We start from the raw sequence: 46,391 nt of genomic DNA on the forward strand, positions 1-46,391 counted from the left end.
GCCGCGCCGGCGATCGTACCAGACGTCTGCCCCGCCGCTGTGCCGGCCGCCGTGCCCGACGCATCCCCGGCCGCGGCACCTGCCAGAGCACCCTTGGTCGCGCCCGCCGCTTCGCCGGCCGCCGCACCAGCAGCGCCACCCGCGGCCGCACCAGCTGCCGCACCGGCCGCCCCAGCCGCTTCGCGGGCCACCGCCTCAGCGATCTGGGCCGCAGAGCTGGCACCCGCTGCCGCTGCCCCCGAATAGTACACATCCCAACCTGGGAATGCCGGAATTTGCGTTTCGGACATCAGCAGCACCCCACAAAGAAAAACGGCGCCCATTTCTGAGCGCCGCTCTGCATGGATATTCAATTATAATTTTAGAAGCCGTCACCGACTTCGAACTGCACTCGGGACGTCATGGGGGCGTTCGGAGCGCCCCACCAGACAGTGAATTCGCCGGGCATTTCGGGCACGAAGTCAGCACGATGTATCCCGACCCCGATACGGGTCGGGAAGAGCGGCACGTCCTGCGTGAGGAAATCGGAGAGTTCGGGACGATGGTAGAAGCAAGCCATCGGTCCGATATCCACCGGCTCCCCCGTGGCCCGGTCGCGGACGTCGCACCACACCGTCACCTTTGAACCAAGGTTCACCCTCTCGACGATTGGCGGCAGCTCCGGCAGCCGCCGCGGCCCAATGCGCAGAAGCAAGTCGACCTCGGGGAGCAACGACTGCGCCATGGTTCCATCCCCTTCAATTCGGCACTGGCGGCCAGGAGATCGAGAGCGGAAAGCCCGCCTGGTCAGGCAGGTCCCGCAGCGCCTGCCGATAGCCCCGCCAGGCGTCCACGGTCTCGGTGGACAGCGGCGCATCGGCGACCTGCGTCCAGTCGCTGCGCAGCAGCAGCACATCGCGACGCGCGCGGGCGGCCTCGGCCTGGTACTCCGGAGCCGGCTCCGCGGGCGGCGTGGCGACAGGGCGGCCATCGGCGCCCGGGGCGATCTCCTGCCCGGCAGCCTGGGCCCGCAGCAAAGCCGCGTGCTCGTCCGAGGTGATTTCGACAGCATCCGGCGGCATGCCGTCGCCGTGGATCTCGCGCGCGTAGAAGCCGCGGGCGGAAGCCGCGTAGTAGATCTGCATGGTCAGTTCCCCACGGCAAACCAGTGGAAGGAGTCAGCGTAGTAGTCCGCCCCGGAGCCCGCGGTGTTCGCACAGGCCATGGAGGCCAGGAAGCCGCCGAGGGTGCGGGAATAGACGTTCGCGTGCGCGACCGAGGACACCGCGGTGATGTTCGTGGCTTGCACATCGAAGAGGTTGGTCGGGAAGGCCATCGGGAAGGTCACCGACACGCCGCCGGCCGCCGAGCCCGTGCCAGTGCCCCACTGGATCAGCAGGCCGCTCGGCAAGCGCTGCCAGCCGCTGCCGCCCTGGCTGCTGCCGAAGCCGTAGACGAACGGCAGATGCGCCGAGCCACCACAGGGCAGCCAGGCCGCCGAGCCGTCCGACAGCAGCTCCAGCGTGTCGCCCGGCCGCAGCAGCATGCTGTTCGCCGTGGCGCCGCCGGCAGCGCCGCCCACCCGGATGACGTCGCTGCCCGACCGCTGGACCGTCACCGAGAAGGTGCCCAGGTTGATGAAGGCGACGCGGCCGCCATCCGGATAGGCCGAGGCCGCCGGCAGGGTGAAGGTGCTGTTGGCCACGGTGCTCAGCTGCGCGACCAGGCGGCCCATATGGGCAATGGTCACCCCAAGATTGCCGGTCACGCCGAGGTAGCCGCCGCCGGCCATCAGCCGCCGCAGGGCCGTCAGGACCTGGGTGTTGTCCGAGGCGAGAGGGGTGAGGCCCGCGGCCTCGATAATGCCGGCGAGCTCTTCCTGGATGCCGTTGAGCCACCAGGCCGGGACCACCGTCGCAGGAATGCCGCCGACCGGGTCCCCCTCGGTGAAGAACCCAAGGGTTCCGCCGAGCGACGGGACCGCCGGCAACGCCGCCGCCGCGGTCGTGTGCTGGATGCGCTTCATGTCAGTTCCCGTAGGCAAAGATGAGGACGGTATGCGCTGGGCGGATGCGCCGCAGACTGCATTCGAGGGCGCCATAGCCCCAGGTCCGGAGAGGGTCGCCGGCCTGCGACTGGCCGGCGCGGAAGCTGGTTACGGTCGTCGCCGGCGCCCTGATGCGCCAGGCGCTGGCCCAGGCCTCGCCGTAGACGGCACCGCCAGCGACCAGGCGCCCGGCCGCTGCCGGCGAGAATTCCTCGACCTCGATCGCGAAGCCGAGCGCTGCCGCCACGTCGACGAAGTAGGGCACCGACTGGCCGCCCCGCGCGGTCAGGCGCGCTGCGACACGGGCGCGCCGCTGCTGTAGGTTCGGCGTGTCGCCGGTGCATTCATCCGGCAACCCGACCGTCTCTTCCCAGTCGGGCAGCAGCTGCAGCGCTGTCGGCGGGAACGCATCCACCAGCAGTGCCAGCGCCCTGGCGCGGAGCCGGGAGAAAGGCGCCGCGAGGCCGAGGCAGACCCGCGCCAAGACTGGGCCCTGCCAGACCGGGCCGCGCGGCAGCAGCGCCTGCAGCGCGGCGGCATGTTCCTCCTGCCCGATTTCGGTCGCCATGGATCAGCTCCAGGTAATGGTGCCGAGGGTGGGCAGGCTCCCGGCTGGCGCGGTCACACTGCCCAGGGGGGCCACCAGCGTGAATCGGGTCACGCCTGGGGCTGCCGAGATCGCCGCAGCGCTGTCCGACTGGTAGATCGTCCCACCCGGGCGCCCACGGCGCCGGAGCATGTCGCTGAGCTCGGCCTGAATGGCGGCGCGGGTCTCGACGCTGTCCTGCGCAAGGTCACCGATCTGGTAGTTGATCGGGAAGGGGGTGGGGGCGACGACATAGACGAGCGCGGTGACCGGCCGGAGCGGGAAGATATGGTCCGCCACAGCCAGCTGGTCGCCCGTCGCCGATGGCGCGCGGCTCTCTTCCGAGGCAACGCCGTTCGTCCCCTGCGGGAAGCCGCCATTCGCCGCCTGCGCGCTATCCAGCATGACATAAACGACCACCGTCCCGGCGCCCATGCCGAGGGGCGCGACCCATGCCCGCGTGATGCCCGGCACCTCGAGCGCCCAGGCGAGATAGTCGGCTTCCGACCCGCCCTGCGGCGCCTGCTGGAAGCGGTCCAGCATGCGCTGCCTGAATTCTTCCTCGGCCTCCTCTTCGGCGCCGCCGGTGATCGCGCCAGCCGCGGCGCCTTTCGCCAGCACACCGTTCACCGCCGTAGCGATCACCAGCTCGGCGCCGCCGGGACCGTTACTGGCGCTACCAGCCACCTCGGCCACGATCGGTACCGTCAGCGTGCCGGCGCTGCTGATCGTGGCCAGGGCCGTCGTGATGAAGGTCGCGCCGTCGGTGGAACGGACCAGCTTGGACCCATTGGGCAGCTCGGCGCCGACCGTCCCCGTGAAGGCCGCCATCCCGCCGGCAAAGCTGGCACCCTTGCGATAGATGCCCACCAGGCCGGCCCAGGCGGCGAGGTATTCACCATCGGCCGAAACAGGCACCGCCTGCTTGGCAATCCAGTCCAGGTAGCCGTAGAGCCCATGCACCAGGCCGGCGGCGGCCTTGGTCACTGCCGCCAGGGGTGAGGTCCGCAGGATGGCGAAGGCGTCCAGCGCCGCCGCCATATCGGCAAGCGCCTGCCGCCCCAGCTCGCGCAGGGTCGGTCGCTCGAAGGGCATTGTGTTTAGACCCCTTGCCAGGCCCAGGAGGCGGTGACGGTGGTGGAGGGCGCAGAGCCCTGGTGCAGCGTGATGACCGCCTGCATCTGCGTCGCGCTGCGCCAGGATGCAGCGACATCGATCCGCACGACGACGCCGTCATCGATCAGCCAGGCGAGGGCCTCGCGGATGTAGTCCTCTGCCAGGCGCAGCGTCTCAGGCAGCCGCTTGGCTCGGCGCAGCAGCCAGAGGCGCGAGCCGATTGGGCGGTCGTCCAGCAGCTCGCCCCACCAGCCGCGCGGGTCCGTCTCGCCCAGCGGAAGCTTGTCATCGGGCCCGGCCCGACGATCGGTGAACAGGCTGACCTTGACCGCAGTCTCGATCGCCGGCGCCGAGGTGACCTCCCCCGCACCGCCGACCTGCCAATCGGCGACCAGGCCCCCGCCATCCCAGATCAGCGCGACATCGCCGTTCACAGCGGCACCTGCGTGATGCTGCCGGTCTCCACATGCCGATGACCGAGGAAGCTTTTCCCGGCGACGACGATATCCCCACTGGTAACCACACGCGGCGCCAGCAGGCGGATTTCTTGCTCGGCCTCAACTTCGACAACGCCGCCGGCCATGAGGTGCACCCGGCTTCCCTTGTCGTCATGAAGGGCGACTTCGCCCGGAGCCAGATCGATCTGATATCGTGCGTCATTGGTCGCGATCACCAGCGTCCGGCTGCGATCCCCGCCGAGGTGCAGCATGATGGCGTCAGCGCCGGCGAGCGGCCTTGCCGAGACGCCATAGCTCCCGAGCATCGGGGCATTGTCGCGCGTCTCGCCGGAATCGATCTGCACCTGCGCAGCCCGCAGGCCCCGGCCGCCAAGATCCGCAACGGCCTCGATCCGCCCAAAGCTGACCAGGGACATGACGCGGCCGAAAAGACGCTCCAGCGCGCTGCTCATGGCGCCTCCCCCAGGCCCGATGGAATGGATGACCGCTGCATATCGTTCATGACCTGGCGGTCGAACGGCTGCAGGACGATCGGCTCCGGATCGAAGGCTTCCTTCGGCATGATGCTCAGCTGCGCCCGGGTACCATCGGCGCCGCGGGAATAGGTGACATCTGCAATCAGCCACTCCGCATCCTCGACCCGCAGAGCCGGGACGTCGACAGGCACCAGCGCATTGGGCTGCCAGAGGCGACCGGCCGCGTCCCGCCAGCTGTCGGTGGTCAAATTGATGCTGCGGGCCCGGCCGTTGCGGCGGTTCCGTTCCCAGTTCGCGCGCCGCTCGGCCAGATCAAGCCCGAACTGTTCCTGATCACTGATGATGATCTTCGGCCGGAAGCGCCGGCCCGTTCCCGGCCTATCGGCGCCGACCGTGACATCGGCCACCGCGGCACGCTGATTGTAGCCGGCGCCGCCGCCCGCAGCCCGCGCAATGTCGCCCAGGATCTCGACGGACTGCCACACCACTTCGTAGAGCGAAAAGCGCTGATCTAGGCTGAACTGCGCGTTCCCACCCTCCACATTGACCCCCTGCCGGAAGCCGCTGGCCATGCGGTCGGTACCGACACCCGACAGGATCAGGTTTCCGTCCACCCCTTCATACGCAAGCTGGGCCGAGTACTTCGTGACCCGGTCGATGATGTCCCAGGGGGATTCGCTCAGGATGACGTTGAACTGCGGAATGACGACGCCATCACCATCCGGGGCGGTAACGTTGATGCCGAAGGGGGCGCAGAGCATTTCGAGCAGCCCGCGCGTAGTCGCCTGCAGCACCTGGTTGCGCTCGCCGCGCATCCAGGCGGAGCAGTCGACCAGATCCTGACACCGGCCGCGACCCAGCACCGTCACGCTATGCGTGGTCGGCGAGAATTCAGGGCAGTAACGGTCAACGAACCCCGTCAGCACGACATCGTCGCCGATCAGAACTTGGCAGGGGCTGCCGGCCCGGGCCACCACGCCGTCAAGTTTGGCCGGATCGCGCTCGGTCATGGAGATCGAGAAATCGCTGGGCATCCGCTCGATACCACGGCTGACCCGGATCTCCTGCCAGCCCGAGAGGCGCCGCCCATCGACCAGCAGCGTCAGCTCGCCGTCATCGGGCATGGCTGCCTCCTATCGCTCCAGCGCCTGAAAGCGCGGCGGCATGAAGTTGAGGTCGGTCGCCGCTGCCGCGGCGGCCAGCTGGTCGCTGCGGCCGAGGTCGGCGTAAAGACGATACGCCAGGACAAGAGCCGGCAGCGGAGCGCCGACGGCCACGGTGCGCATCCGCGAAAGGTTCGCGGCGCGGCGCGTCAGATCCTCGGCGACCGCGGCACGCAGCGTGCGCATCGCGTCGCAGCTGGCATCGTCCCCCGTGTCACCAGCCACCAGGATCTCCGCGTCCAACAGGCCGCAGAGCTGGTCGCGGATGGCGACAGCGTCCTCATAGGAGGCCGGGGTAGCCTGAGCCGCCGCCCGCGCCATGGCGGTCAGGGCTGCGCGCCGGCAATGGGCGGCAACCGCCGCCCCCATGCTTGCCGCGGCCGCCCCGGTGCTGCCCTCGCCCCCATCATCCGTCGGTTGCAAGGCCACCAGGCCGGCCAGCAGCTGCAATTGCTGGCCAGGATCGTCGGCCACGGCACGAACGGCCGCGGCCAGACGCTGGATACCAGCACCGAGGTCATCAATCGCGCTCATAGCCGCCTCGCGAGGTCTTCGACATCATCAGCGGCCTGCGCCGCAGCCCGACGGCTGCGAGCGACGCGCGAAAGCTGCAGGTTGACCGTGCTCAGCGCTCGATCAGCCGCCGCAAGAGGCGACCGACGGCCGCCAATGAAGCGGCTGAAGGTCTTCCCGGCGCCTGGCACCAGGCTGCCGACTGAATTCAGCAAGTTTCCAGCGCTGCCGATCAGCCGGCGCGCAGTACCTGTCCATTTCTGGACAGTTTTCTGGGCGGCCTCGGCTACTGCGGCGCCGCGACGCACCGCATTTTGCGCCCGCGTCGCGAAATCGGTCAGGGAAGCACTGTCAGCCAGGTCCGCCGCCTCGAGCACGCCCCAGGCCGTGGCAAACTCGGCCGTTGGAAAGGCACGCTCACCCGTCTCGATACAGGTCAGGGTGATTTCGATCACCCGGCCGAGGTCGTGCCGCGCTGCCGTGCCCAGATCCAGCACCGTGACCCGCCGCAAGCCGAGAGACGGATGGACAAGCTCGGCCTCGCCAGGCGCTTCCGCCGCCTCGATCAGGGCATCCTGCTGCTGCGCCACGTCATCGCCGACGATGAAGCCGACGATGGTGTGCCGCGGGATTGCGCGCCCTAGATCCTCGGCCCATGGCTGGTCACGGAAGGGGTATTCGTGGATCGCAGCGCGCCGCCCGAAGTGGTTGTCGTTGCCCCAGACCCCGAAGGGCACACCCCTCAGGGAGGCGGGGCGAAGGTCATCGATCCAGCTCACGGCCCCGTCCCCACGCTGCTGCGCTCGACGCGCACCCCCTCGGCCGTGCGGGTGGTTGTGGTGGCCGAGACGCCGGAAGGCAGCCCCTCCAGCCTTACACGAACGTCGACTTGCTGCCCCCTGCCGCTGCCGGCAGGGGCTGCGGTGCCGGGGGTCGACAGCCGCGGCAGCAGGCCTTCGGCGGTGCTGGCCCGTGCTGCCGCCTCAGCGTCCCGCCGCGCCGGTCGCTCATACAGTCGGGAGACGATCGACGCCGCATCGCCCGCCGTCGTCGCCCCGCGGAGGGCATCGCCGGCACGGCGCTCGGTGTTGCGCAACTCCCACTCCACGAAGCCAAGCTGGTCCTGCAGGCTGCTTTCACGGATGTCCTTTCCGGACCAGAGGCGGAAGTTCCTCTGCCGGTCAGGATGCCACTGCGCGATGCCGTAGGCATTGCCGCCGTCACCGCGCGCCTGGTGGTTCAGGCCCGCGCCGCTTTCGTGCCGCAGGTTGGCGACGATTCCCGCCGCCTGCGCAGCGGTCCAGCCCTGCTGCCGGAAGAAAGCAAAGGCTTCCCGCTGGCGCTCGGTAGCCTGCTCATTGGTGTAGGACGGCGCGGCGCCGGGGGCTGCGGCACCGCGCGCACCGAAGCGCTGCTGGCCAGCACTGGCCCGATAGCCCGGCGTCATCTGGGCCCGCAGCAGGTTGCGCAGGCGGTCCAGGATGCTTTCGGCATCATCGCCGCCCGGGTCGACCGGCGGAGCGCCATAGAAGCCCTGCGCCCGGCCACGCTCCGCCATGTTCCGGCGCTGTTCGGCCTGCTTCTCGGGACTGTTGTCCCGCTGATCTCCAAGGCGGCTCAGCGCGAGCGCGCCCGCCGCGCCAAGACCGACCGCAGCCGCCCCGCCAAGGCCCAACAGCCGGATCATCCAGGCAGGCACCCGGAAGGCGGCGATCGAGACCAGCGAAGCCGTGATGGAGGCCAGAGGAGCAACCACGTTGGCCGCCAGCACGACGCCAAGGGCAATCGCTGCGTTCTCCCAGCCGCCCATCCAATCGACAACCCGGCTGATGCCCTTGCCGAAGTTCTCCATCCCTTCGGCAAGGCGTTGCAGCCCACCGTCGGCAAGAAACCGCTCGACCGCGCCGGCGATGCGGGTGACCACGCCCTCGACCCTCTGGCCGATCAGCTCCCGGTTGGCGCCGATCCAGTCGGCCAGGCGTGTTGCCAGCGGGATCAGCACCGGCGCCAGGCGCTCGGAGATGGTGTTGACCAGCCCCTCGCCCGCCAGCTTGAGGGTGACCTGCGCCTTTGCCCAGCGCTGCGCCACATCGGCCGCCTGCGCGGTGACCACGCCGAAGCGCCGCGCCTCGGCCTCGTATTCGCGCAGGCCGGCGGAGCCGCGCCGGAGGAAAGGCAGGAGATCGGCCGGCAGGCGCAGCGCGCCCATCACCCGCGCCTGCAGGCGTGGATCGCTGATGCGGGCGATGGCGTCGGCGACCTCCGGCAGAGCGGACGCCGCCGTCCGGGCGTTCCCGGCGCTGTCGCGCAGCTGCACGCCGAGCATGGTCAGATACTGCAGGGCCGTGCTGTCACGGCCGCCGACGGCGTCCACCAGCGCGTCGCCCAGCCCTTCCAGGCCGGCCGTCAGGCTTTCGGCCGAAACGCCGGCCAATCGGGCGGCACCCTGCAGCGCGTGCAGCTGGCCGACGGTCGTCTGGACCCGATATGCCGAGGTGGCCAGGCGCGTGGCGAAATTGCCCCAGCGATCGGCCAGCGCCACCACGCCCGCGATGCTGCCTGCGGCGGTAAGCGCAGCGAGCGGCGGCACGATGGTGGAGATGCCGCGGGTGGCCGCCGACAGGCTGGACGTCAGGCGGCCGATGCCCTGCTGCAGGCCAACCGCCGACTTCTTCATCCGGTCGATGGGCCCGGTGAAGCGGTCCAGCGCCGTGATGCGGAAGGACAGCGGACCGCCGGCCGTGGTGGTGCCCGACATCAAAGCCTCCCTCGGCCTGTGGCCCGGATTCGCTCTGCCTCACGCGCCCACCACAGCAGCTCCATGATGGGCAGGCGCTTGGCATCGTGCGGACCCCAGCCATAGGCCGCGGTCACATTGGCGATCAGCCCTCGCCAGTCTCGCCCGAATCCTTGGTCGGGGCCGGGGAGGGCGGCGAAAAAGCCGCGAAATAGTCGCCGCAGCGGGTCAGGGCGCGCTGCGGCAGCTGGTGCAGCACCTGCAGCGGCACGCCGGAGTTCAGCTTGATCAGCGCCAGCGTCTGCGCGATGGCGCCGTCCACCTTGCTTGCATCGAGCAGCTGCTGGACCGTCGGCTCCGTCAGGCGCAGATCGGTGTATTCACGATCGTTGAAGGAGACCGCGGGGAAGGTGAGGCGCAGCGCCTTCGCCGGGACGAGGTCGAAGACCTCTTCGTCCGCATCGAGCTCGGGATCGCTCATCAGTTGTCCCTCACGTCTTCGCCCTCGAAGCGCACCGAGAAGGTGCCCTCGGTGCTGTTCACTTCCTGGGTCTCGACCGTCCACATCCCCGTGCCGCTGACGCGCTTGCCGTTGGCCAGCTGCAGGGTCACCGACACGTTCGTCATGTCCTGGAAGTCGGACATGGAGACCAGCGGCCCGTCCCGCAGCGTCGCCGCGATGAAGCCGGGCTGCGGCGTCTCGGAATAGCCGTCGACGCCGCTCATGCCGGTCAGTGTGGTGCGGGTGACGGTCGAGACCCGATAGCTGGGCTCGGAAGCGATCGGATACTGCACCCCGTCGACGAACAGGTAGGCCGTGCCGGCCAGCCGCCGCGAATTGTCGGCCATGGCTTAGACCTCCTGCGCGTTGCGGAACTGCACCAGCCCCGCGAAGACCCGGAACTGGTCGATTGGCACGACCGGCAGCAGCCCGTTGACGCGGCACCGGTTGGTGCCGTCCCGCTCGACCACCAGGGCCGCCCGGAAGGTTTCGTATTCCTGCACCAGGCCCTGCCGCTCGAGCTCGCGATAGCGGCCGAGGAGGGCATCCTCGATCACCGCGGGCGTGATGATCCGCGCCCCGGGCCGGTAGGCCGTGGTGTCGCTGGCCAGCTTGAAGCGCCCGTAGGTGCTGGTGACGAAGGCCCGGAGGTCGCGAATCACCGCGGCGAGCACATAGCCGCGCTCGACGTAGAGATAGCTGTCGTCCGGGACGCCGGCCGCGTTGCGCTGGTAGGTCGTGACGATGGTCTCGGTCGTGACCGTCCCGTCCCCCGCGACGCTGAAGCTGGACAGGCCGTCCCAGAGCAGCACGTTGCGTTCCGCGATGCTCCAGCGGCTGGCGAGCGGCGGCGCCAGGACGTCCAGCGGCAGGCCATGCAGCGGCAGGCCGACGTCGGCCCGCAGGCTGGCCGCGAAGGCGCCGGCGGCATTCGCCGCCCAAAGCCAGGGCGGGGTCGGGCTGCCATTGGCCGGCATGACCGTGAGGTGGGGATCGTTCAGGGCCAGGCCGAAGGTCGTCGACTCCCCGAGCGTGCCACGGAAGCCAGCGAAGGCGTGCCCGTAAAGCATCTTGTCCCAGGCCCAACGCGCCGCCATGAAGGTGCGGATCGAGGTGAGGCTGCCGGTGTCGGTGTAGGGAAAGACGATGACGTCGAATTCCTGATCCGACAGGTTCGCCAGCGCCGCGTCGACCGAGGGGTTGGTGGTGCCACCGCTGATCGGCGCCAGGGTGACGCTCAGGCCCGCAGGCGTCGTCTCCCCGCCGGCTGCGCCCAGATAGTTCAGCCGGAGATCGATCGCACCGGCCGCCAGACCCTTATGCTTCGCGGTCATCGTCACCGTGCCGGTCGACGCAGCCGCGGTGACCGGAAGATCCGCGAGGGCGTTGATCGCCGCGGCCAGGGCGGTTGCAATCTGCGCCACGGTCTGGCTCGGGCTGACCAGCAGCTGCACCCGCTGTCCCGCGATGTACAGGTTCAGGGTCCCGGGCGAGGTCGGCACGGAATTGATGATCGCCGAACCAGCCGCGGCCGCACCGGCGCCAGGATCGGCCAGGGGCAGCAAATAGACCTCGCCGAAGGAATCGCGCTTGCGATACCACTCCGCCATCAGGGCGAGCATCGAGCCCGCACCTGCCGCGGCCTTCACCGCATCCACGCCTTCCATCAGCACCGGGGTACCGGCAGCGTAGGTGCCGGCCGCCAGCTGCTGGCCGATGATGAGGGCGCGCATCGTCGTGGCGCCGCTGTTCGCCCGGGACGGGTCGAGTTCGGCGTAGAAGAGCGGCACCCGCAGGTTCTGCGGGATATCCCGGAAGCTGACCATCAGGGGGTCTCCCTCTTGTCGGAGGCGGTCGCCTTGCGGGCTTCCTCGACCACGTCCCCGTCGCGCAGGCGGCGGAGCCAGTAGTCGTCACAGGGCACGTCGCGACCCTCAGCGGGCAGCAGATCGCGCAGCGCCGGGTCGCGCACCGCGCGCCCCTCGGCCGGCTTGACCTTCATCGGTTCGGTATCCTTCAGAGAAGGGGCGTTGCGGGGGCGAAGGCCAGCTGGACATCTTCGCAGGGGCTGTCAGCGTTCGGGGCCGGCAGGTCATAGGCCTCCGACCAGTGCATGCCGAAGGCGAGCAAAGCTCGGCCGATGGCCTTCTCGCTGGTCCGGGTATCGATGCCGAGCGTCGTCTTCACGGAGCCGATACGCTCCAGCGAGCCGTCGGCTCCAAGCAGCAGATGCGACTTCATGACGAGGTCGCACACTTCTCCGGCGAGGAACTCCATCTCATCCTCGACGGTTACGCCCTGCCTCGATGGCTCAAGGCAGACGATCTCCACCGCCATGACGCAGTGGACCGCATAGGCGGCGTCGAGCGTGCTGGCGCCGGCCCGGGCTTCCTTCGTCTCTTCCCAACCATAGACCAGGATGCCGAAGGTCTCGCGTTCCTGCAGCGGCCAGGTGCGGCCGGCCCAGACGCGCCCCTTCAGCGAGGGGATGCCGAGCTTCAGCAAATCCACCACTTGGTCGCGGACCAGCTGGCGATGGGTGCTGACGATCGTCATTCGAAGAGCCTCTCGAAGCCCAGATCAAGGATGATCCAGCCCAAACCGTCCGGCTGAGCGTCCTTCACGACGAAGGTCATCGCCGGCATGCCATGCCGCGCGGGGACATCAACGGCGTCCCCCGCCGCCGGCTCGAAGCCGACCGGGAAGGCCGCGTCGCCCTGGCGGACCTGCAGGAAGGCGCGGTCGGTGGAGACAGGAATGCCGCCATCGACCTCGACCTGCACTTGGAAGCGGTCATAGACCGCCGGCACTGTGACCGGCAGGGTGTACTTCCGCCTGATGGTCACCGGCTTGCTGTCGGCGAAGCCTCCCAGCACCGATGCGTTCAGCGCATCGATGTCCATGGTTCAGTGGTTCTTCACCGACGGCCCGAGCGGCGAGGTCTCTTCGCTGCCGTCCCGCACCTCCTTCAGCCGGCAGCGGCCGGTCATGCGTGCGACGTCGACCTCGTTGACCTCGAGCTCCTGCCCGTCCTCGATCAGGATCTCCTCCTCCCCGTCGTGGAGGTAGAAGCTGGTGACCGCGACCATGGTGACGGTGCCGGACCGCGCCCGCTTGGCATCCTCGCGGTCCAGGAGCGTCTTTGCCTGGCTCTGCAGGCGCTGCCGCGCGATGTCGGCCTCGGTGACCGCCAGGATGGGCTGGGCGGCCACGGCCGGCGCCGGGGCGGTCTGGGGCGCGGCCTTGGCCTCGGCTTCGGCCTTGGCCGCGGCGGCCTTGTCGGTGCTGTTGTCGGCCATGATCAGATCACCTGCGCGCCGAGGGAGGCGTTGACGTTGGTGGGGATGACGAGCGGCGCCGCCTGCATCAGCAGCCAGCGGACGCCGGGATCCTTCTCCACCCAGGACTTCGCGGCGAAGCCCTGGACGGGGAAACCGATGTCTTCGTCGAGGATGACGCCGAAGGCGCGGGTGCCCTCGATGTCGGGGCTGCCCAGGATCACCGTGCCGTCGGCCAGCATTGGCTTCTCCACCCCGTCGACCGGATCGATGTACCAGTCGTTGTAGAGGTAGAGGTCCCACTCGCCCCAGGTGCCGAGATAGACGGCGCCGACGTCGCGGTTGACGCCCGCCGCGGCGAAATTGGGGTTGCCGTTGGCGAAGGAGGCGATCACCTGCGCGACCATCGGGTCGGCGCGGAACGCCTTCCAGGCCGCGTTGGTGAAGGTGATCTCGCGGACCTTGCGGCCGGACTCGCGCACCACCCGGGCTGCCCAGTCCTCGATGTCGGCCGCCGGCGACACGCCGGCCTGGCCCCAGCGCGAAGCGCCGGTCAGCACGACGTTCAGATTGGCGGAGCGCCCGAAGGAGATGGTCGCGGTGGGGAAGCCGTCGCCCTGCAGGGTCACGGTGCCGGAGGCCAGCGCCGAGGCCGCCATCTGCTCCATGCGGCGCGTCAGCATGCCCATCTGGTCCTCCATCTCGAGGCCCAGGTTGACCTGCGTCCGCTCCTGCGGGGTCAGGTCGCCGCCGATGCGCTCGCCAATCGCGCGGCGGATGGCGCGGCGGGGGTCGAGCTTCCGCTTGTCCTTCACATACGGCGGCCGGTAGAGCGCCGTCTGGAACTTCAGCGATTCGACGAAGCGGCCCTCGCGCAGAGGATGCACGAAGGGCGCCAGGCGCCGCTTGCCGACGAAGATGTCGATGGCGACTTCCTCGGTGTCGAAGCGGATCTCGTTGGTGAAGTAGCGGTCCAGCAGGAAGCTGGACGGCAGCAGCATGTTCTGGACGACCCGCGCCAGGACCGCCGTCGAGTAGATGTCAGCCATCAGGGGATGCTCCGCGCCAGGCCGGTTACGCCGGGGTCGCCGGCTTGAGGAAGAGGCCGGCGTCGCGGCAGACGTCGTAAACGCTGCTGGCGGTGTGGCCGGTGCCGAAGGTGACGGCGTTCTGGTTGAACTCGCCCTTCACGTAGATGCCGCACTTCGTGTCGGCGGCCGTCGCGTCGACGTCGTCGATCAGGATGCCGTAGGGCACCTGGGAGCCGTCGCCGGACGCCGAGGCACTGAGCGTCAGCTTGCCCGAGGCGGTGATGCGACCGACCAGCGCCCCGCGCTTGAGGTTCTGACCCAGGATCAGGATGCCGTCGGCGCTGACGAGCTGCGTGGTGCCGGCGATCAGGTTGTCGGGCTGGTAGGTCTCGGTTCGGGAACCGGGCTGATAGAACGGCATCGCGGTCAGGCCTTCTTCTGGGTGCCACGCACCTTCCCGAGGGAGGCGAGCACGCCGCTCGCCAGGGCATCGACTTCGTCGCCGCGGGCGCCGCCGGGCTGGCCCGGGCCGATGGCGGCCTGGGGCTGCCCGCGCATGCGGTCGGCGAGGCTGGCGCGCGGCGGCTGGGCCGGGGCCTGCTGGCGGGCGCGCGGCGGCTGCGCCAGGCTGGCGGAATTGACCAGCGTGCCGATGGCCTCGCGCGCCGTCTGCCGGGTCTCGAAGGCCAGATGGGCGGCCAGCGCCGGATTGGTCCGGGCGGCCTTGGAGGCGAAGATGGCGGCGCAGCGGCGGCGCTCCAGCATCGCGCCGGCCTTGCGACCGTCCCGGAAGGCCTTCGCCTCGGCCGGCTTGTCGGCGGGCGGCTCCGCCGGCGGCGCTTCCTCGGCCGGGGCCGCCTCCAGATCGTCCAGGTCGTCCTCGACGTCGTCCAGCTGATCTTGGACCTTGTCCAGGTCTTCCTGGACGTCCTGCAGGTCGTCCGCGACCTCCTGGACGTCCTCGGTCGTGGCCGGCGCTTCCTCGGCGCGCGGCTTGGCGGCCAGCAGGCCGTTCAGGTGGCCGAAGCGGGAGGCGAAGCGCGCGGAGACCCGCCCCGCGGCCTGTCGCAAGGTGCTCATGTGCAGTCCCTTTTGTGGGGGGTGGGCCTGGTCAGCCAGTGCTGCCGGCGCCGGATGCAAGAAGAGAGGGCCGCCACGCGGCGGACCCTCAGCCGGTCAGGCGCCGCCGCCGGCGGGCGCCCCGAAGGCCTGGGCCTGCAGGGCAGTCATCAGGAAGCAGAGCGCTTCGTCGGGTGCCATGACGGCATCGGCCAGGCCGGCAGCGATGCCGTCCTCGCCCATATAGTACTCGGCCTGCTGGGCCTCGACCTGCTCGATGGGGATGCCCCGGTTGGCGGAGACAACCTCCCGGAAGCGAAGCCCCATCCGCCGGGCATCCTGCGCCATGCGCTCGAGCACCTCCGGCGTGACGCCGTCGGTCTCGGCCCGGGTCACGACGGCTTTCTTGTCACCATCGTGGATCCAGTGGTGCCGGATGCCCAGCTTGTCCATCTGCCGGCTGCAGTCGACGACCGACCAGAGGATGCCGACGCTGCCGACGCCGCCGGTGTCGGGCACCGTGATGACGTCGCAGGCCGAGATGACGCAGTAGGCGGCCGAATACGCCTGGTCGGCGCAGATGCCCCAGATCGGCTTGATGCCGCGCATGGAGGCGATCATGCGGGAGAGATCGAGCATCCCCGAGACCTCGCCGCCGGGGCTGTTGACGTAGAGGACGATGGCGGCGACCCGCCGGTCCTCCAGCGCCTTCAGCACCGCGAGGCGGATGTCATCGTAGCCGGTGACCCCGCCGAATTCCTCCCACGCCGCCGCGTCATGCACCAGCAGCCCGGAGACGCTGACCACGGCCACGCCGTCGACCACCTCATAGGCGCCCGGCTGCCGCTGCCTGGCCTGCCCCTGCTGCGCGGTGACGCGGCTGAGGGCTGCGTCGCCGTGGGCACGGCAGAGTGCCAGCGGGCTGCCGGACAGGCGGCGTAGCGCGAGCTCGGAGGCATCGACCGTCATGTGGTCTCTTCCTCCCGCTCGGCTTTGTCCCGCGCTGGGTCGGTGGGATCGGCCGGCTTCTCACCGCCGTCCCCGCCCTGCCCGGCCGCCTGGTCACCGCCGACGGGGGTCATGACCACCGTCAGGCCACGCGCCACAAGCGCCGCCTGTTCCAGCTGCCGCTGGTCCAGCGTCTCTTCCCAGTCGAGCCCGTCATTCTGTTCGGCCTCACGCTCCAGGGTCGAAAGCCCGCCCGCGATCTTCTTCAGGCTGCCTTCCGGCTCGGCAACCGGGTCCACCCAGCCGCGGCCAGGCCCGATCCAGCGGCAGCGGGAGTATTCCGCCCGGGCCTCCACCCAGTCGGGAGCGCCGGCCGGCAGCGGGAGCTCGCCGCGGTCCATCATCTCCTCCCCGAGCGCGGCGGCCACCGGTGAGCAGTAGGCGTCGCCGAAGTGCAGCCGGCGGCGGTCCATGGTCTTCCAGGTCGTGACCATGGCCTGGCGGGCGCCGCTGTAGTTCTGGCCCCGGTAGTTGCTCGACACGGTCTCGTACGTCTCGCCCGCGGCGGAGGCCAGGTTGCGCAGCATGGCGGACTCGAACGCCTCGAAAGCCGCCGGCGGCCGGTTGCTGCTGACCGAGTTGATCTTTTCGCCGGGGAACATGTTGGCCACGCGGACGTTGCCCGCCATCAGCTGCCGCTGATCGTGGAATTCGCGCCGCATGGTCTGGTAGTTCGACAGCGTTTCGTCATCGCCGAGGCTGTTCGCGACCATGTCGGAGTCGAACGGGCTTTCGACATAGACGCCGAAGATCGCGGCCACCATCGCCGCCTGCAGCTCCACCCGATCGTACTGGGCCAGCATGCGCATGCGAGCCAAGACCGGCGTGAAGATGCCGCCGATCGGCCGATGGTCTCCGGCCCGGTCGTCATCCATAAAATGAATGACGATTGGCCGCCCCCAGTCGGTTTCGCGGTCGACGCGGTCCCAGACCACCGAGGCCGCGCCGTTGAAGTAGTCGTTCTGGTGCCCACGGCGGAAGTGGTAGGCGATCGGCACGCCGTCCATATCGATCTCGATGCCGCCGCGGATCAGCTGGCTGTCCAGGATGGTTCCGGGATTGCTAAGCCGGTCGGGGTCCACGACCTGTAGCGTCGTGGCGTAGCGCGCGCGGCCATAGCCGACGCGCTCCGGCCGATAGCCAATGATGCCGAGGCATTCGCCCTCGACCAGGTAGTTTCCGAAGGCCAGCCGGGCCTGCTGATTCCAGGACAGCCGCCGCGAGGTGTCGTTGAACCGGGCCGGGTCGGTCGCCCAGGTGCGGAAGCCCGCCTCATAGGCGTCGGCGAACTCCTTTGCCCAGACGGCGTCGAAGCTGGCGCCGTAGCGGCGCCGCAGCGCGCGATAGTCGGGCCGCGACGAAAAGCGGAAATCGCCTCCAATCGTTGCATCAGTGATTTTCATCACCGCGCCGGCCGCCCAGCCGTCATTCCGCACCAGGTCGCGGATGCGGGCGACTGACAGGTCGCGGAAGGGGTTCTTCTCCGCGTCGGGAGACCCCAGCCAGGGGTTCCAGCCCGCCATCTCTGGCGAGGACCAGTCAGCGGCGTCATAGGGCGTCGCGCCCTGACCAATCAGCGCCCGCGCCCGGCTACGGGCGATGTCCGCGCTCGGGATCGCCTGGCCATTCGGCCCGAGGATCTTCGCGACGCCGCTCACGGCCAGCGCCTCCGCCCCGGGCCGAAGGACCCGATGCCGATGGCGCGGCGGCCGGCGAAGCGCGCGCCGGTCTTGGCGGCGATGGCGCGATCGATGTCGGCGATCCAGCTGCGCAGCCAGTTGATGTCGGCGGTATTGTAGCCCACCGCGCGCGAAGCGCCGTTGGCCCCGATCGACATGCTGACCTCGCGGCGGCCGGTCACGACAGCCTCATAGGCCGTCATGGCGCGTGCCTTCATCCCCTGCAGCGTCGGGAGGTCCATCACGCTGAGATCCATGCTGCCCTCCTCTATGCCAGTCGAGACACCCGGCTCGCGCCGACCTTTGGCCGCACCGAGGTGACGGCGATGACGCTTGGCGGCAGCTGCACCGGCCCCGGCGCCTTTGCCGGGACCGCCTCCGGCGCACCGGCCGAGGCGTCCGGCACCGCCGAGACGACCGGCGCGGCGGCCGCTTCGTCTTGCGCCGGATCCCGCACCATCGGGTTGCGGTCCCATTCGTCAGCCCAGGCCGGCGGACGGTCCCAGTTGATCCGCCGTAGCCCGTGCAGTCGGGCGGCTGCATGGGCTCCCGTCATGAGATCGATCATCTCATTCCGGAGGCCCTCCACCCGCTTGGCCCAGGCGCCGCTCTTCGAGCGGACCTCGGAGGTCAGCTGCTCGAAGACGTCGTCGGAGCGGGTCTTCAGATCCGCAGGCAGGTGGACATAGCCGGCGCCCGGCATGCCCTTCTTCAGCTGGCCGGCCAGGTCATCCTTGGCGAGGTTGGTGCTGAAGCCCATCACCGGCACCTGCCCCCGCGCCGCGGCGCGGCGGTCGGCACGGGCATCCGGATAGGTCACCTGCAGGCGCCCGGTGAAGCCGGGCTCGCCCTTGCTGACCAGCAGGTTCCAGGCATCGCGACCGTCGATCACCCCCAGGCGGCGCGCCTTGCCGTCCCGTTTGGCACGGGTCCAGGCCTCATAGGCCCGTTCGGTCACGCCCGCCTGGCCGTAGCCGTCGACCGTGCAGCAGCGCGGCCGCATGACCCGGCCGGTGCCATCCGCGAGGGGAAGAGGCTCGGCCAGGGTGTCGAACAGGCCCAGCCAATCCTCGAGGCTGGTGTCGGGCTCGACATCGGTGATCTTCCGATAGTCGATGATCCAGCTTTCGCCGTTCACGCCCCACCCGCGCCAGAGCGCTTCCCAGCGCCCCTTCTGCGTGTCGGCTGACACCGTGATGAAGCGCACGCCCTCCGGCACCTCGCCCAGCTTCAGCGCCGGCTCGGCGCGATCCTCCAACGCCTGGGCATCGATCGCGCCCACCTCGCGGCCGGGCGCGTAGGGCATGCCCCACTGCTTGACCACGACCTGGCGCAGCGTGTCGTCCTCGCCGCTGGCGTCGAACTCGCGCCGGGCCTTCTCCCGGGCCCGGGCCAGACCACCGATGCCGCCCAGAATGAAGGGCGACATCACCCCCATGATCCAGAAGCCGGCCGTGTCGTGCCGCAGGCCGCGGCCCTGGATGATGCCCTCTTCGGACATCGTCTCGCCGCGCTTCAGCCACCGGCCCGTGGCCAGCATCTCGCGCCGCCAGCGCTCTTCAATGCCTTTCCCGCAGCAGGGGCAGAGGAGCCGTGCCGCGTCGGCGACCTCATCCAGCGGCGCCCCCTCGGGGTAGTCCAGCACCATGCGCCGCGGGGAATTCGGGTTCGGGCTGCTGAAGCCGTTGCAGTGAGGGCAGCCCCACCACCAGGTGCGGCGGTCGCTGTCCTTGTAGACGGCCATGATGCCGTGGTTCCAATCGCGATCCGGATCGAGGCCCGTGGCCATGTCCGGATGCGACATCATCAGCAGCTTAGACATGCGGCCATAGGTCTGGCGCCGCACGTCGAAGAGCGCTTTCACGTCGCCGAGGCTGCGCAGGTAGGCGTCGACCTCATCGACCACCAGCCGCGGGGCGGATTTGTTGATCAGGTTCGAGTAGGTCGCGGCGAGCAGCTGCACCGACATCGACCGGAAGCGCTTGAAGTGCAGCGTGTCGTCGGTCGGCCGAGTGCCCAGCTGATCCCGGGCCAGGTCATGAGCCAGGATCATCGGATCGATCTTGGCCTTGACGTGCGCCTCGAGACTGTCGTCGGTCTGCATGTACCACAGCATGTCGGCCGGATCGTTGGCGATGCTGTAGAGCAGATAATTATGCCCGATCTCGGTCTTGCCGGACTGGCCTGGGCCGGCGACTGCGACCGTCAGGTGGTCGTCGCCGGATAGGCATTCCATCGGCTCCTGCAGATAGGGCGCCTCTTCGTGCCGCCAGCGGCCGACATAGCCGCCGCCAGTGTTGGAGAGGTTGCGATTCGCAGCCGTCCAATCGGCCAGCGAGGCGCGCCGCGGCGGCAGCAGGCCTTCAAGCTCCTCCCAGATCAGCCTCCGCGCTGAGGCGAACTGCAGATCCGCGATCGCCATTCTCGGGCTCCGGCTCATCCATCAGCTCGCGCAGCCCACGGACTAGGTTTCGCTGATAGTCCTCGAGGTGGTCGCGCATGGCGCGCACCGTGGCCTCGGGGAGGTTGAATTGCCTGCCGACCTGAGATGGAAGGCCCTGGAACGACCGGTTCAGCTGGTTGATGGCCGTCCGCAGCACCATGCGGACCTTGGTGCTTTCGACCAGGAAACCGGCCTCTTTGGCCATGTCCATTTCGAGCTGGCGCTTGCGCACCAGCGCAAGCTCCTGCTGCGGCGTGAATTTCCCGTCCGAGCCGCTGTCGACCGGTCCCGCCAGCGGCAGGCGGTATTGCTCGATGACTGCCTGGCGCTGGCGCGCCGCCTCGATCTCGGCCTGCTGCACCTGCTGGCGATGCTCCAGCACCGCCGACGGATCGAACTGCCACTCGACGCCGTTGCTGCCGCGGACTTCCACGGGGAAGGACGGGTCCTTCTTGATCCAATCGTTCAGCGTCGGCAGCGAGATGCCCAGGATCTCGGCCAGCTCGGACTTGTTGACCAGGACAGACATGGTCACCTCCGGCGGCGGCAGACGAAAGCACGAATCAAAACAACAGCCTGATCAGAATTTCTCAGACAGGCCCCCGAACCGGGGCGCGAATTACCCCCGGTTCTCAGCCAGGCCAGGAAGGACCCAAATGGGGGGGTACCCCCCCCTCCCCCGGTCACCGCCGGGCGGTCGCGATGGCTCGGGCCAGCTCCTCCGCGAAGGCCGGGCCCATCGACGCCTTGACGACCTTCGCGACCCGCGCCCTGAACTGGAAGCGCGGCTTGTAGCGCGCCTGCGAGATGAAGGTCACCAGCGGCCGCAGCTTGTCGTCCGGCAGCTTCAGGTAGAAGCCGCCCTGGCCACTCGGCGCCTTGCCGACGAAGATGTCCTTCCGCTTCGACGCCTTCAGCTGCTGCAGAGCGCGCGCGGCCATGTTGCCGTACTGATTCCGGCGAATGGCGCGCGGCATGACGATGGCCGTCTTCTTCGGCTGCCTGGTACCGCCGGTCTCCTGCAGCGTCAGGTATTCGGCCTGAGTCGCACGGATGAAGACCCGCGCCGTCAGACTCGACTTGGTCGCGGGCTGGAAGGCGGGGCCGCGCATGGTGAATGGCGTCGGCCGATCGAAGATGCTGGGCAGGTCGCGGCGGATTGCATTGGCGCCAAGCTGGGCGACGCTGGTGAGCGCCTTGGCTGTGGCGAAGGGTACTTGGTTGCGCTGAACATCCGTCAGCATGGGCGTCAGGCGATTGATGGTGGATGCGGCGCTGAACATCACATGGCGCCCTCCGTCACCTTGAACGAGAAACGCCCGGAACCTCTCGGCCCGGGCGCACCTACTGCAGATTTTGACGTTCTAGATCACTTTCGTAGAAAGTCAAAGGCTTCTGTGCGGCCTATCGGCAGAAATCGTCGGCGACCTTCCAGTGGTCGGCGAGCCGCCGCAGCCCGTCCTGCAGGTGCTTCAGCCGGCCGGCACAGGTCTCATCCTGGCCGGCCACTCCGATGACAGCATCCGCCTGGGCATAGCCCTCGGCCGTGCCTGCACCCTGCAGCACGGCGAGCGCCCGCTTCACCTCCTGCCGGGCGTATTCCCTGGCCTCGGCCGCCTCCAGCACCGGCGCGCGCCCGCCACTGGCCCCGAATGATGCGGTGACCCGCTGCTGGGCCACCTGGGCGTGCCAGAGCGCCCTGAAACGGATGCCAGCGCTCCAGAGCCGGTCGACCAGCTGGCCCTTGCAGTTCAGCGCGTCCAGGCGGCACTCGATCCGCTTGCGTCTGACAGGCAGCGCCTGCATCCGCTCCACGCCCTCGACCTCGCCAGGGAACACCATCACCCTGTCGTCCAGCGGATTACCTGCGAGGGAGGCCAGGCCATCGGCGCCTTCATCGATGGCGACCTGTGGCTCCTTCAGCCGCCGCTTCCCTTGGTGACGGCGAGCCGGCAGCGCGGCGGAGGGGACGGATGATGCGACAGCCATGGCATGTCCTCCGGTCGGGTTGCGATCAGGCCGCGGCGCGGGTCGGGCGCGGGCCCTTGGGGTTCTGGGCCCAGGCCGTCAGCAGCGCCTGATAGTTGTCCTCAGCCATCCGGGCGCACGTCTCTTCGGCCTGATCCACGACAGCCGGACGCGGCGCCTTGATGGCGCGGTCAATGGCGCCGTCGAAGTAGGTCAGGGTGCGGATCTTCTTCGTGGCGAAATCCGGGCGCCGGGCCACCTGCTGGACCGTCCGGACGATCAGCTCGGGCGAAGCGCCCTTGGTCAGCCAGCCTCGCACCGGGGAGAAGTCGTATCCGCCGCGCGCCGGATCGAGGCCGGCGATGTCAGCCACCTGCTGGCCCAAGGCAACCCAGGCGGCAAGCTCTCGCGCGGTACTACCTTCCTCTCTACGAGAGGTAGTAAGTACTACCGCGCGTGAGCTTTCCCGGCCGGGTTTCGCTTCGGTTTCTTGGGTTTCCACGGCGCCGCCCTGGATGGGCAGCATCAGAGCCGTCTGGCCCGGCACCGGCAGAGGGTTCTTGCGTGGCCGCCCGCCCTTTGAACCATTGATTCTGGCCGCTTCTGCCCTGGCGCAGCCGGCGCGGGCGCCCCGCAGCCAGAGGGTGTTGGCGGCGGTCTCGTGCTCGATCAGCCCGAGCGCGGCGAGGGTTTCCAGTCCGGTTTCGACTTCGGTTTCGTTGAGGGAAACCAAATGGGAAACCGAAGCGGGAACCGAACCCAGAAACCGAAGGCGGCCCGGCTCCGGGGCGGCGGCGAAGAAGGCGACCAGCTCGTGCATCAGCAGCCGCACCATTGGCGGCAGGACGCGGAAGGAAGCGTCGGCGGCGAGGCTGACGAGGAGGCGCTGGTAGGGGGAAGGACGGGACATGGGCGCCTCACTCGGCCGGGTTCTGTGCGGTGTCGAAAAACCAGGTCGCTTCCGCATTCCAGTTCATGCGGATGATCCCAGTCTCGCCCTGGCGCTGCTTGTGCAGGATGAGTTCCGCCTTGCCAGCCGACCGGTCGACCTCTTCGGCCCAGTTGTCTTGGCGAGCCTCGAACTCGGCCTGCGTCTCGTTGTCCTTCCGTGAGGGAGGATTCTTCGCCAAGTAGTAATGCGGGCGATGAACGAAGCCGACCACATCGGCGTCCTGCTCAATCGAGCCGGAATCGCGCAGGTCGGACAGCTGCGGCCGCTTGCCTTCGCGCTTCTCGCTTTCGCGGTTCAGCTGGGCGAGGGCCAGGACCGGCACGCGCAGCTCGCGCGCCATCGCCTTCAGCCCCCGGCTGATCTCGCTCACCGCCTCATTCCGGTTCTGCCGCGCGGCCACGTCGCTGGCGCGCAGGAGGCCGAGGTAATCGACGACGATCAGGCCCAGGCCCCGCTGCCGCAGCATGCGCCTGGCCCGGCCACGGATGAATGGCACGGAGGGCGAGCTGGCTTCCTCGAACTCGATCGGCAGCCGGCTCAGCACCTGCTGCGCGCCGACCACCGCATCGACGGCGGCCTGCGACATCACCATCGGCTCCCCGTCGCCCTCGGCCTTGCGGTGGCCGGTGAGGACTTCGTTCAGGCTCACCCCGGCTTCGGCGGCAATCATCCGCGCCATGATGTCGGAGGCATCCATCTCGGCGGTCACGAACAGCACCGGGACATCCGACTTGGCGGCGCCGATGGTGACCGATCCCGCGAACGCCGTCTTGCCCATGGAGGGGCGACCGCCCACGACAATGAACTGCCCCGGCCGGAAGCCCTTGGTCATGCGGTTGACGCCGCGCAGGCCGGTATCGATGCCGATCAACCCGCCCTTGCTCGCCATGCCGCGCTGCATGGCCTCCACGGCCGAGGCCGCCGCCTTCTCGGCGCCGATCAGCGGCGCGGACAGGTTGCCCTCGGCTAGCGCCATCAGCGCCGCCTCGGCGCCCTCGATCTGGGCTTCCGGCCCCCGTTCCGGATCGGCGCCATGGGCGGCATTGACCATCCCCTCGCCGATCTCGATCAGCTGCCGGCGCTGCCAGCAGTCCAGGATGACGCGGCCGTACTCGCCCGCATTGATGACGCCCACCATGGCGCCCAGCAGCTCAGCTAGGTAGGCGCGGCCGCCGACGGGCTCCAGCACGTCGCCATCCGCAAAGTCACTCCAGAGGGTGATGGCGTCGGCCACCTGGCCCGCATCCACGCGGCGCTGAATGGCGGCATAGATGGCCCCGTGCAGCGCGTCGGCGAAATGATGGGGCTGGAGGAATTCGGACACCCGGCCATAGGCCGCATTGTTGGCCAGCAGGGCGCCCAGCAGCGCCTGCTCGGCCCTGGCATTCATCGGCGGCAGGCGCGGCGCGGCGCCGAAGCCCTCGGGCTGCGTGAAGGCATTCATGCGTAGGGCGACCTCATCTGGGCGATCTCGGCCGCGCAGCGCTGGCGCAGGCGGAGCTCGCATTCGGTGCGGCGCTTCAGGAGGTCGAGAACCTCATCCTGCTGCGCGGGGAAGCAGTGGGCGATCATCTGCGCCGTGACATTGGCCAGGATGGCCAGCGCCACTGCCGCGTCGCGCCCGAGCAGCACCGCCTCGACGGCCGCGCACAGGCGCTGATCCGGAGACGGCAGCGGCGGCATCAGCGAATGGCCTTGGCCGTGCGCGTGGCGAAGTAGTCGTGGCCGTCCGCGTTGCGGCGGCTGGTCAGCACTACCAGACCGACCTCGGCAGCCTGGCTAGCCGATGCCGCATCCGACAGGGCGACCCTAAGCGCCGGCGTCCGATTGCCCGGCAGGACGCCGCGCGCCTCCGCCAGGTGGCCGGAGAAATACCGGATCCGCTCGCCCTTGGTGGCGCGGCAGATCCAGGCCTCGAAGCCGTCGTGCCGCTGGCTGCGCTCGCCATTCACGAGGTCCAGCCCGGCCTGCAGCACCCGGACCCGCCGGCCGCTGCCGCCATGCCCGTTGACGATCTCGAGCAGTTCATCCTCGACCGCGGCTGCGAGCAGGGCCGTGGCCTGGTTGTGGGTCGCAAGGCCGAGGCGCGCGATGATCGCGGCGTTCGGCGGGCACAGCGCGAGCGCCGTGCCGTGATCGCGCACCAGCCAGACCAGCAGGCGGGTCAGGCGGTCACGCTGAAGCGGGGGGCGATGTGTCACATCTTCTCCTTCAGCGCGTCACGCGCGCGGCGGAGCATGAGTCGGGCTTCGGCCAGCTCGGCTTCGGCCGCCTCCACCATGGCGCGCAGGCGCTTGACCTCTTCGGCGAGGTTGCCCTGCTCGGTCCAAAGGCGCAGCCGCCCAAAGAAGCACTCGGGCCGCCAGCGCGACCACCAGATGGCAAGCACCAGGTGCTGCCGACCCTGGGGCGCCGTCATGCTGCACCTGCATCAAGCAGACGGTTGATCTCTTCGCGCAGTTCGCTGCATTCGCGCATCAGCGTCAGCAACGTCGCGCTGTTGGGCGGACACTCGCCGCTCATCCAGTTGCGGGCGGCCCGCGGCGTGGCATTGGCCACGGTCGCGAGCCGCTTGTCGGCGCAGCGGGTCTCGCCGAACTTGCGCCGGAGCACACGGGCGACGGTCTCGCCCAGCACCTCGGTGGTGATGACGGCCCCGCTCACGGAAAAACTTTTCCGGGCAGGATTTGACCTGAACATGCACGCGTCTCCATGGCTTGATCCTGGCCATGGAGAGACACGGACTTCTCGAACAACCGGACATTGCTGAGGGCATCGGGCTGGCACCCGATGCCCTTCCAGGTTTCAGGGCAAGCGCTGGGGCACCGGCCTGGCCGGTGGGTTTCGTCCCCGTTGTCGAAACGACACAAAATCTCCACGATGCCGAGAAAATTGCGGCTCGAGATACCGCCGCAGAACGAGCTCGAGGATGGCAGCACATGACGCTCGGACAGATGGGCCTCGGCATCGGCCTCATCATTCTGGTGATCGCGGTGGTCCGCGCCGTGATTCAGGGCACCATCAACGCCGACGGTGAGACCCAGCCGAAGCCCGAAGCCGAGATCGAAAGCCGGCGCCCCGGCGCGTTGCGTCCGGCCCCTCAGGGCGACCGCATCGCATTCCGCTATGTGGATCGGGCTGGGAACCTCACGAACCGGACCGTCACCCCGACCCAGTTGGATTTTCACTTCGCATCCGACGGCACCCGCGTCGTGGACGGCTTTGACGGCCACTGCCATGACCGAGGCGCCATCAGGACCTTCCGCCTGGAGGACATGAGCGAGGCCCATAACGCCGAAACAGGCGAAGTCTTCGCCGACCATGGCGAGATCGCCGCCTGGCTTAGCGCAGAGCTTCCCACTCCAAGTGGCCGCCGGCGGCGCAAGCCCAAGCACACTGCTGCAAGTCAACCCTGATCTCCACCAAGGAAGCTGTTGCATGCTGATCATGCTGCCGCCTCGGGACGGGGCACAAAATCTGACGCGGTCACCGCGCCACAAGTGGCGGTCTCGATGGCGTGCAGGTGCTGCGGGCGCGGGAATTTCCGCCTCGCTTTCCAATGATAGACGGTGACCAAATGCACGCCGATCTGGGCAGCAAGCGCCTCGGCCGACGTTCCGGTCTGATGCATCCAGGCTGCGAGTTCCATTCCGCAATTTTGCCTGTTGGGCACATTGCCTGTCAAGCAAACTTTGCCCATCAGTCGATGGATGCCTGCCAGCAGGGGGTTGAGAATGTGCCCATGGATGCGCATCCCACGACCCCTTATCCGCCGCAGCCGACCATTAAGCGATGGAGGGAATTTAGGGGTTTGACTCTAGAACAAGTAGGGAACAAACTTGGCATCGGAGGACAGGCCGTCCATAAATGGGAGGCCGGGAAGACGCCCTTGACTGTGGAGAAACTTCGCCTGCTGGCAGCGATCTACGAAACCACGCCCGACGCCTTGCTCTATGATCCGAGCCAGGCCGACATGGTTGAGCGGATGCGGCGGGCATACGAGTTACTCAGGCGCATGCCGGCTGGCAGCGCCGATAAGTGGCTTGGCCTCGGCGAGGACCTCTCTACACAGCAAAGCGGTAAATAGCCCATTGGGCAAAATCTACTTGACTGAGAAATAGCCCATTGGGCAAAGTCTCTGCGCGCCATCCCGGCGCCGGAGGCACCCTTGTCTTCCTTCATCACCACGGCCGACGGCCCCCAGGGGCCCGCCGCTCTTGCCCAGCCCGGCCTGGTCATCATTGATGACCGCGGCAAGCTGCTGGTCGCGGTTACGAAGACCGGCGAGGTGCGCGGCGACCAGCGCGCCGCCCTCTCCTATCTGCTGAACCTGGCCGAGCCGCAGCGTAGTCATCGCGACAACCTGCTGTGCATCGCCTTGCTGCGAGCCGCGATCCTCGCCGAGGAACTCGGCGGCGCACGCCACGGCAATGCCGTGCCGGCCTTCGGACGCTTCAGCGGCGGTGAGCCGGGCGCGCCGTCCGGCCCCGCCTTTGGCGTCTACCGCAACATCGTCCCGCCCCAGCACTACGCCCTCGATCGCGCCGCTGCGCATCGCTGGGCGCGCGGCGCTGCGGCGGCCGACCCCTTCTCCAACTTCACCGTCGTGCAAGCCCATAGCGTGCTGCGCGGCCCGCCGGCCCAGCCGGAAATCGAGGAATGACGACCATGATCGCCGCCCGCCTTGTGCGGCTGGCCAGCATCGCGCTGTCCACCGTCGATAAGCCCCGCCCCTACGTCGCGCCCGATGTGCTGGCCGAGATGACGCACCTCGCCCGCCTGGCGCGGTCGGTGCCGGGCCGCCAGCACGAAGCGCTGCGCGCCGCCGGCGCCCGCATCGCCACGGCGCTGCTCAGTATCCAGGAAGTCGATCCGAGCTGCGGCGCGCTGCTGCGCTGCCGGGCGCGCCAGCTGCACCGCTACGCCCTCTCGGCCTATGGGGCCGAGACGATGCCGAGCATCGAGATCCCGCCCGCGCCCTGCCGGGGCACGCGCGACCTGATCCTTGCCAGCTTCGGCGGGCGCCCGGCGGCGGGGGTGATGGCATGACCATGAACCGCAAGCCGGTCCTCCCGATCGGCGCCCCGTCCAACGCGACGGCCGCCCCGGCGATTCCGCTCAGCAGCGGTATGGGCGCGATGTATCGGGCCGTGTGCGAGACCGTGCGCGCCGGCGACGACCTGACGCAGCGGCAGCTGGCCGTGCTGATGTGTCTGTCGCTGGAGCCGGGCCCGCACACCGTGCGCGGCCTCGCCGCCCACCTGCAGGTCGCCAAGCCGGTCATCACCCGCGCCATCGACAAGCTCGAAGATCTGCAGATGGCGTCGCGCAAGCAGGATCCCTGCGACCGCCGCAGCGTGCTGCTGTCCATTCTTCCGCGCGGCGTGGCGCTGATGGACAAGCTGCGCCGCGACCTGGCGGCGGTGTCTGCGCCATGACCCCCGCGCAGATCATCGGCCTGCACCAGGCCATAGAAGCGATGCGGCGGGAATTTCCGCACCACTGGCTGCATCGCTATGCGCCGACACTCGACTGCCAGGGCGCCATCTGCGCGCTCTACCGCGCCGCGGAGAACGCCGGCCTGGTGGCTGACCCGACCACGCCTCCTCCGGCCTGCGTCGCGCCGGAACGCGCGGTGCCGGAGCCGCCGCCGCCTGCCGCCGAGCCGCGCAAGCGCCGCCCGATGAACATTTCGCAGGAAGAGCGGGATGCCCGGGCCGAGCGGATGCGCAAGGTCCGCCGCGACCAGCTCGCGAAGGCGAAGGACCGGGGCACCATCACGACCGGCGACCCGGCGCCGCTCGCCGGAGTGGTGGCCGAGGCCGCTCCCGTGGCGCCGACGGCGGCCGAATCCCTGCCCCCGCCGAAGCCCGTGCCGGCCCCGAGCCCGCAGCCGATCAGAGCGACGGCGCTGCCCGTCACGCCCCGCGACATCTGGGACGAGGCTGACGACCTGCTGGCGGCCGGCATGTCGGCCCGTCAGGTCGCGCAGGAGCTCGATCTCCCCCTCAGCAAGGTCAGCGACCGCGCGCTCCGCCTGCGGGCGGCCCGCGCCAGCAATGCCCAGGAGGCCCAGCATGGGTGACACCATCGAAGACGCGCGCCAGACCGACGTCGAGGACGACGCGCCGGGCAGCATCAGCGCGCGGAAGATGCGCGAGGCCATCACCGAGCCGGGCGGCATCGCCGCCGATCGGCTGCGCTCCATCATCGAGCGCATCGAGCGGCTGGAGGAGGAGCGCAAGGGCCTCAGCGAAGACATCAGCGACATCCTGGCCGAGGCCAAGGGGGCGGGCTTCGAGGTCAAGGTGGTGCGCCAGATCCTCCGGCTTCGGAAGCAGGAGCCGGCCGAGGTGGAGGAGCAGGAGACGCTGCTGGACCTCTACCGGCGCGCGCTGGGGATGTGACCATGCAGCGCCCGGACCTTCCTGCCCGTGTCGCCCATGCGCTGCGTCCGGAGATCCGGGCGCAGCAGGTCGCCCAGCTCGCGCAGCTGCGCACCTGGCTGATCGATCACCAGGCCGGCCACCTCCTGACCCGCGTGAACGAGCTCGCTCATGCCGAGGGAATGCTTAGGGAGTTGGCCGCGGAGAGCGGCTTGATCGCCGCCCCGCCGCCCACGCCCTCCCCCACCAGCGACGATGCCCTGGCCGAGCGCGTCGCCCGCGGCATCCACATCCGCAAGGGAACGCCGAACACCGTGGCCGGCGGCGAGGCTGACCGCGAGGCGGCCGAAGACATGCTCGAAACGCTGGCCGCCGTCGGCCTCTCTGTCGTGGAGCGCCCCGCCCATGGATGAGCGCATCGCCTGGGGGCTGTTGGCCTGGCTGCTGCTCAACGCGCTGGTGGTCGTGCTGCGGTTGCCGGTCCGGCGGCGCTCGGCCGCCATGGAGCGAGCCCGTCATGGCTGACCGCGTGGAGAGGATCGGGCTGGCGACGCTCTACCTGGGGGACTGCCGGGAGATCATGCCGGCGCTAGAAGCCGACGTCATCGTCACAGATCCTGTCTGGCCCAACTGCCCCGCGGATAGCATCCCGGGTTGGCAGGACCCCTGGGGCCTCTGGCGGGAAGCGTGCGCGTTGATGCCTGCCACGAAGCGAATTGTTGCAGTGGTGCGTGCCGACAGCGACCCTCGGTTTTTCGTGCACCTGCCTCCGCTGCCCTTCTTCCGCTCCATCCTGCTGCCTTACGTCATCCCGGGCTACATTGGCCGCAAGCTGGGCGGCGACGAAATGGCTTACTGGTTCGGCTCACCAATCGCCCCGGCGCCAGGCAGGATGTTGATCCCCGGACGCGGGCCATCAGCTCAGCCGGGAGGACGGAAGGCGAATGGCCATCCGATGTCCCGCGCGCAACGCCACTTCGATTGGCTGGTCGGCTGGTGCGCCGATGCCGGCGAGACGGTTCTCGATCCTTTCATGGGCAGCGGCACGACCGGCGTCGCCGCGGTGAAGAACGGCCTGCCCTTTGTCGGGTGTGAGGTTCACCCGCCGTTCTTCGACCTGGCCTGCCGGCGCCTCGAGGATGCCCAGCGCCAAGCCGATCTTTTCCTCGCTCGCCAGGAGCCCAGCCATGCCTGACGGCAGCACATTCATGCGCGCGCCTCGGCGCCGCGCCGTCCCCGCCGGCCAGTGGCCGCTCGACGCCGGAATCACCGTCGTGCTCTTCGCCGGCATGGGCGGTGCCTGCGCCGGGCTGGAGGCCGCCGGCTGCCCGGTCCAGGTGGCCAACAACCACGACGACGTCGCCCTGGCGGCGCATGCGGCCCTGCATCCCCACACCCGGCATGTCCGCGGCGACATCTTCGACGTTGACCCGCTGCAGGCCACGGGCGGCCGGCGCGTGCGCGTGCTCTGGGCCTCCCCCGATTGCCGCGACCACTCGGTGGCCAAGGGCGGCGCGCCACGCTCCGCCCGGGTGCGCAGCCTGCCCTGGCAGGTCTGCCGCTGGGTCGGGAAGACCAGGCCCGAGGTGGTCATGATGGAGAACGTCCGCGAGATCCGGGGCTGGGGTCCGCTGATCGCCAAGCGTGATGCGGCGACCGGCCGGGTGGTCAAGCTGGACGGCACCGTCGCCGCCCGCGGCGAGCACGTCCCGCTGCGGCAGCAGCAGCTGGTGCGCGACCCCAGCCGCGAGGGCCGCAGCTTCCGGGCCTTCGTCCGTCACCTCCGCCAGCTGGGCGGCGACTACCAGGACCGCGACCTTTGCTGCGCCGACTATGGCGTGCCCACCACCCGCCGCCGGTGGTTCGGGGTGGTGCGCTTCGACGGCCGCCCGATTGCCTGGCCGGCGCCGACGCACGCCCCGCGCGCCAAGGCCGCTGGCCTCGGCCGGAAGGCCTGGGTGCCGGCGGCCGACATCATCGACTGGTCCATCCCCTGCCCCAGCATCTTCGAGCGGACCCGCCCGCTGGCCCCGGCGACCATGCGCCGGATCGCCGCCGGCTTCCGGCGCTATGTGGCCGAGAACCCACGCCCCTTCATCATCCCGGTCTGCCATTCCTCCGGTGCGCCGCGGGCACACGACGGGCTGGAGCCCCTGCCCACGCTGACCACCGCGCGCGGCGGCGAGCTCGCCATTGTGGCGCCGCTGCTGGTGCAGACAGGCTATGGCGAGCGGCCAGGCCAGGCGCCGCGCTCGCTCGACATCCTGGATCCGCTGGGCACCCAGGTTGCCGGCGGCGCGAAGCATGCGCTGGTGGCCGCGTGGATGGTGCAGCACAACCTGGGCGTCGTGGGGCATGACGCCCGCGAGCCCGTCTCGACGCTGACGACGGCCGGCACGCAGCAGCAGGTCGGCGTCGCCTACCTGGCGCACCTGCGCCGCAACTGCGCAGCCATCGGCGCCAAGGGCAGCATTCCGACGCTGACCTGCGGCGGCGGCCATGTCGCCGTCGTGGCTGCCTTCCTGCAGCAGTACTACAGCCAGGGCAGCGTCTCGCAGGCTGCTGACGAGCCGATGGCGACCATCACCACCGTCGCCCGGCACGCCGTCGTCACTGTCACCATCGACGGGCAGACCTATGCGGTGGTCGACATCGGGATGCGGATGCTGACGCCGGAGGAGGCCGCCCGCGCCCACGAGCTGCAGCTGCCGAAGACCATCCGCCTGGAAGGCAAGGAGCGCGCCCTGACCAAGCGCGAGGCAATGCGGCTGATCGGCAACAGCGTGCCGGCGCGCATGGCCCAGCTGCTGGCCGAGGCCAACATCGTTCACGCCCTCAGCGCCGCGCCCGCCCGGGCGAGGGAGGCCGCATGACCCCACCCCGCCCGCAGGAGGCGCCGACGATGCCGGGTGATCTGCGGCTGAAATCGCTGGCCGGCATGATGGCCATCCCGCCCGCATCCGACCTTGCCCTTGCCGCGAGGATGATGCGGGCCGTCACGAAGGAGGTGCGGAGCAAGCCGGGCATCGAGCCGGAGCTGCGGCCCGCATACGACAATATTGATGCCGTGCTGGACTGGATGGAGGATCTGGCCCGCCTGGTGCAGACCGCCGCCGCTGCCCAGCAGCAGGGAGGCGGAACCGATGGGTGATCGACCCCAGCGCGTCCAGCTCCGCCGGCTGAAGGGCTGGCGGATGCCGGCGAACACCGTGAAGGTCTGTCGGCCAGGCCCATGGGGAAATCCGTTCAAGATCGGCGTGGACGCCGTTCACTCTGCCGCGTTCGCGAAAGAGCTCTACGCTGATTGGATCATGCGCCCCACGCAGGACACCTTGCGGCAACGCCTGCCCACCCTGCGCGGTAAGAACTTGGCTTGCTGGTGCCGGCTGGACCAGCCCTGCCATGCCGACGTGCTGCTGCTGATGGCAAACTCCTCCCCTCCCTGACGGTGTTTGCCTACGTGTATAAACGTATGGTTGCGTGGTAGCATACGCGTCTAGCTGTTTGCGCCTATACAAAACAAGGCCGCTGCGTGCATACACGTTGTAGTGCATGGGGACATACGCGCATGAAGGTATTGGCCGTGATCTGTCAGAAGGGAGGCGTCGGGAAAACCACCCTGGCGACCGCCCTGGCCGTCGCAGCGCAGGAGGATGGCAAGACCGCCGCAGTGTTCGATCTGGACGCCCAAGGCTCGGCGGCTTTCTGGAAAGACATGCGGTCGGCCGAGGGGCCTGCGGTGGTTTCGGTCCAGCCGGTCCGCCTGCCCCACATGCTGAAGGCAGCCCGTGAGGCCGGCACCGACCTGGTGGTCCTGGACACCCCGCCGATCGCCAAGGATGTCGCGTTCCTGGCGGCCGAGCATGCCGACTTCATCCTGATCCCCACCCGCCCGGCTGTGCTGGACGTCATGGCGGCCACCGAGACGCTGAAGCTGGTCAAGCGCGCCAGCGAACCGCCGCGGCCGGCCGCCGTGGTCGTCAACTTCGCGACGGCCCAGGGCCGTGAGGTCGCCGACACCGAAGAGACAATCCGGCAGCTCGGCGCCAACCTGGCGCCCGTCAGGCTGCATTTGCGGGTCGCCTATTCCCGCGCGCAGCAGACGGGGAGCGCCGCCATGGAGATCGAGCGGAGCGGCAAGGCGGCGGATGAACTCAAACGCCTATACGACTATGTGTGTATGAACCTATACAGCCATACGCGGAGCGAGAAGAAGTGAGCCGTCCCAACGCCCTGCAAGCAATCCTGGACCGCGAGGCCGCAGCCGCCGCCGAGCCGACGCCTAGCCCCAAGCCCGTTGCCGCGAAGACAGTTGCCAAGGCGCCGCGCCCGCAGCCGGCAGCTGCAGAGCCGTCCCGGCCGACGCCGGCCGCCAACGGGAAGGCGTTCCACCGCCCTTCGAGGGAGGGGCGCCGATTCCTTGGGGGCCACTTCACCCCGGACGTGCTGCGGCAGATGAAGATGCTGGCCGTGGAGGAAGACACGACCACGCAGGCCCTGCTGGAAGAGGCCCTGAATCTGCTCTTCGTGAAGAAGGGAAAGGGCAAGATTGTCGGTGTATGAACCCATGCACGTATGCGCGTGTGAAACCACACGCGCATAATACAGGGAAATCAAGGTGGTCCAGAACAATCCTGGACTGGCGCAATAGGGCAGCCGCAGGCTAGGCTGCCCGCTTCGTGAATCGCCAAGGGAATCCGCGAGCCACCTAGACCCCGAAAACGAAAAAAGCCCCCACGGCGCCAACCGGGGAGCTTTTCCGACAGACCTAGTAAGGCAGGCCCGAGAACTGTGCGGTCCTCATCCTGCCTTAGCTGAGCCTTCCAACGCAAGCCCATTTTGCGAACAGGAGAGCTTTGCCTGCGGTCTGTCGGGCCAACCGACAGGATGAAGGATGAATACCCACCAAGCCCCCATGCAGGGCCGGCGAGCGATGGCGCCTGCGCGCCGCGGTTCGATGCATGTCGCCGCTTGGCAGCGCCAGCGGCTCGGCCACACCGATAGGGTGCGGCTGATGGACGCGGCCCGCCGGCGGGAGCGCGAGACGCGCCTTCCCGGCAGCGGCCGCCACGGCGGCGAGCTGCTGCAGACGGGCCTGCGCGTGCTGCATGCCCTGCTCTATCGAGGATGGGGCAGGGCAGGGGCCTGCGACCCCGGCCTGGCGCAGCTCGCCCAGGCGACGGCGCTGGCCCGCTCGACGGTGCAGGCGGCAATCGACCGGCTGGAGGCGGCGGGCATCCTGCTGCGCGTGCGACGCGGGCTGGTGATCGGCGGCCGTTGGGCGCAGGTGACCAACGCCTACCTGTTCCGGGCGCCGAAGCTCTGGCTGCCAAGCGATACCGGCTGCCGGTCAGCCTCAGATTCTAGAGATAAAAACCAAGGGGAGATCGTCTTCTGGGAAGGTGATACTTCAGGCCAGCCACCCGCCTGGATCGCAGAGACGCTGCACCGCTGGGGCTGGGAGGCCCCGCCGGCGGAACCGCCTGGCGGGGCAGGGGAGGCTTACGCCTCCGCTTCCGTGTGATTGGGCAGCACCTGAGACCGGAACCAGCTGACAGCGGCGTGGAGCGGCTTGAAGGTCGAACCATCTGGGGTGACCCAGCACCAGTTGTTGTGGTCGTAATGGATCATCAGGCCGCTCACGGCGTGCATGTAGCGCTTGCGGCCGACCTTCACGAACTCGCCAAGGGAGACGATGTCGCGGGCAGTGTTGGAACGACGAACCATCTGGGCTTATCCTCATCACCGGGCATCAGCGCCTCGGCAAGACTTTTATACGCATATTGCGTATATCCGGCAAGGGAAAAGATGCTGGAAATCCGCGCTTTATGCTGTTGCGCGACGTCCGCATTATGCGTATAAATGCCGCATAGCCGAGGCAATGAAGCCCGGCCGGATCGAGGATTGACCCGATGAGCGCCACCACCCCGAACGCCGCTGCCGTCACCGCCGAATATGGCGCCCGCCTTGAGATCGCCGCGCAGGTGGCTCAGATCGAGCGCGCCCAGGCGGAAACCCGGAAGTTCGCCGCGGAGCAGAACAAGCTGGCTGAAGAGGCGAGCAAGCTGGGCGCTGAGGCGCTGAAGCTGGCCGCCGAGCAGATGAAGCTGCAGCGGGATCGCAGCCTTTCGCCCTGGCTGGCCATGGGCGCTGCCGCTGGCGGCGTGGTCACCGTGGCGACGCTGCTGCTGCGGGCACTGGGGGTCCTCCAGTGACCCCCGACCGGCTGCGGGAATGCCTGGAAGCGCTGAGTTGGACTCAGCGCGGCCTGGCCCGCCTGCTGGATCGCCAGGAAGGCACCGTGAGGCAGTGGGCGCGCGGCGCGGTTCGGGTGCCCGACGATGTCGCAGAGTGGCTTGAGGTGCGCGCCCGTCACGCCGAGCGCCACCCACCTCCGCAGCCAGCCTATGCCCGGCGACAAGCAGTCGCCGAGGCGGAATAGCCAAGCCCCAGCCTGTGGCTTTCGGCAGTAGCCGCCCCGCATTTCTTTGTCTTGTTCTTGCTTCGTTCACTCCATAGGCTTAGCGCTGAGACACGCGCGTTGCCTATGGAGACCCACGCATGGCCCGCAAGCCCGCTCGCCCCGCCGCCGAGCCGAAACCGCAGAAGATCCTGACCAAACCCGCCATGGAGCGGATCGCCGCGTTGGCTGCCCGGCCGGCGGCGCCCGACCGCATGCGTCGCGAGGTGCAGGGCATGGTGCAGGCCTGGCTGGAGGGCGCCGGCGAGGAACAGCGCATCGAGCTGCGCGAGCGGCTGGGCGAGATGCAGGAGCAGCTGCTGGAAGGCATCGAGGCTGCCGGCGACATGATGGACGAGATCGACGCTGAGGATGTGGCGGCCAAGCGGCACAGCAGCAACGCCCTGGCCGCTCTCAGAGCGGCGCGCGACGCCCTGGCTGCCGCTGGCAGGGGCCTCTGATCATGGCATTGCGCCTGGTGCCGCACCTAGGCACGGTGAACGGGAATTATCGTGCAGAGCTGCCCGGCCAGATCGCCGCCACGGCGCCCGCCAAGCCGATGGTCTGGCACGAGTTCAACGCAGCGCTGCGCGTGATCCGATGGACCCCGACCGAAGTGGCCGAGCGCCTGAACCTAGCCCCTAGCACAGTCCGCCGGCTGGCCAGTGGGCACGGGAAGATCCCGGAGGACATCAGCGCTTGGCTGCGCGCCTATGCAGCGGATGTGGCTGCCGCGCAGGAGCGGCACCCGCCGCCGCGGCGCACCGGCCGGCCTGGGCCGTGATCGAGCCGCCGGTGGTCGTGATGCCGCCCGCCGGCGGCTGCGTCGGCGACTGGCGCGGCTGGTGGCTCGACACGCGCTGCCGATGCTGCAGCACCCATTGGTCAATCGACGGCATGATCGCGCGCCAGAAACTGCCCGCCTGGCAGCTGATCAGCGTTGCCGTCGCGCGACTACGCTGCCGACGGTGCGGCGAGCGGGTGCACAGCGCCACCCTGCGCGACCGGGAGGGAACGGGGACGCCTGGCATCCCGCATCACCGCACCGGCATCCTGGTGCCGGTGCTCGAGGATCTGCTGCAGGGCTGACCGATGGCGCATAACTGGAGCCACTAGAAGGTCATGCGTTACCGGCTTGCCGAGCCGGTGGATGACTTCGCCAGGCGGCATGGAGCGGGTGGAGTGGCGGGCGAGGTCCAGAGGCCCCTCATAGGCGATCGCCCGCGACGGCTCGGTCTCGGCGGCGGCGCGCAGCCTGGGCTTGTCCTACCGCCGGGCCCGGAAGCTGGTGGAGGATCTTAACACCACCTTCGGCACCTTCTTCGCAGCCACGACGACCGGCAACAGCAAGGGCGGCAGGGCCTGCCTTGCGCCGCTGGGCGAGGCGGTGGTGGCCGGGTTCCGGGCGCTGGAAGCCGCTGCCGCCAAAGCGGCCGCGCTGCATCTCGCGGCCTCGCTGGCGCGGCCGCCCCGCGGGGTTGAACGTCGCCCGAAGTTGCGATCAATTCGCACAATAGGTGCGTTGCGCTAGCTCTACCGGCCCTGGACCCGGTAGCCGGGTGGCAGGGCCTGATGGTCCAGCCAGTAATCGACGAACCGCTGATAGAGCTCGAGATTCCCTAGCCGCGTCCCGTCATAAGGATGACCGGACATTTGAAACATGGCGTGCACACCCTTGGACCTGATGACCGCCCCTCGATACTCGAAGAACGTCCAACCGCCATCTTCTGTGCGGATCGTCTTCAGAGCGTGATGCGGGATCAGTTCGATCATGTGGCCACATAGCATCAGTGCCAAGAAGCGAGAACCGCCTCTTCGCCAAAACCGAGCTAATACCTCTAGATCAGCAGCCAGGAACGCGGCCGTCCTCGCGCAAATGGCATCGCGAGAGGGCGCGGGAAATTCCAATTCTTCCCCCGTGCTTTGCTGCGCTTGTCCCCAAATAATCCACAACATCTAGCGGTAACGGGGCGGTGAGAGCCTAGATATTGGGTACCTAGGCCGTTACGATCTCTGCAACTCCCTTATGGAGCTGCGCGATGGGGTTCCAATGCGCCTGACCGACAGCAACGATGCAATCGATCGTCGTCGCAATAGCGTGCCTACCGTTTCTGCTTGTAGACGATCCCTGCGGACTTCGGTTCGCAAGTCTCTCACTAAGGGGGCCTAGCCTCTGAAAGCAAAACGCCGCCCAATCCTTCCCGCGAAGAAGGAGCAAGCGGCGAATTACTGAAGCTTAAATCTGCCTCAAAGCGGGCAGAGATCTGGCAGTCACGACCCGGTTAGTTTGAACCAGGCTGCAGGTCGACGCAAGCGCATGAGGCCTCAACGATAGAGGCTGAAAGCCATGCTTAAGACTGAGATTCCGCCCTCGGCGGGAAATGGTGAAGTGTGTCCGCCCTGCCGATGCGGCCACCGCTCTGCTCTTGCGGAGCGGCTGACTTCCTTGGCTACAATCACCATCTACTGTGTCACCCAGATTGTCCTTCAGTGGATGAAGAACAACCCGGGGTAATCCTGACAGAGGCCTCGCCAGGAGACTGGCGAGGCCCGCCGGCTTTGCGGCGGGCCCCGGGGTGCAAGCCTACTGTGGCGCCGACGCCTGGATCTGCTGCACCACTTGCTCGATCGTCCCTCGCGCCGCGGCGAGGCCATCGATGGCCCCAGGCGTCCAAAAAGCCGAATCCAGGGTAGGGTCTTGCACGCGGCTGAGTGCCAAGCTCACCTGCCCCGCATCCTCGGCGGAGATCGGCCCATCCACCATCAGGACATCGGCCACCCAGTCCTTAGCAACCGTCACCCCCACAGCGCCGCCGCGGTCATCGCCGTCGCCAGCCTTGACCGCATCGCGGAGCATGCCGCGCAGGCTGTCCTCGAGCTCAGAAACTGTCAGCATAGGTTTCTCCTTACGGGAAGTCCCTTAGGGCCACGGCGATTGCGCTGTCCGCAGTCGCCCCCAGCAGCACCAGCTTCTCTGCCCGGCGCCGGCGCTGCAGACCTTTGAGCACCTTCCCGCCGGCCTTGTCCCAGAGTTCCAGGGCGCTGGCCGCCCCCTTTCGATCACCGGCCATAAATCGCCGGAGAGCTGTTGAGCCGGCAAAGCCGGGCACGCCGACGTTGTAGGCAAAGCTCAGGAAGGCCGCGTGGGCATCGTCGTCGACCGTCGCCGGCAGCAGGGCCAGAACTTCCTGACTGAAGCCGGCCAGCACCTCGGTGAAAAGAGCATCCGCCTCGGCCTGGGTGATCGGCTTGTCCGCCATGCTCACGCGTCGTCCGTCGGCATAGCGGGTGTTTCCCCAGCCGATGGTGGGGATGCTCGCCGCGTCCAGATAGGGCGCGATCATCCCGTCGGGACGCTTGGCGGCACAGCTTTCGTAATGGTGGAGCAGGGTGGTGGCCGCCGGCGGGATGTAGGTCACGGCACGCCGCGGCGCTTCCCCAACCACGGAGACCGGGATGCCTGCGCTGGAGGCGGTGACCTGGCCTGGCCCAGGCAGCGGGCCTGGCGCCAAGGCGGCCGGTGGTGGAACGTCGAGGGGCGTCAGGGCGGTCCCAACGGCGGGATCAGCCTCCCGCCCCATGCCCAGCAAGGCGAAGATGCGCTCGAGCCAGGTCATCGTGGCGCGTCCATGGCCACGCGCAGCGCCGAGACCCGCCGCTCGATCGCGGCCTGCGCTGCATCCTTCGTGCCGCCCAGCGTCGCCACAGCGTCGGGGATGCCAGCCAGCATTTTGCTCGCCTCGGCCGCCACGTTGGCCGCCGGGTTCTCCGGATCCAAGATGGCCGCCGCAGCCTCGGTCGCGCGGGCATCCCAGCGCGCCTTGGCCATGGTCGTCAGCCACTCTCGCAGCGCCTGCGCGCCGGCAATGAACAGCGCCGGCAGGTGCGGCAGCACCGACCGCACGGCAAGTCCCAGTGCTGCCAGGACGCCAAGCGCCGTTAGCCGCAGCAGCGCATCCAGCGCCGCGCGGATCTCCTCCCAGGTCTCCATGGGAAGCTCCTTCAGATTGTTGGGGGGGGGGGGGTGCGGCAGCCGGCCGCGCGGGGTCAGTCTTCGGTGGGGTCTTCGGCGCCCGGTGCCGGCAGCATCCGCGGCGGCACGAAGGACGCCGCAATCTCCTCCGGCGTCGCATACGAATGCGGCGGCGCCGACCAGTCCGTGACGGTTTCCAGGGAGGGCACAGCCGGAAGCGTGCCCACGACGTTGGGGCTCAACCCCCGTTTGCCGGCGGCATACATCCGCATGAACATGCCGTTGGCTTCGTGAACTACCCAGTGCGCGAAGTTGTCCATGGCGCGGGCCCTGGCTTCCCAGAGCGCGATAGCCTGGCGCTTCTCAGCCAGCCGCACGGTCTGCAGCCGATTGGTCTCGCGCTCTGCAGCCAGCTCGCGGCGAGCAATCTCCGCGTCCTGGCGGCTCGCCTGCAGCGATGCCAGCATCGCCTCGGACGCGGCCTTGCGCTCCGCCTGCGCATCCTGGCCGGCGCCGCGGTGCTCATCTGTCACGGCTTTGCGCGCTGCCATCCGGCGGTCCCAGGTACCGAAGATGACCGCGGTCAAAGCGACGAAGCCGCCGCCGGCGAGCCCCTGGATCGCCAGCTTCATCACCTCATCCATAGCCGTTCACCACCCCTTCGCATGTCGCGCCACGATGAAGAAGTTCGGAACGATCCAGGCCCCGGACAGCAGGACCATGGGGTGGCCGGGTAGGACGGGCCACACCATCACGACCATGAAGCCGTACCACATGCACATGCCGAAGCCGGCCGAGGCGCGGATGAAGCGGACGCGCAGCAAAGCGCCCGCCATCTGATAGAGCGCCCCAGAGGCGCACACCGTTGGCCACCACCACCCAGGCAGAAGATCCGTCAGGTTCTGCAGGCTCTTCAGCTCATAGGGCCGATCGCCAGGCCAGATCAGGCCGCAGACGTAGAGCAGCACGGCGATAGCCGAAAAGAACTCAGCCCAGCTCGGTTCATCCCGCCACACAGCCAGGAAGCGACCGCCCAGCATTCTGATCTGGCGCATGAACATCATCGCTCCTAGCTGGGGATGATCTGCCCGCCGGGGCAAAGTGGGGTGTGCGGAATCGGCCATCTCGAGGCGCCCCCCGGCCGCCTACTCGGGGGCCGCCTCGACCCATTCCGGGTGCAGCCACTGCTGGATCCCGGCGAGGTTCTGGTAGAGGTGGCAGCCATCGGCATCGGTCCGCTCGGAGACCCGAACAAGGGTGTCGGTCTCGGTAAACGCCATGTCGACGGCCTCGATCGTGCGGGAGCGAATGAGGCGGAACTTCATGTGATTTCCTTTCAGCGCATTAGCGCAGGCCGGCCACGAGGCTCGGCAGAAGGGCAGGGGCACCGCGATAGGGTAGCCCGCGGACAGAGATGTATTCGCCCTGCGCGGCGCGATTGATGGCGCCGTTCTGGGCGTTGCCGACCTGAAGGGTGGTCCAGGCATTGATGGCGTTCGGCACGCTGAACGTCTGGACCGCGCCGCCGTCGAGATAGACGTCGATGGCACCATCGTCCCAGGCCAGGGCACCCTTGATACGCTGCCCCGGCGTCATGGTGCCGACCACGATATTGGCCAGGCTTGTGACGCCGCCGGCCACATTGAACAGCGCAAGGTTGCTGCTCCCCGCCGCATTGGAGAACAGCAGCCGGTTGGCCGTTGTCGTGTCGTGCCACGAGAACAGCATCTGGTCGTTGCCACTCGTCGCACGCTGCCCCAGCAGGACGCTGAAAAGCAGCGTGCCGATCTTGCTCGGAAAGTAGGTTGCGAGCGGGATGGCCAGCAGATCCGTGCCCCGCACGCCCGCCGCTCCAGTCGAGGGAATCCACGACGTCGCCGTCGCGGCGTTCTCGAGCTGGGCGAACCGCACTTCACCCGTCACCGTCAGCGTCAGCGCGCCAGCAGATGCCGTGAACACCCGCTGGCTGCGCTTGCCCGCCACGCCCACGATGGTCTGCGTGGCGGCGCCGGACAGCACCACCGTGCCGGCCCCGCTGAACGATAGGGTGTGCGTGCCGGCCACGACCGTCACCGTTTGTGTGGCCAGTGTGGCGCTGTTCAGCAGCAGGTTGGTGCGCCCCCCCTCGATCTGCAGCCGCCGTTCCGAGCCCAGCAGCCGGGGGACATCGGCCGGTACCGAGAGGAAGCCGCCCACGCCATCCGGCGTCGAGGCGACGCCGGACCGCGTCAGGGTGCCGACATAGCGGCCGGCGCCGATCAGCTCCTGACCCGCCAGAGGAGGGGCCTTGAGGTTCCGGACCTGGAACCGGTCGAAATCGTGCGGGCCGGTATAGATCGAGCGCCCCAGGTTGGCCTGGGCATCGACCTCGAAGACGTTGCGGCTACTACCGCCGGTCACGCCGTCGCCGGTCCAATTCACGGCATCCCGGCCGCCCTCGGCGTCCATCCGGACGTTGATCTTGTCCGTCGCGTAGCCGGGCACCTCCAGGACGCTGACGTGGTCCAGCCCCGGGCTGACGGATACGAGATTCGGAACATTGATGTTCCGGACATCGGCCGGCAGCGTGCCATCGGGATAGTCGGGCAGGCTCGCGCCGCTGCAGTAGGGCGTGATGGTGACAGAGTTGCGAACCGGCTTCACCGCTGTGGCAGACTGGACCACCGTGTCCTGCATGCCGGCCAGGTGCAGGGCATCGTAGCCGCAGTAGCTGGAGAGCTCGGGTTTTGCCGAGAAGCGGCCGATCTCCACGTCCACCATGTTTTCGAGCATGGCGTTGAAATCATTGTACCCGGGCGGCAAGCCGTTCTTCGACTTGTAGTAGCCGGCATCCGTAGTATCCAGCTCGGCGATCCGGACCTTCCGGATCGGAATACCCGGCCGCCCGTTCCACACCTTGAAGGCCGACTGACCAGGGCGGCGCAGATTCAGCTTTCCCCAGTCCAGATTGTAGGAGGGCATTGACAGAAGACTGTCGCCGCCGACCCGGATCGCATGCTCCTCCCCGCCGTCACCATCGATCAGCAGGAACTTGCCGTTGACGATGCTGTTGATGATGAGCGGGTTCTGCCCGGGATCGGGCGTGGCGTTCGGCGAGCTGCCCTTGTAGCGATAGGACCGGACCGTCAGGTCGATGACGTTGCTTGCGGACAGGCCTCGGCGGAACAGCTCCGTGGATGCCTGGTCGATCGTGACGCCGCGGATCGTCGTCTGGGAGTCATTGATCCCCATGCCGTAGTCCTGGCGGCGCCACTCGACGTTGCCGAACCAGATGTTCCCCTGGAACACATAGAAGGCGATATCGAAGCCGTTGCCGTTAGACGGGCGGTTGACGAACTGCAGATCCGAATCGCACCGAAGGTCTTGGATCCGCGTGTAATCGGTATCGGTTACGGCGCCGAACGTTGCCACGCGATACCAGGAGAAGTCGCTCCTGGCGTAGTAGAACAGCGTATCGACATCGACGCCCGCCTGCACTTGATGCAGGGCCGACCGCGATGCCGTCCCTGCATACTGCATGACCGTGCCGTTAAGGATGAGACGGCACCGCGGGATGATGATTGCCTTGTTCGAGAACTGCCAGACCTGCCGCTTGTTCACCTTGTAGGTCGCGCGCTTGCCCGGGTTGGCCGCGTTCCAGGCGTTGGCGTGTGCGGTGAAGGCCGCCCAGGCTTCATTGTTTGGCCCGATGTCGGCCGGGGAGTCGTTGTTCTGGAACTCGAACTCCTCATTCATGTCGAATTCGTCGCGCAGTGCGCCTCCGGCGCTCTTTGGCTTTCGCGCTCGGACGCCGGAAAGATCATCCCACCACGGCGTCTTGGGCAGGCTGGCGACCGTCATGGCTTGGCGCGGGCTACCAGCCGGGGTTGGATCGTCGAACAGAAATGGTGTGCCGACGTCGGTACCGGCAGCATTCTTCACCAGGGTGGGGGCGACGCTAGGATCAGTCAGCATCGCAGCAGAGGATGCAGCAGAGGCCGCGCTGCTGCTGGCCTGGCCGGCCTTCTCCAGCGCGCTCGCCGCCGCCGCCACAGCATCCGCCAAGGCAGCACCGGCGGCGGTTGCCGCCTCGGCGGCCTCCGAGGCCTTATCCGCCGCCGCAGCCATCGAGCCCTGGGCGTCAAGCGCTCGCTGCCCAGCAAGATTGGCCGCGCCGATCGCCTCCACCGATTTTGACGACGCAGTGCCCGCCGCCGCCATGGCATCGGCCTTGGCAGCAGCGGCGGCAAGACGCTCGGATTGCGCTGCAAGCTGCGCCAGATCCGCCGCCGAAGCCGCCGCGAGGGCATCGAGGGCGAACGGCTTGGCGGCATCCTCACCCGCCTTCGCGCCGGCCTCACCCGCCACTCGCTCAGTGATCTCGGTGGCTATCTCGGTTGCCTTGTCGGCCACCGTTTCCAAAGCCACCGACGCAGCCGTCGCCGCGGCCGCCTGATGAACAGCAGACCACTGCACGGTCCCGCCCGCGTTTGTCGCGCTCATGCGGCCTCCAGCAATTCCATTGTTTGAAGATCCCGGCTTGCGCAACCGGCTATGCGGCGGGCGCTACGCCCCAGCCTGGTAGGAGCCGCTGACCTCGATCAGCGCGCCCGGCTGCAGCTGTGCGGCCGTCAGCCGCGTTCTGGAGCCGTAACTGTTGCTCGCGCCCTTCTCGTAGAAGACGACGCGGCTGCCATTCTTGCCCATGCTTGCCGTCAGCTCCTGATAGTTGGCGCTGGTGCGGCGGACGAACTCATTCGTCAGGATAGTGAAGGGCGTCTCTCGAACGGCCGCCCCAGCGCGGACCGGCAGATCGACATAGAGCGCGCCGCTGATCAGGCTCGGGTCGCCCACCCGGATCAGGAAGGAAAAAGTCAGCAGGCTTCCGCGCTTGCTGCAGAAGCCATCCCGTTCCAGATATGCGCTCTCCGGAAGGTCTCCGCCGTCTGAGGAGAGAACAGGGAAGGGGAAGGGGATCACCTCCTCCATGTTCTGCCGCGCGGTTTCCATGCGCGAGTTCGGACCATTGATGATGGAGCGATTGGTCGCGCCCGACTCGTCATTATCCTTGAAGACGTTGTAGTCCTGGCCTCCACTGAACTCATGGATGGCGCGGTCGACATTGCGCAGGACATTGTCGGAGACGTTATTGTACCGCGCGTTCACCGGAGCCGCCTCTCGGTCCTGCGCGCCCAGGATGATCCCCGCCGGATAGGCGCCGCTTGCCGGTGGAGCCCCGGGCGTCCAGTAGAGATTCTGGATCACGGTGTTCCCGGTTACCTTGGCGTGCTGTGTTCCGTAGAGCCCGATGCCCCCGATGCGATTGGAAGAAGAAGGGCTGGTGTAGTTGTGGTGCGGAGCCAGCGACATGCCGTAGTCATGGATGATGTTGCCGGTCACCGTGTCGCCGAACCCGCCATACAGAGCGATAGGCCGCGAATTGAGGAACCAGAACCGGTTCCCGGTGATGCTCCAGCCGCGCCCTTCATTGTTGCGAACGGGAGTGCCGGCGGGACTGCCGATGACCCCAGAATAGCAGTACTTGACCCAGCAGCCGGACACCTCCAGGCCGAAGAAGTCCCGCTTCGCCGCAACGAGCTTGCCAGCCCATTCGGCGGTGCATTTCCGCACGATGCATCGCTCGCCGATGCCGCTGGGAGCGCCAGCCTGGTTCGCGCCGGAAATGTAGAGGGCGGTGTCGTTTGGACCGGAGAACCACGAGTTCTCGACGACGATGTCGTTGGTGTTGTGCGTGGTCACGGCGGTGTCGAGCCGTCCCAGGCCGGTGCCAGTCAAGGGATCGGACCGGCCCCCATGCACCCGAATGCCGTCAATATGACAGGACGGAAATCCGAAGATGTCGATCGCCGTGACGCCGTAATAGGGCCCCTCCGGCAGGTCGCGGAAGTCGAAGAGACCCCCGGTGATCTTCAGATAGCTGGTCCAGTCGTCAAGAAAGCTGCCATCCGGGCTGGCGCGAAACTTCAGGAAAGACCCCGTGAAATTACCCAACTCGGACCCAAAATAGATTCGGGACCGTTTGGTCAGATCCACATCGATGCGCGGCACGCCGTTGAAGTAGAGCGCGCTGATGCCGTCGCCGTCCGGGTCCATCGAGCGGATCGGATAGTCGCCTTCGTCAAAGCGATAGGCCACCCCTTCGCGCCCAGCTCGACGCCAGAGATTCCCGATGTCGGCGGTTGCGAAGTTGTCGTCGCGCCCGGCTTGCTTCTCACGCTGGGTGCGGCCGAACTGGCGGATGTTCCAGACGTAATTCTTTTCGCGAACCTTGAAGGGCAAGGCGAGCGGATCGGGCTTGTCCGCGTCAGCGTTCGCGCCAGCCTCAGCGCCCGCAAGAGTTCCAGCCTGCTGGCCGGCAGCGGCCCCGGCATCGGCGCCCGCCAGCGCCCCGGCCGCATGGCCGGATGCAGCACCAGCCGCTGCGCCCGCAGTGTTACCAGCGGCAGCACCAGCCGCCTCCCCGGCGGCCGCGCCGGCGATCGTACCAGACGTCTGCCCCGCCGCTGTGCCGGCCGCCGTGCCCGACGCATCCCCGGCCGCGGCACCTGCCAGAGCACCCTTGGTCGCGCCCGCCGCT

Annotated in this window: 64 protein-coding genes; 20 read left to right on the forward strand and 44 right to left on the reverse strand. The window is 68.4% G+C overall.

What is annotated here, in order from left to right; translation table 11 throughout:
• Nucleotides 1–361: 361 nt before the first annotated feature.
• From WFI16_RS25490 to WFI16_RS25655, 34 genes are all read right to left on the reverse strand, one after another.
• On the reverse strand, nt 362–724 hold the full coding sequence (locus tag WFI16_RS25490) for a hypothetical protein (RefSeq protein WP_419900678.1): 363 nt from the start codon (nt 722–724) through the stop codon (nt 362–364).
• A gap of 13 nt (nt 725–737) precedes the next feature.
• Complete coding sequence (locus tag WFI16_RS25495; RefSeq protein WP_419900679.1) at nt 738–1,124, reverse strand: tail fiber assembly protein; 387 nt, start codon at nt 1,122–1,124, stop codon at nt 738–740.
• A gap of 2 nt (nt 1,125–1,126) precedes the next feature.
• Nucleotides 1,127–2,005, reverse strand: a complete 879-nt coding sequence (locus WFI16_RS25500) for a gp53-like domain-containing protein (protein ID WP_419900680.1) — start codon at nt 2,003–2,005, stop codon at nt 1,127–1,129.
• Between the two features lies 1 nt (nt 2,006).
• On the reverse strand, nt 2,007–2,594 hold the full coding sequence (locus WFI16_RS25505) for a YmfQ family protein (protein ID WP_419900681.1): 588 nt from the start codon (nt 2,592–2,594) through the stop codon (nt 2,007–2,009).
• 3 nt (nt 2,595–2,597) lie between these two features.
• The gene (locus tag WFI16_RS25510; protein ID WP_419900682.1) at nt 2,598–3,707 is read right to left on the reverse strand and encodes a baseplate J/gp47 family protein; all 1,110 of its coding nucleotides are present in this window, start codon (nt 3,705–3,707) and stop codon (nt 2,598–2,600) included.
• 5 nt (nt 3,708–3,712) lie between these two features.
• Entirely contained in the window at nt 3,713–4,162 is a 450-nt protein-coding gene (locus WFI16_RS25515; protein ID WP_419900683.1) for a phage GP46 family protein, read from the reverse strand.
• Nucleotides 4,159–4,638, reverse strand: a complete 480-nt coding sequence (locus WFI16_RS25520; protein WP_419900684.1) for a phage baseplate assembly protein domain-containing protein — start codon at nt 4,636–4,638, stop codon at nt 4,159–4,161. Before WFI16_RS25520 ends, WFI16_RS25515 begins: the two co-directional genes overlap by 4 nt.
• The gene (locus WFI16_RS25525; protein ID WP_419900685.1) at nt 4,635–5,786 is read right to left on the reverse strand and encodes a phage baseplate assembly protein; all 1,152 of its coding nucleotides are present in this window, start codon (nt 5,784–5,786) and stop codon (nt 4,635–4,637) included. The genes WFI16_RS25520 and WFI16_RS25525 overlap by 4 nt, the downstream gene beginning before the upstream one ends.
• Nucleotides 5,787–5,795: 9 nt before the next feature.
• On the reverse strand, nt 5,796–6,359 hold the full coding sequence (locus WFI16_RS25530) for a hypothetical protein (RefSeq protein WP_419900686.1): 564 nt from the start codon (nt 6,357–6,359) through the stop codon (nt 5,796–5,798).
• Nucleotides 6,356–7,117, reverse strand: a complete 762-nt coding sequence (locus WFI16_RS25535) for a DNA circularization N-terminal domain-containing protein (RefSeq protein ID WP_419900687.1) — start codon at nt 7,115–7,117, stop codon at nt 6,356–6,358. The genes WFI16_RS25530 and WFI16_RS25535 overlap by 4 nt, the downstream gene beginning before the upstream one ends.
• Nucleotides 7,114–9,096, reverse strand: a complete 1,983-nt coding sequence (locus WFI16_RS25540; protein ID WP_419900688.1) for a phage tail tip lysozyme — start codon at nt 9,094–9,096, stop codon at nt 7,114–7,116. Before WFI16_RS25540 ends, WFI16_RS25535 begins: the two co-directional genes overlap by 4 nt.
• A gap of 124 nt (nt 9,097–9,220) precedes the next feature.
• Complete coding sequence (locus WFI16_RS25545) at nt 9,221–9,556, reverse strand: phage tail assembly protein (protein ID WP_419900689.1); 336 nt, start codon at nt 9,554–9,556, stop codon at nt 9,221–9,223.
• Nucleotides 9,556–9,924: a phage tail tube protein gene (locus WFI16_RS25550; protein WP_419900690.1), complete on the reverse strand. Its 369-nt coding sequence runs from the start codon at nt 9,922–9,924 to the stop codon at nt 9,556–9,558. Before WFI16_RS25550 ends, WFI16_RS25545 begins: the two co-directional genes overlap by 1 nt.
• Nucleotides 9,925–9,927: 3 nt before the next feature.
• The gene (locus WFI16_RS25555; RefSeq protein ID WP_419900691.1) at nt 9,928–11,403 is read right to left on the reverse strand and encodes a phage tail sheath subtilisin-like domain-containing protein; all 1,476 of its coding nucleotides are present in this window, start codon (nt 11,401–11,403) and stop codon (nt 9,928–9,930) included.
• Nucleotides 11,403–11,579, reverse strand: a complete 177-nt coding sequence (locus WFI16_RS25560) for a DUF2635 domain-containing protein (RefSeq protein ID WP_419900692.1) — start codon at nt 11,577–11,579, stop codon at nt 11,403–11,405. The genes WFI16_RS25555 and WFI16_RS25560 overlap by 1 nt, the downstream gene beginning before the upstream one ends.
• 14 nt (nt 11,580–11,593) lie before the next feature.
• A complete protein-coding gene (locus WFI16_RS25565) occupies nt 11,594–12,133 on the reverse strand; it encodes a hypothetical protein (RefSeq protein ID WP_419900693.1) in 540 nt (179 codons plus the stop codon).
• Nucleotides 12,130–12,480, reverse strand: coding sequence for a head-tail joining protein (locus tag WFI16_RS25570; RefSeq protein WP_419900694.1), 351 nt, complete (start codon nt 12,478–12,480; stop codon nt 12,130–12,132). The genes WFI16_RS25565 and WFI16_RS25570 overlap by 4 nt, the downstream gene beginning before the upstream one ends.
• 3 nt (nt 12,481–12,483) lie before the next feature.
• Nucleotides 12,484–12,876, reverse strand: a complete 393-nt coding sequence (locus tag WFI16_RS25575) for a hypothetical protein (RefSeq protein WP_419900695.1) — start codon at nt 12,874–12,876, stop codon at nt 12,484–12,486.
• A 2-nt stretch (nt 12,877–12,878) separates the two neighbouring features.
• A complete protein-coding gene (locus WFI16_RS25580; protein WP_419900696.1) occupies nt 12,879–13,904 on the reverse strand; it encodes a major capsid protein in 1,026 nt (341 codons plus the stop codon).
• Between the two features lie 25 nt (nt 13,905–13,929).
• Entirely contained in the window at nt 13,930–14,307 is a 378-nt protein-coding gene (locus WFI16_RS25585; protein ID WP_419900697.1) for a head decoration protein, read from the reverse strand.
• A gap of 5 nt (nt 14,308–14,312) precedes the next feature.
• Nucleotides 14,313–14,966 (reverse strand): hypothetical protein, encoded by a 654-nt coding sequence (locus tag WFI16_RS25590; protein ID WP_419900698.1) that lies wholly within the window; start codon nt 14,964–14,966, stop codon nt 14,313–14,315.
• A gap of 96 nt (nt 14,967–15,062) precedes the next feature.
• A complete protein-coding gene (locus WFI16_RS25595; RefSeq protein ID WP_419900699.1) occupies nt 15,063–15,914 on the reverse strand; it encodes a S49 family peptidase in 852 nt (283 codons plus the stop codon).
• The gene (locus WFI16_RS25600; RefSeq protein WP_419900700.1) at nt 15,911–17,611 is read right to left on the reverse strand and encodes a phage portal protein; all 1,701 of its coding nucleotides are present in this window, start codon (nt 17,609–17,611) and stop codon (nt 15,911–15,913) included. Before WFI16_RS25600 ends, WFI16_RS25595 begins: the two co-directional genes overlap by 4 nt.
• Complete coding sequence (locus tag WFI16_RS25605) at nt 17,608–17,889, reverse strand: hypothetical protein (RefSeq protein WP_419900701.1); 282 nt, start codon at nt 17,887–17,889, stop codon at nt 17,608–17,610. Before WFI16_RS25605 ends, WFI16_RS25600 begins: the two co-directional genes overlap by 4 nt.
• An 11-nt stretch (nt 17,890–17,900) precedes the next feature.
• Nucleotides 17,901–20,054, reverse strand: a complete 2,154-nt coding sequence (locus WFI16_RS25610) for a terminase gpA endonuclease subunit (RefSeq protein ID WP_419900702.1) — start codon at nt 20,052–20,054, stop codon at nt 17,901–17,903.
• Nucleotides 19,996–20,604: a terminase small subunit gene (locus tag WFI16_RS25615; protein ID WP_419900703.1), complete on the reverse strand. Its 609-nt coding sequence runs from the start codon at nt 20,602–20,604 to the stop codon at nt 19,996–19,998. The genes WFI16_RS25610 and WFI16_RS25615 overlap by 59 nt, the downstream gene beginning before the upstream one ends.
• A 154-nt stretch (nt 20,605–20,758) precedes the next feature.
• A complete protein-coding gene (locus tag WFI16_RS25620) occupies nt 20,759–21,358 on the reverse strand; it encodes a hypothetical protein (RefSeq protein WP_419900704.1) in 600 nt (199 codons plus the stop codon).
• Nucleotides 21,359–21,479: 121 nt separating this feature from the next.
• On the reverse strand, nt 21,480–22,064 hold the full coding sequence (locus WFI16_RS25625; RefSeq protein ID WP_419900705.1) for a hypothetical protein: 585 nt from the start codon (nt 22,062–22,064) through the stop codon (nt 21,480–21,482).
• 25 nt (nt 22,065–22,089) lie between these two features.
• A complete protein-coding gene (locus WFI16_RS25630; RefSeq protein ID WP_419900706.1) occupies nt 22,090–22,953 on the reverse strand; it encodes a hypothetical protein in 864 nt (287 codons plus the stop codon).
• Nucleotides 22,954–22,960: 7 nt separating this feature from the next.
• Entirely contained in the window at nt 22,961–24,439 is a 1,479-nt protein-coding gene (locus WFI16_RS25635; protein ID WP_419900707.1) for a replicative DNA helicase, read from the reverse strand.
• Nucleotides 24,436–24,678, reverse strand: a complete 243-nt coding sequence (locus tag WFI16_RS25640) for a hypothetical protein (RefSeq protein WP_419900708.1) — start codon at nt 24,676–24,678, stop codon at nt 24,436–24,438. Before WFI16_RS25640 ends, WFI16_RS25635 begins: the two co-directional genes overlap by 4 nt.
• The gene (locus WFI16_RS25645) at nt 24,678–25,196 is read right to left on the reverse strand and encodes a hypothetical protein (RefSeq protein WP_419900709.1); all 519 of its coding nucleotides are present in this window, start codon (nt 25,194–25,196) and stop codon (nt 24,678–24,680) included. Before WFI16_RS25645 ends, WFI16_RS25640 begins: the two co-directional genes overlap by 1 nt.
• Complete coding sequence (locus WFI16_RS25650) at nt 25,193–25,414, reverse strand: hypothetical protein (RefSeq protein WP_419900710.1); 222 nt, start codon at nt 25,412–25,414, stop codon at nt 25,193–25,195. The genes WFI16_RS25645 and WFI16_RS25650 overlap by 4 nt, the downstream gene beginning before the upstream one ends.
• Nucleotides 25,411–25,659 carry a hypothetical protein gene (locus tag WFI16_RS25655; protein ID WP_419900711.1) on the reverse strand — a complete coding sequence of 83 codons (249 nt, stop codon included), beginning with the start codon at nt 25,657–25,659 and terminating at the stop codon, nt 25,411–25,413. The genes WFI16_RS25650 and WFI16_RS25655 overlap by 4 nt, the downstream gene beginning before the upstream one ends.
• A 275-nt stretch (nt 25,660–25,934) precedes the next feature.
• Between WFI16_RS25655 and WFI16_RS25660 the strand changes: the two genes are divergently transcribed.
• From WFI16_RS25660 to WFI16_RS25730, 15 genes are all read left to right on the forward strand, one after another.
• Nucleotides 25,935–26,411: a WYL domain-containing protein gene (locus tag WFI16_RS25660; protein ID WP_419900712.1), complete on the forward strand. Its 477-nt coding sequence runs from the start codon at nt 25,935–25,937 to the stop codon at nt 26,409–26,411.
• Nucleotides 26,412–26,572: 161 nt separating this feature from the next.
• Nucleotides 26,573–27,082, forward strand: coding sequence for a helix-turn-helix domain-containing protein (locus WFI16_RS25665; protein ID WP_419900713.1), 510 nt, complete (start codon nt 26,573–26,575; stop codon nt 27,080–27,082).
• 81 nt (nt 27,083–27,163) lie between these two features.
• Complete coding sequence (locus WFI16_RS25670; protein WP_419900714.1) at nt 27,164–27,658, forward strand: hypothetical protein; 495 nt, start codon at nt 27,164–27,166, stop codon at nt 27,656–27,658.
• A complete protein-coding gene (locus WFI16_RS25675) occupies nt 27,655–28,044 on the forward strand; it encodes a hypothetical protein (RefSeq protein ID WP_419900715.1) in 390 nt (129 codons plus the stop codon). The genes WFI16_RS25670 and WFI16_RS25675 overlap by 4 nt, the downstream gene beginning before the upstream one ends.
• Complete coding sequence (locus tag WFI16_RS25680; protein ID WP_419900716.1) at nt 28,041–28,433, forward strand: MarR family transcriptional regulator; 393 nt, start codon at nt 28,041–28,043, stop codon at nt 28,431–28,433. Before WFI16_RS25675 ends, WFI16_RS25680 begins: the two co-directional genes overlap by 4 nt.
• Nucleotides 28,430–29,080, forward strand: a complete 651-nt coding sequence (locus tag WFI16_RS25685; RefSeq protein WP_419900717.1) for a hypothetical protein — start codon at nt 28,430–28,432, stop codon at nt 29,078–29,080. The genes WFI16_RS25680 and WFI16_RS25685 overlap by 4 nt, the downstream gene beginning before the upstream one ends.
• Before the next feature lie 67 nt (nt 29,081–29,147).
• Nucleotides 29,148–29,402: a DUF2312 domain-containing protein gene (locus WFI16_RS25690; protein WP_419900741.1), complete on the forward strand. Its 255-nt coding sequence runs from the start codon at nt 29,148–29,150 to the stop codon at nt 29,400–29,402.
• A 2-nt stretch (nt 29,403–29,404) separates the two neighbouring features.
• Complete coding sequence (locus tag WFI16_RS25695; RefSeq protein WP_419900718.1) at nt 29,405–29,794, forward strand: hypothetical protein; 390 nt, start codon at nt 29,405–29,407, stop codon at nt 29,792–29,794.
• 104 nt (nt 29,795–29,898) lie between these two features.
• Nucleotides 29,899–30,576, forward strand: a complete 678-nt coding sequence (locus WFI16_RS25700; RefSeq protein WP_419900719.1) for a DNA methyltransferase — start codon at nt 29,899–29,901, stop codon at nt 30,574–30,576.
• A gap of 13 nt (nt 30,577–30,589) precedes the next feature.
• Entirely contained in the window at nt 30,590–32,254 is a 1,665-nt protein-coding gene (locus tag WFI16_RS25705) for a DNA cytosine methyltransferase (protein ID WP_419900720.1), read from the forward strand.
• Nucleotides 32,255–32,283: 29 nt separating this feature from the next.
• Nucleotides 32,284–32,532 carry a hypothetical protein gene (locus WFI16_RS25710; RefSeq protein WP_419900721.1) on the forward strand — a complete coding sequence of 83 codons (249 nt, stop codon included), beginning with the start codon at nt 32,284–32,286 and terminating at the stop codon, nt 32,530–32,532.
• Complete coding sequence (locus tag WFI16_RS25715) at nt 32,525–32,827, forward strand: DUF4326 domain-containing protein (RefSeq protein WP_419900722.1); 303 nt, start codon at nt 32,525–32,527, stop codon at nt 32,825–32,827. Before WFI16_RS25710 ends, WFI16_RS25715 begins: the two co-directional genes overlap by 8 nt.
• Nucleotides 32,828–32,949: 122 nt before the next feature.
• The gene (locus WFI16_RS25720; RefSeq protein ID WP_419900723.1) at nt 32,950–33,600 is read left to right on the forward strand and encodes a nucleotide-binding protein; all 651 of its coding nucleotides are present in this window, start codon (nt 32,950–32,952) and stop codon (nt 33,598–33,600) included.
• On the forward strand, nt 33,597–33,944 hold the full coding sequence (locus WFI16_RS25725; protein ID WP_419900724.1) for a ribbon-helix-helix domain-containing protein: 348 nt from the start codon (nt 33,597–33,599) through the stop codon (nt 33,942–33,944). The genes WFI16_RS25720 and WFI16_RS25725 overlap by 4 nt, the downstream gene beginning before the upstream one ends.
• A gap of 451 nt (nt 33,945–34,395) precedes the next feature.
• On the forward strand, nt 34,396–34,905 hold the full coding sequence (locus tag WFI16_RS25730; RefSeq protein WP_419900725.1) for a hypothetical protein: 510 nt from the start codon (nt 34,396–34,398) through the stop codon (nt 34,903–34,905).
• Here WFI16_RS25730 and WFI16_RS25735 read toward each other — a convergent pair.
• Complete coding sequence (locus WFI16_RS25735) at nt 34,884–35,108, reverse strand: hypothetical protein (RefSeq protein WP_419900726.1); 225 nt, start codon at nt 35,106–35,108, stop codon at nt 34,884–34,886. The two genes, WFI16_RS25730 and WFI16_RS25735, sit on opposite strands and share 22 nt — an antisense overlap.
• Before the next feature lie 185 nt (nt 35,109–35,293).
• On the opposite strand from WFI16_RS25735, the gene WFI16_RS25740 reads away from it, so the two are divergent.
• From WFI16_RS25740 to WFI16_RS25760, 5 genes are all read left to right on the forward strand, one after another.
• The gene (locus tag WFI16_RS25740; protein ID WP_419900727.1) at nt 35,294–35,596 is read left to right on the forward strand and encodes a hypothetical protein; all 303 of its coding nucleotides are present in this window, start codon (nt 35,294–35,296) and stop codon (nt 35,594–35,596) included.
• Between the two features lie 346 nt (nt 35,597–35,942).
• Complete coding sequence (locus WFI16_RS25745) at nt 35,943–36,302, forward strand: hypothetical protein (protein WP_419900728.1); 360 nt, start codon at nt 35,943–35,945, stop codon at nt 36,300–36,302.
• 2 nt (nt 36,303–36,304) lie between these two features.
• Entirely contained in the window at nt 36,305–36,625 is a 321-nt protein-coding gene (locus WFI16_RS25750) for a hypothetical protein (RefSeq protein WP_419900729.1), read from the forward strand.
• Nucleotides 36,622–36,930, forward strand: coding sequence for a hypothetical protein (locus WFI16_RS25755; RefSeq protein WP_419900730.1), 309 nt, complete (start codon nt 36,622–36,624; stop codon nt 36,928–36,930). The genes WFI16_RS25750 and WFI16_RS25755 overlap by 4 nt, the downstream gene beginning before the upstream one ends.
• A 172-nt stretch (nt 36,931–37,102) precedes the next feature.
• Nucleotides 37,103–37,372 carry a hypothetical protein gene (locus tag WFI16_RS25760; RefSeq protein WP_419900731.1) on the forward strand — a complete coding sequence of 90 codons (270 nt, stop codon included), beginning with the start codon at nt 37,103–37,105 and terminating at the stop codon, nt 37,370–37,372.
• Nucleotides 37,373–37,374: 2 nt separating this feature from the next.
• Here WFI16_RS25760 and WFI16_RS25765 read toward each other — a convergent pair whose 3' ends face one another.
• The 9 genes from WFI16_RS25765 to WFI16_RS25805 all read right to left on the reverse strand — a co-directional run.
• Nucleotides 37,375–37,614, reverse strand: coding sequence for a hypothetical protein (locus WFI16_RS25765; RefSeq protein WP_419900732.1), 240 nt, complete (start codon nt 37,612–37,614; stop codon nt 37,375–37,377).
• An 811-nt stretch (nt 37,615–38,425) separates the two neighbouring features.
• Complete coding sequence (locus WFI16_RS25770; protein WP_419900733.1) at nt 38,426–38,737, reverse strand: hypothetical protein; 312 nt, start codon at nt 38,735–38,737, stop codon at nt 38,426–38,428.
• A gap of 10 nt (nt 38,738–38,747) precedes the next feature.
• Nucleotides 38,748–39,458 carry a lysozyme gene (locus tag WFI16_RS25775; RefSeq protein WP_419900734.1) on the reverse strand — a complete coding sequence of 237 codons (711 nt, stop codon included), beginning with the start codon at nt 39,456–39,458 and terminating at the stop codon, nt 38,748–38,750.
• Nucleotides 39,455–39,832 (reverse strand): hypothetical protein, encoded by a 378-nt coding sequence (locus WFI16_RS25780; RefSeq protein ID WP_419900735.1) that lies wholly within the window; start codon nt 39,830–39,832, stop codon nt 39,455–39,457. Before WFI16_RS25780 ends, WFI16_RS25775 begins: the two co-directional genes overlap by 4 nt.
• Nucleotides 39,833–39,888: 56 nt before the next feature.
• Nucleotides 39,889–40,446, reverse strand: coding sequence for a hypothetical protein (locus tag WFI16_RS25785; RefSeq protein ID WP_419900736.1), 558 nt, complete (start codon nt 40,444–40,446; stop codon nt 39,889–39,891).
• An 18-nt stretch (nt 40,447–40,464) separates the two neighbouring features.
• The gene (locus tag WFI16_RS25790; RefSeq protein WP_419900737.1) at nt 40,465–40,875 is read right to left on the reverse strand and encodes a hypothetical protein; all 411 of its coding nucleotides are present in this window, start codon (nt 40,873–40,875) and stop codon (nt 40,465–40,467) included.
• Between the two features lie 84 nt (nt 40,876–40,959).
• Nucleotides 40,960–41,139: a hypothetical protein gene (locus WFI16_RS25795; protein WP_419900738.1), complete on the reverse strand. Its 180-nt coding sequence runs from the start codon at nt 41,137–41,139 to the stop codon at nt 40,960–40,962.
• Between the two features lie 19 nt (nt 41,140–41,158).
• Nucleotides 41,159–44,296 carry a hypothetical protein gene (locus WFI16_RS25800; RefSeq protein WP_419900739.1) on the reverse strand — a complete coding sequence of 1,046 codons (3,138 nt, stop codon included), beginning with the start codon at nt 44,294–44,296 and terminating at the stop codon, nt 41,159–41,161.
• 63 nt (nt 44,297–44,359) lie between these two features.
• Nucleotides 44,360–46,391, reverse strand: a 2,032-nt coding sequence (locus tag WFI16_RS25805; RefSeq protein WP_419900740.1) for a hypothetical protein, incomplete at its 5' end; no start/stop codon positions are given.

The organism is Roseomonas sp. USHLN139, from assembly GCF_037145735.1.
Taxonomy (GTDB): domain Bacteria; phylum Pseudomonadota; class Alphaproteobacteria; order Acetobacterales; family Acetobacteraceae; genus Pseudoroseomonas.

Bases quoted from the DNA above. Each gene is read 5' to 3' on its own strand.
- WFI16_RS25555 (WP_419900691.1), bottom strand. From the start codon at position 11,403: ATGGTCAGCTTCCGGGATATCCCGCAGAACCTGCGGGTGCCGCTCTTC.
- WFI16_RS25630 (WP_419900706.1), bottom strand. From the start codon at position 22,953: ATGTCCCGTCCTTCCCCCTACCAGCGCCTCCTCGTCAGCCTCGCCGCC.
- WFI16_RS25580 (WP_419900696.1), bottom strand. From the start codon at position 13,904: ATGGCTGACATCTACTCGACGGCGGTCCTGGCGCGGGTCGTCCAGAAC.
- WFI16_RS25765 (WP_419900732.1), bottom strand. From the start codon at position 37,614: ATGATCGAACTGATCCCGCATCACGCTCTGAAGACGATCCGCACAGAA.
- WFI16_RS25595 (WP_419900699.1), bottom strand. From the start codon at position 15,914: ATGACGGTCGATGCCTCCGAGCTCGCGCTACGCCGCCTGTCCGGCAGC.
- WFI16_RS25780 (WP_419900735.1), bottom strand. From the start codon at position 39,832: ATGGAGACCTGGGAGGAGATCCGCGCGGCGCTGGATGCGCTGCTGCGG.
- WFI16_RS25585 (WP_419900697.1), bottom strand. From the start codon at position 14,307: ATGCCGTTCTATCAGCCCGGTTCCCGAACCGAGACCTACCAGCCCGAC.
- WFI16_RS25720 (WP_419900723.1), top strand. From the start codon at position 32,950: ATGAAGGTATTGGCCGTGATCTGTCAGAAGGGAGGCGTCGGGAAAACC.
- WFI16_RS25770 (WP_419900733.1), bottom strand. From the start codon at position 38,737: ATGCTGACAGTTTCTGAGCTCGAGGACAGCCTGCGCGGCATGCTCCGC.
- WFI16_RS25650 (WP_419900710.1), bottom strand. From the start codon at position 25,414: ATGACGGCGCCCCAGGGTCGGCAGCACCTGGTGCTTGCCATCTGGTGG.
- WFI16_RS25525 (WP_419900685.1), bottom strand. From the start codon at position 5,786: ATGCCCGATGACGGCGAGCTGACGCTGCTGGTCGATGGGCGGCGCCTC.
- WFI16_RS25490 (WP_419900678.1), bottom strand. From the start codon at position 724: ATGGCGCAGTCGTTGCTCCCCGAGGTCGACTTGCTTCTGCGCATTGGG.
- WFI16_RS25640 (WP_419900708.1), bottom strand. From the start codon at position 24,678: ATGCCGCCGCTGCCGTCTCCGGATCAGCGCCTGTGCGCGGCCGTCGAG.
- WFI16_RS25665 (WP_419900713.1), top strand. From the start codon at position 26,573: ATGCACGCCGATCTGGGCAGCAAGCGCCTCGGCCGACGTTCCGGTCTG.
- WFI16_RS25575 (WP_419900695.1), bottom strand. From the start codon at position 12,876: ATGGCCGACAACAGCACCGACAAGGCCGCCGCGGCCAAGGCCGAAGCC.
- WFI16_RS25510 (WP_419900682.1), bottom strand. From the start codon at position 3,707: ATGCCCTTCGAGCGACCGACCCTGCGCGAGCTGGGGCGGCAGGCGCTT.
- WFI16_RS25550 (WP_419900690.1), bottom strand. From the start codon at position 9,924: ATGGCCGACAATTCGCGGCGGCTGGCCGGCACGGCCTACCTGTTCGTC.
- WFI16_RS25705 (WP_419900720.1), top strand. From the start codon at position 30,590: ATGCGCGCGCCTCGGCGCCGCGCCGTCCCCGCCGGCCAGTGGCCGCTC.
- WFI16_RS25605 (WP_419900701.1), bottom strand. From the start codon at position 17,889: ATGGATCTCAGCGTGATGGACCTCCCGACGCTGCAGGGGATGAAGGCA.
- WFI16_RS25745 (WP_419900728.1), top strand. From the start codon at position 35,943: ATGGCCCGCAAGCCCGCTCGCCCCGCCGCCGAGCCGAAACCGCAGAAG.
- WFI16_RS25695 (WP_419900718.1), top strand. From the start codon at position 29,405: ATGCAGCGCCCGGACCTTCCTGCCCGTGTCGCCCATGCGCTGCGTCCG.
- WFI16_RS25735 (WP_419900726.1), bottom strand. From the start codon at position 35,108: ATGGTTCGTCGTTCCAACACTGCCCGCGACATCGTCTCCCTTGGCGAG.
- WFI16_RS25675 (WP_419900715.1), top strand. From the start codon at position 27,655: ATGACGACCATGATCGCCGCCCGCCTTGTGCGGCTGGCCAGCATCGCG.
- WFI16_RS25570 (WP_419900694.1), bottom strand. From the start codon at position 12,480: ATGGACATCGATGCGCTGAACGCATCGGTGCTGGGAGGCTTCGCCGAC.
- WFI16_RS25795 (WP_419900738.1), bottom strand. From the start codon at position 41,139: ATGAAGTTCCGCCTCATTCGCTCCCGCACGATCGAGGCCGTCGACATG.
- WFI16_RS25660 (WP_419900712.1), top strand. From the start codon at position 25,935: ATGACGCTCGGACAGATGGGCCTCGGCATCGGCCTCATCATTCTGGTG.
- WFI16_RS25750 (WP_419900729.1), top strand. From the start codon at position 36,305: ATGGCATTGCGCCTGGTGCCGCACCTAGGCACGGTGAACGGGAATTAT.
- WFI16_RS25785 (WP_419900736.1), bottom strand. From the start codon at position 40,446: ATGAAGCTGGCGATCCAGGGGCTCGCCGGCGGCGGCTTCGTCGCTTTG.
- WFI16_RS25740 (WP_419900727.1), top strand. From the start codon at position 35,294: ATGAGCGCCACCACCCCGAACGCCGCTGCCGTCACCGCCGAATATGGC.
- WFI16_RS25730 (WP_419900725.1), top strand. From the start codon at position 34,396: ATGGACGCGGCCCGCCGGCGGGAGCGCGAGACGCGCCTTCCCGGCAGC.
- WFI16_RS25540 (WP_419900688.1), bottom strand. From the start codon at position 9,096: ATGTCGGGCACCACCACGGCCGGCGGTCCGCTGTCCTTCCGCATCACG.
- WFI16_RS25680 (WP_419900716.1), top strand. From the start codon at position 28,041: ATGACCATGAACCGCAAGCCGGTCCTCCCGATCGGCGCCCCGTCCAAC.
- WFI16_RS25565 (WP_419900693.1), bottom strand. From the start codon at position 12,133: ATGACGATCGTCAGCACCCATCGCCAGCTGGTCCGCGACCAAGTGGTG.
- WFI16_RS25715 (WP_419900722.1), top strand. From the start codon at position 32,525: ATGGGTGATCGACCCCAGCGCGTCCAGCTCCGCCGGCTGAAGGGCTGG.
- WFI16_RS25625 (WP_419900705.1), bottom strand. From the start codon at position 22,064: ATGGCTGTCGCATCATCCGTCCCCTCCGCCGCGCTGCCGGCTCGCCGT.
- WFI16_RS25590 (WP_419900698.1), bottom strand. From the start codon at position 14,966: ATGAGCACCTTGCGACAGGCCGCGGGGCGGGTCTCCGCGCGCTTCGCC.
- WFI16_RS25690 (WP_419900741.1), top strand. From the start codon at position 29,148: ATGCGCGAGGCCATCACCGAGCCGGGCGGCATCGCCGCCGATCGGCTG.
- WFI16_RS25505 (WP_419900681.1), bottom strand. From the start codon at position 2,594: ATGGCGACCGAAATCGGGCAGGAGGAACATGCCGCCGCGCTGCAGGCG.
- WFI16_RS25545 (WP_419900689.1), bottom strand. From the start codon at position 9,556: ATGAGCGATCCCGAGCTCGATGCGGACGAAGAGGTCTTCGACCTCGTC.
- WFI16_RS25615 (WP_419900703.1), bottom strand. From the start codon at position 20,604: ATGTCTGTCCTGGTCAACAAGTCCGAGCTGGCCGAGATCCTGGGCATC.
- WFI16_RS25610 (WP_419900702.1), bottom strand. From the start codon at position 20,054: ATGGCGATCGCGGATCTGCAGTTCGCCTCAGCGCGGAGGCTGATCTGG.
- WFI16_RS25710 (WP_419900721.1), top strand. From the start codon at position 32,284: ATGCCGGGTGATCTGCGGCTGAAATCGCTGGCCGGCATGATGGCCATC.
- WFI16_RS25500 (WP_419900680.1), bottom strand. From the start codon at position 2,005: ATGAAGCGCATCCAGCACACGACCGCGGCGGCGGCGTTGCCGGCGGTC.
- WFI16_RS25775 (WP_419900734.1), bottom strand. From the start codon at position 39,458: ATGACCTGGCTCGAGCGCATCTTCGCCTTGCTGGGCATGGGGCGGGAG.
- WFI16_RS25560 (WP_419900692.1), bottom strand. From the start codon at position 11,579: ATGAAGGTCAAGCCGGCCGAGGGGCGCGCGGTGCGCGACCCGGCGCTG.
- WFI16_RS25635 (WP_419900707.1), bottom strand. From the start codon at position 24,439: ATGAATGCCTTCACGCAGCCCGAGGGCTTCGGCGCCGCGCCGCGCCTG.
- WFI16_RS25790 (WP_419900737.1), bottom strand. From the start codon at position 40,875: ATGTTCATGCGCCAGATCAGAATGCTGGGCGGTCGCTTCCTGGCTGTG.
- WFI16_RS25530 (WP_419900686.1), bottom strand. From the start codon at position 6,359: ATGAGCGCGATTGATGACCTCGGTGCTGGTATCCAGCGTCTGGCCGCG.
- WFI16_RS25495 (WP_419900679.1), bottom strand. From the start codon at position 1,124: ATGCAGATCTACTACGCGGCTTCCGCCCGCGGCTTCTACGCGCGCGAG.
- WFI16_RS25685 (WP_419900717.1), top strand. From the start codon at position 28,430: ATGACCCCCGCGCAGATCATCGGCCTGCACCAGGCCATAGAAGCGATG.
- WFI16_RS25700 (WP_419900719.1), top strand. From the start codon at position 29,899: ATGGCTGACCGCGTGGAGAGGATCGGGCTGGCGACGCTCTACCTGGGG.
- WFI16_RS25520 (WP_419900684.1), bottom strand. From the start codon at position 4,638: ATGAGCAGCGCGCTGGAGCGTCTTTTCGGCCGCGTCATGTCCCTGGTC.
- WFI16_RS25620 (WP_419900704.1), bottom strand. From the start codon at position 21,358: ATGTTCAGCGCCGCATCCACCATCAATCGCCTGACGCCCATGCTGACG.
- WFI16_RS25800 (WP_419900739.1), bottom strand. From the start codon at position 44,296: ATGAGCGCGACAAACGCGGGCGGGACCGTGCAGTGGTCTGCTGTTCAT.